The following is a 57187-nucleotide window of genomic DNA, read 5'->3' on the forward strand; positions in this document are numbered from 1 at the left end:
CGGATAACCCGCCGGCAGCTGCGAAAAGGCGTCAATCAGGCGCACCACCAGGCTGTTACCGACAAAAAGTTGTCCCTGCTCGGGAAGATATTTGCGGATACGGTGCGCAAGCCCGGCTTCACTGAACGCCTCGCACTGCGTTTTGGTGAGTTCCCACGCCTGACGTGACAGCGCCGGGATCTCCACCGCCCAGGGTTTGCGTTTTTCCGCCGGATGCAATTCCAGCCAGCTGTCAATGTTGCTCACCAGGCGGCGGCCGCGATGGTGCGCCGGGTCAAGGCGTCCTTCTAGCGGATCCACCAGCCAGTACTCTTCTGGGGTACAGGTGGCCTGCCACTGGAGCAGACGCTTCCCCGTCAGGCTCGATCCCAGCTGGACGACAATCTGCGCCTGCGCCAGCTCGGTAACCGCTTTCGCGTTACCCAGCCAGAGGTCGGCGCAGGGCAGCGGCTGGCCCGTCTGGGAAAGCACGTCACCAATCAGCGGCCAGCCAAGCGTTTGTGCCCACTCCGCCGCCAGCTTGCCTTCCGCCGCACTCATCCGCCCGGCAATCACCACGCCGCGCTTCTGGCGCCAGAAGAACCAGTCGCGCTGTTTTGCGCTTTCCATATGCGTCTGCTCGCGCAGCCAGGGTTTTTCGCTCTCCCACCAGTCTCCCAGCTGCTGTTGCCAGACGAGGCCAGTATCGTTCATTTCACCGTACAGCGGCTCGGCAAACGGGCAGTTAATGTGCAGCCCGCCGCTGCGCAGTGCGTTCATGGCGTGGTCGAGGGTTGAGACCAGCCAGCTGGCGGGAATATCCTGGGTGGGGCGCGGCAACGAGACCGTCTGTGAAGGATGCGAGGCAAAAATGCCAGGCTGACGAATCGCCTGATTAGCACCGCAGTCAATAAGTTCCGGGGGACGGTCGGCAGTGAGTAAAATCAGCTTTTCGCCGGTTAATCCCGCTTCTATCAGCGCCGGATACAGGTTCGCCACCGCCGTGCCGGAGGTGACTATCACCGCCACGGGCGCTTTGCTGACTTTCGCCAGCCCGAGCGCCAGATGGCCCAGACCCCGCTCATCAAAATGGGTGTGGTGAATAAAAGCCCGGTTTTCCGCGGCAGCAAGGGTGAGCGGCGTGGAGCGAGAGCCCGGGGCAATACACACATGCCTGACACCATGACGGGTCAGGGCTTCAAGGATCACCGCCGCCCAGCGTCGGTTAAAAGAACTTACTGACATGAGATTGTCCAGTATCAAGAATGCGACACAGTATAAATAATAGAAAAAGTCAGAATTTTGATATGAATCGGGATTGCACGAATCAGTATTAATCCCTTAGGAGAAGGGAACGCAGCCCGGCGGCCTTGTTTTCGATCTCCTGCCACTCCTGCTCCGGATCGGAGCCGCTGACGATGCCCGCCCCCGCATAAAGACGCAGCGCAGCGTCGTGAACGCGGGCGGAGCGTAATGCCACACAGAATTCGCTTTGATCGCGCGATAAATAGCCCGCCGACCCGGCGTACCACTCCCGGTCAAACGGCTCCACTTTCGCAATAAATTCTCGCGCCGCCTGTCGCGGCAGCCCGGCCACCGCCGCCGTCGGTTGCAGAATATGCAGGCACTGCTCGTCGTCAGGCTGTTTAAGTTCGGTCCAGATACAGCGACGTAAATGCTGCACCTTGCGCAGACGCAGCACCTGCGCAGGCAGGATCTCCAGCGTCCGGGTATGGTGCTGAAGACGCTGGCAGATATCTTCCACCACCAGCATATTTTCCCGCTGATTTTTGTCGTCATTCATCAGCCAGTCGCCCAGACGCTGGGCCTGCTTATCGTCAGAATGGCTGGCGACGGTGCCTGCCAGCGCTTCAGTGCGCAGCAGCGTGCCGCGTCGCCGCCACAGGCGTTCAGGCGTCGAGCCGAGGAACGCGTTGCTGGCGTCAAAGACCATACAAAAATGATAGCAGTTGAGGTTTAGCGCGCGGCTGGCAGCCATCAGCGCGATGGCGTTCACGGGCTGCTGGCAATGCACGTCTGTAGCACGTGCGAGGACCACTTTCTCAAAATCGCCGCGAGCAAGGGTATCCGTCGCCTGACGAATCAACGCCAGCCATTCCGGTTTTTCCGGATGATGGGTTTCCTGCACAATCTGCACGGACAACGGGCGGATCGGCGCGGCGTCGCGCAGGTTATCGACAAAATTAAGCGCCTCACGGGCATCTTCCCGCAGCGACGTTTCGCTCCACAGTTGCAGACGCAGCGTGGCGACCCCGCCAGACCGTCGCCAGAGAAGGCGCGGTAAAAACAACTTGCCCTGCGCTGGGTTGAAGGCGTTCAGGCCGCAGATACGGGTGTCATTGGCTACGTCGTGGGTGTGCAAAAACCGCGAGGCCGAGGCCAGAGAATCGAAATGGGCGAGGCTTCCGAGCGCGGCAAGTTCTTCATCACCGCTGCGCTGTTGCCAGTAAAACTGAGGATAGCATCGCTGCACACCGAGCCAGGCCAGCGGATCGAAGGCGTCGTTTAACGGGAAAGAGACATCGAAATGGCGTAAACCGGGTGTAGCTGGCAATGCTTGCGCAAGCTGAGTACGCAGGCTTTGCAGCGCGAGGAAAATCGAGTGCACGCGAACCTCTCCCTGTTAAAGCCTTATATTATACGGGGTACTGACGATAAATAGCAGTACCCACGTGTAGGGAGTGGTTTACCGGCTTAACGACGGGCTAACATCAGACCCAGCACCAGCCCTACGGCCGCACCGACCCCAATGCCCTGCCACGGTTTTTCATGCACATAATCGTCGGCACGATAAACCGCCTGCTTGGCGCGGTAGTAGTAATTGTCGGATGCGTTACTGACGCGGTTTTTCACGTCATGCAGCGCCTGCTCGGCGCGGGCTTTGAGCTCAATGTACTTCTGATCGGCAGGATCGCCTGAAGAGCGCAGCACTTCTTCCAGCGTTTCGCTTAGCAGCGTCAGGTCGTCGTCGACTCGGGTATCCCAGGATTGAAATGACATATTTTTCTCCATGTTAGTACACCAGTCCGGTAACTATAGACAACGTATTGCTATTGCGCCTGTTTCGCTTCGCGTGCCATGCCGATGTGTGGGATGCCGTCTTCGTCGTAAATGTCCGTGACCGGGGTAAAACCAAAATGGCCATAGAATGATTGCAAATGCGCCTGCGCGCCCAGGTATAACGCCTTGTCCGGCCACTGTTTCTGGCATGCGTCCAGCGTTTTTTCCATCAGCTGATAGCCCAGCTTTTCACCGCGCGCGCGGCCGCTGATAATGACGCGGCCAATGACGACAGGGTCAAAATCCTCTTCGCTTTTCAGAATCCTCGCATACGCCACCAGCTCGTTATCGCGCCAGCCGAGGATGTGCCGGTTCTCGCCGATCAGGTCATCGCCGTCGATATCCTGATACGGGCAGGTTTGTTCAACCACAAAGACTTCGCAGCGCAGCTTGAGCAGGGCGTAGAGTGAATGCACGGTCAGTTCGCTGTGGTGTAGATCTTGCCACTGGATCATGTGTTTCTCCTTCCTAGGGTTCATCACGTTATACTAAACCCCTTCCCATTCGGCAAAGGGCTGATTGCGTTATGGAACTGATTTTTCTGGGTACGTCCGCCGGGGTGCCAACCCGCTCACGAAACGTGACGGCGATTCTGCTGGATCTTAAGCATCCTACCCGGGGTGGGCTGTGGCTGTTTGACTGCGGCGAGGGTACGCAGCATCAGCTGCTGCATACCTCATACCACCCGGGGAAAGTGGATAAAATATTTATCACCCATCTGCACGGCGACCATCTGTTTGGCCTGCCGGGCCTGCTGTGCAGCCGTTCGATGGCCGGTAACGCTAACCCGCTGACCATTTATGGCCCCGCGGGTATTCAGGAATTCGTTGAAACCACGCTGCGCCTGAGCGGCTCGTGGACCGATTATCCGCTGGAGGTGGTGGAGATCGACGAAGGTCTGGTGTTCGATGACGGAGATTACCTGGTGCGCGCTTACCCGCTTAACCATCCGGTGGAATGCTACGGCTATCGCGTTGAGGAGCATGACAAGCCCGGGGCGCTGAACGCCGCCGCGTTGCAGGCCGATGGGGTGAAACCAGGCCCGCTGTTCCAGCGTCTGAAGCACGGCGAGACCGTCACGCTGGAAGACGGGCGCGTCATCAACGGTCAGGATTACCTCGCCCCACCGCAGCCGGGCAAAAAACTGGCTATTTTTGGGGATACCGCCCCCTGCCCTTCGGCGCTCAGGCTTGCCAGAGGTGTAGATGTGATGGTGCATGAGGCGACGCTGGAAGCGGCGATGGAAGAAAAAGCCAACAGCCGGGGGCACAGCTCTACGCGTCAGGCGGCGCAGCTGGCACGTGAGGCTGGCGTCCGGAAACTGATTGTTACTCACGTCAGCTCACGCTATGACGTCCGCGGCGCTGAAAGCCTGCTGGCAGAGTGCCGGGAAGTATTTCCGGCATGCGAGCTGGCGGAAGATTTTGCTCAGGTCAGCGTTTAGTCCTTCATTTTTCCCTCAGCGTGCCGATAACGATTAAAAGGCCAGCATTTCTCTTGAGGGTAGAATGGATAATTTCCAGAAAGATATTGATGACAGGGCAAACCTGACCCTGTCCAACCGTTTTGAACTGTTGCTGTTCCGTCTTGGCACCTCTCTGAACGAAAATAAATCCGAGCTGTTCGGCATCAACGTGTTCAAATTGCGCGAAATTGTGCCGATGCCGACCTTCACCAAACCGGCGGGAATGAAGTCTCCGCTGATGGGGATGGTGAACATTCGTGACCAGGTGATCCCGGTGATCGATCTGGCCGCCGTCGCCGGCTGCAAACCAGCCACCGGGCTGAACATCCTGCTGATCACCGAATATGCCCGCAGCGTGCAGGCGTTTGCCGTAGAATCGGTGGAAAACATCATGCGTCTGGACTGGAAGCAGGTGCACGCCGCGGAAACCGCCGTCAGCGGTCGCTACATCACCAGCATTGCCTGTCTGGACGAGAAGACCGATACCAACGATCTGGCGATGGTGCTGGACGTGGAGCAGATCCTGTACGACATCACCCCGGCGAACCACGATCTGCACGCCACCCATCTGGAAACCACCAAATTCAACATCAAGCCTGGCTCTGTCGCGATTGTTGCAGAAGATTCAAAAGTAGCGCGCTCAATGCTGGAGAAGGGATTGCAGGCGATGGAGATCCCGGCCCAGCTGCATATCACCGGCAAAGACGCGTGGGAGAAAATCACTCAGCTGGCCGCGCAGGCACAGGCCGAGGGCGTTCCCGTTACCGATAAGATTGCCCTGGTATTAACCGACCTCGAAATGCCGGAGATGGACGGATTTACGCTGACGCGAAAAATCAAATCCGACCCGGTACTGAAAGATATTCCGGTGGTGATCCACTCGTCTCTTTCCGGCAACGCGAACGAAGATCATATTCGCAAAGTGAAGGCGGACGGCTATGTGGCGAAGTTTGAGCTGAACGAGCTGTCGTCGGTAATTGAAGAGGTGCTGGACCGCTCGATGAAGAAGATTGAAGGGCCGTTGATTAGCCGCAAGCAGCTGGCTTAGTCGGGTGGCGCTACGCTTACCCGACCTACAAAACCCGTAGGCCCTGCAAGCGTAGCGCCGCTGGGCAATAAAAAAGGCAACTTTCGTTGCCTTTTTGCTTTCACCTTACATCAGCGGCATCGCGCGCTGCACGATATCAATCAGCGGCTGCGGATAGATACCGAAGATCAGCACCAGCAGCGCGGAGATCAGCACCACGATACCGCCGGCGCTATACTGCCAGTTGGACGGCGCATCGCGGTTGAGCTGCTGAGGCGCGCTCAGGTACAGGCTCACGGCAACGCGCAGGTAGTAGTAGAGACCAATCGCGGAGCCGATAACGACACCCGCCGTCAGCCACCACAGACCCGCCTGCACACCGACGGCCAGCACGTAGAACTTACCGATAAAGCCCAGCGTCATCGGGATACCCGCCAGAGAGAGCATCATCACGGTCATTACCGCAGACAGAATCGGACGGTGCCAGAACAGACCACGGTAGGAGAACAGGGAATCCGCATCCGGGCCACGGTACGGGCTGGACATCAGGCTCACCACGCCGAACGCGCCGAGGCTGCTAAACAGGTAACCGGCCAGATAGACGCCCACAGTTTCCATCGACATCTCACCGCTTTGCAGCGCAATCAGCGCCACCAGCAGGTAACCCAGATGGGAGATAGAGGAGTAGCCCAGCAGACGCTTAATGTTGGTCTGGCTCAGCGCCATCAGGTTACCGAAGATGATGGACACGAACGCGATAATGCCCAGCACCACGCGGACCGCTTCGCTGTCGCCCACCGGGGCGTACAGGAACAGACGCATGACCACACCGAAGATAGCGATTTTGCTCGCCGTCGCCAGGAAGGTCGAGACCGGTGCAGGGGCACCCTGGTATACGTCTGGCGTCCACAGGTGGAACGGAACCAGTGAGAGTTTAAAGCCAAGGCCAACAATCATCATGCCCAGACCCGCCAGCAGCAGCGGCTCATGCATCATGCCGTCGCCGAGGCTCTTACCGAGCGCCATGAAGGAGAGATTACCCGTCTGTGCGTACAGCAGCGCGATACCGAACAGCAGGAACGACGACGCGGCAGCAGACAGGATCGTGTACTTGATTGCCGCTTCCAGAGAGCGCTTCTGGCGGAAAGCGTAACCAATCAGGCCGAACAGCGGGAGTGAGATCAGCTCAATACCGAGGAACAGCGCGGCCAGGTGGTTCGCGTTCGCCAGCAGAATACCGCCCAGTGCGGCAATCAGTACCAGCAGGTAAAACTCTTCTTTGTTGTCGTTGTACCCTTCAAGCCACGGGTACGCAAAGGTACAGGTTGCCAGGCTCGCCAGCAGCACCAGACCGGTGTAGAGCATGGCGTAACCGTCAACGCGCATCAGCGGCGTGACGTCCATCGCTCCCGCCTGGCCAACAAACCAGAGAGAGACTAACGCAGCGTTCAGACCCAGAACGGACAGGGTCGCATTCAGGAAGTGATTGCGTCGCCACGCAATGGAGAGCATCACAACCACCACCGTCAATCCGACGATCAGCAGCGGTAGCAGCGCGATCAGTTGTTGTGGAGTTATTGTCATGGCGAATTACGGCCTTGTAGTAGAAGCAGAATTAACAAACCACTGCTGGATGTTACCCATCGCGGAGTGCGAGGTATCCAGAATCGGCTGCGGATAGAAGCCCAACAGCACCAGCAGTACGACCAGCAGCAGGATGATGAACAGCTCACGCAGCGACATCCCCGGCAGTTCTTGTGCAGCAATTTCACTCTTCGCTTTACCGAAGTAAGCGCGGTGCAGCATCGCCAGCGAGTACACGGAGGCAAACACCAGACCAAAGGTGGAGATGACGGTGATCGTCGGTACCACGTTGAAGCTGCCGAACAGGATCATAAACTCGCCGACGAAGTTACCGGTACCCGGCATACCCAGAGTCGCCACCGCGAAGAACATGGAGAGCGCCGGCAGCCATTTCATTTTGCCCCACAGGCCGCCCATCATACGCATGTCGCGGGTATGCAGACGTTCGTACAGCTGACCACACAGGATGAAGAGACCGGCAGCGGACAGGCCGTGCGCAATCATCTGGATCACCGCCCCCTGGTACGCCAGCTGGCTGCCGGTGTAGATGGCAATCAGCACGAAGCCCATGTGGGAAACGGAGGTGTAAGCAATCAGACGTTTGATGTCGTACTGCGTGAAGGCCATCCATGCACCGTAGAAGATACCGATCACGCCAAGCCACATGGCAATCGGCGCGAACTCTGCGGAGGCGTTCGGGAAAAGCGGCAGGGAGAAACGCAGCAGACCGTAGGCCGCCGTTTTCAGCAAGATACCCGCCAGGTCAACGGAACCCGCCGTTGGCGCCTGAGAGTGCGCGTCCGGCAGCCAGCCGTGCAGCGGTACGACCGGCATTTTCACCGCGAAGGCGATGAAGAAGCCGAGCATCAGCAGGTATTCCACGCCGTGGGACATCGGGGTCTTCAGCAGATCTTCATAGTTGAAGGTCCAGACGCCGGTCGCATTGTAATGCACGAATACCAGCGCCAGGATGGCAATCAGCATCACCAGACCACTCGCCTGGGTGTAGATGAAGAACTTGGTGGCCGCCGTGATACGCGTTTTACCGTCGGATGCCTTGTGGCCCCACAGCGCGATCAGGAAGTACATCGGCACCAGCATCATCTCCCAGAAGAAGAAGAACAGGAACATGTCGATGGCCAGGAACACGCCGATCACGCCGCCCAGGATCCACATCAGGTTCAGGTGGAAGAAGCCCTGGTATTTTTCGATTTCTCGCCAGGAGCAGAGTACCGCCAGAACGCCGAGCAGACCGGTCAGCACCACCATCAGCAGCGACAGACCGTCAATCGCGAGGTGGATCGTAATACCGAAACGTGGGATCCACGGCAGAATGAACTCAGACTGCCACTGCGGAAGGCCCGCGGACTGGGTCAGTGAGTAGCCACCCTGCAACCAGAGTTGCAGACCAAGCGCGAGCGTCAATCCCATGGTGATCAGCGCGATCCAGCGCGGCATCTTCACGCCAAAGCGTTCGGTCTGCCAGCACAGGAAGCCGCCGATGAAGGGAATTAATATTAGCCAGGGTAGTAACATGGCGATTTTTATTCCTTGTTAAAGTCCCTCAGGGACCGATTTTCAACGAATTCGACAAAATTCACGTTTGAGTGCGGGGCCTTTTGCCCTGTGGCGCTTCGCTTACCGGGCCTACGGTCCGTAGGTCGGGTAAGCGCTAGCGCCACCCGACAATCCCCGCTAACTCAAAATCAACGCAACACCATCAGCAGCGCCAGTACGACAACCGCACCGATGCTCATGGACGCCACATACCAGCGCAGATAACCGTTCTCGCTGAACAGCAGGCCTTTACCTGCAAAGCGAGAGAGGATCGCCGGGATATTCATCAGGCTGTTCAGTGGATCGCGCTTCAGCAGCCACGCAATGCCCAGGAACGGCTTCACGAAGATCATGTCGTACAGCCAGTCGAAGCCCCATGCGTTGTACCACCAGGTGCCCAGCAGACGGCCCGGCGCGCTATTGGCAACGGCAGTCACCAGCGTGCGTTTGCCCAGCCACAGCCATGCGGCAATCAGGATGCCCGCGATAGCCACTACGCCGGAGGTGATTTCAAGCGTCAGAACGCGACCGTGCTCAAGCTCGGTTGTTGCAGGCAGTACGCCCTGCAACGGTGGCACAATCATCGCGCCAACGAAGGTGGACAGGACCAGCAGCACAATCAGCGGCAGGTGGTGGGTAATCCCCTTCCCTGCGTGAGCGTGAATTTGTTCTTTACCGTGGAAGACGATGAAAATCATACGGAAGGTATACAGGGAGGTCATAAACGCACCGACCAGACCCGCAACCATCAGATTGATATGACCATTCGCCATGGCGCCCGCCAGGATTTCGTCCTTACTGAAGAAGCCTGCGGTAATCAGCGGCAGTGCCGCCAGCGCCGCGCCGCCTACCAGGAAGCAGACATAGACCAGCGGGATGGACTTACGCAGTCCGCCCATTTTGAAGATGTTCTGCTCGTGGTGGCAGGCCAGGATCACCGAACCGGATGAGAGGAACAGCAGCGCTTTAAAGAACGCGTGCGTCATCAGGTGGAAAATGGCGGCGTCCCACGCCTGAACGCCCAGCGCCAGGAACATGTAACCAATCTGGCTCATGGTGGAGTACGCGAGCACGCGCTTGATGTCGGTCTGCACCAGCGCGGCAAAGCCAGCCAGCACCAGCGTAACCGCACCGACGATACCCACCAGATGCAGAATTTCCGGGGTCATCAGGAACAGGCCATGGGTACGCGCAATCAGGTAGACACCGGCGGTAACCATGGTTGCGGCGTGGATCAGCGCGGAGACAGGGGTTGGACCCGCCATCGCGTCGGCCAGCCATGTCTGCAACGGCAGCTGCGCGGATTTACCCACAGCGCCACCCAGCAGCATCAGCGTTGCCCACCACAGCATGTTGTTGCCTGCTTCGAAGTGCGCCGGCGCCAGTTCCACCATTTCGCGGAAGTTCAGCGTGCCCAGTTCGTTGTAGAGAATGAACAGCGCGAAAGCGAGGAACACGTCACCCACACGGGTCACGACGAACGCTTTCATGGCCGCTGCGCCATTCTTCGGATCGGTGTAGTAGAAACCGATCAGCAGGTAAGAGCACAGACCCACGCCTTCCCAGCCCAGATACATCAGCAGCAGGTTATCGGCCAGCACCAGAACCACCATGCTGGCGATAAACAGGTTGGTGTAGGCGAAGAAGCGGGAGTATCCCTCTTCACCGCGCATGTACCAGGAGGCGAACATGTGGATCAGGAAGCCGACGCCGGTGACCACGGAGAGCATGGTCAGAGACAGACCATCCAGCACCAGGTTGAAACCGATGTTGAAGTTACCGACCGACATCCAGTTCCACAGCGGTACGCTGTAGGCCTGACGTCCATTGTTAAAGAAGTCGATACCCGCATACGCTGTGACCAGCGCAGCCAGGCCGATAGAGCCAATGCCCACGGTGGCAGACAGATTCTCAGACCAGCGGCCGCGAGAAAACGCCAGCAGCACGAAGCCAATCAGCGGAAAAATAATGGTTAAGGCAAGCATGTTCATCCACGCAACTCACTTACTGAATCGATGTTCAGGTTCTGGCGGCGACGATGGAGCTGTAGCAACAGCGCCAGGCCAATACTCGCTTCAGCAGCCGCGAGGCTGATGGCGAGAATGTACATCACCTGACCATCGGTCTGGCCCCAGTAGCTACCGGCGACCACAAAGGCCAGCGCGGAAGCGTTGATCATGATTTCCAGACCGATCAGCATAAACAGCAGATTGCGGCGGATAACCAGACCAGTTAAGCCCAGAACGAATAAAATCGCAGCGAGGATCAGTCCATGTGTTAAGGGGATCATGCGCGTTCCTCCGTTTTTCTTTTCGCGCGGTCGTCAGTGCGGTTGCTCAGCACCTCGCCGACACGCTCTTCGCGGCCAACGTGGAAGGCCACAACCAGACCCGCCAGCAGCAGCATTGAGGCCAGCTCAACCGCCAGAACGTACGGACCAAACAGGGTGATACCCACGGCTTTCGCGCTGATTGGCGTCCCGTCGATACCCTGGTCGTTGACGCCCAGAATGGCGTAAACAATCACCGCCAGCATGATGGCCGACAAAATTGCCGGACCAATCCACACCTGCGGTTTTAACCACTGACGTTCCTGCTCAATTTCAGAGCCGCCCAGGTTGAGCATCATCACCACGAACACAAACAGCACCATGATGGCCCCGGCGTAGACGATGATTTCCAGCGCACCAGCGAAGTGCGCGCCCAGCGCAAAGAACACCCCGGAAATAGCCAGCAGCGAAATGATTAAATACAGCAGCGCATGCACCGGATTGGTGTGCGTGATCACTCGCAGCGTAGCCAGGATGGCGATAAGGCCACAGATATAAAAAGCGAATTCCATTGCCCTCTCCTTACGGTAACAGGCTCTTGACGTCGATAGGCTTAGCTTCGTTCTCTGCTTCGCCTTTATCTTTGCCGTCGATTGCCATACCCGCCATCCGGTAGAAGTTATATTCCGGGTATTTGCCCGGACCGGAAATCAGCAGATCCTCTTTCTCGTACACCAGATCCTGACGCTTGTACTCACCCAGCTCGAAGTCTGGAGTCAGCTGAATCGCCGTGGTTGGGCACGCTTCTTCACACAGACCGCAGAAGATGCAGCGTGAGAAGTTGATGCGGAAGAACTCAGGGTACCAGCGGCCGTCCACCGTCTCTGCTTTTTGCAGAGAGATACAGCCCACCGGACACGCTACCGCACACAGGTTACAGGCAACGCAACGCTCGGAACCGTCCGGGTCGCGCGTCAGCACGATACGTCCACGGTAGCGCGGCGGCAGATATACCGGCTCTTCCGGGTACATCCGGGTTTCGCGTTTGGCAAACGCATGCAGGCCGATCATCCAGATACTGCGTACCTGAGTGCCGAAACCTACCAATAATTCTTTTAAGGTCATGATCTCAAAGCCCCTTATGGCTGCTGCCAGAGAATGACAGCCGCCGTTACCAACAAGTTGACGAGCGTCAGCGGCAGGCACACTTTCCAGCCGAAGGACATTACCTGGTCATAACGCGGACGCGGTAACGCTGCGCGAATCAAAATGAACATCATCATGAAGAACGCGGTTTTCAGCGCGAACCAGATGAACGGCGGTAAGAACGGGCCATGCCAGCCACCAAAGAACAGCGTTACCATCAACGCGGAAATGGTGACGATACCGATGTACTCGCCCACGAAGAACAGACCGAACTTCATACCGGAATATTCAATGTGGTAACCGTCGGCCAGTTCCTGTTCGGCTTCTGGCTGGTCAAACGGGTGACGGTGACACACCGCCACGCCCGCGATGGCAAAGGTAATAAACCCAAAGAACTGCGGGATAACGTTCCAGATGTCGGCCTGGTTGTTGACGATGTCGGTCATGTTAAATGAACCGGCCTGCGCCACCACGCCCATCAGGGAGAGCCCCAGGAACACTTCGTAGCTCAGCGTCTGCGCGGAAGCACGCATCGCACCCAGCAGCGAGTATTTGTTGTTACTGGACCAGCCTGCGAACAGCACCGCGTAAACCGCGAGGCCTGCCATCATCAGGAAGAACAGAATGCCGATGTTCAGGTCAGCCACCACCCAGGTCGGGCTGACCGGAACGATAGCAAACGCCAGCAGCAGCGAGGTGAAGGCGATCATCGGCGCCAGCGTAAAGATCACGCGGTCCGAGAAGCGCGGAACCCAGTCCTCTTTAAAGAACATCTTGATCATGTCGGCGACCAGCTGGAGTGAACCACCCCAGCCCACGCGGTTCGGTCCGTAACGGTTCTGGAACAGACCGAGCAAACGACGTTCACCAAAGCTCATGAACGCGCCGCAGGTGACGACCACCAGCAGAATCACAACCGCTTTCAGAATGCTCAGCAGGATGTCGATAAGATCCGGCGTTAACCAACTCATGCTTTTGCCTCCTGAAGGTTATCAAGATGCGCACCCGCCAGGACCGGCGCGATGCCAGGCATACCCATCGGCAGACCCACCTGCCCTGCTGACAGGCGTTCAGAAATAATCAGCGGCAGGCTGATTGTCTGGCCGTCGTAGCTAAAGGCAATGTTCGCACCCGCGTTAACGCCAAGCTTCGCGGCATCCGCCGGGTTGAGCTTGATGTACGGCTGCGGCATACGCTGCTGGAATACCGGAGAACGCTGGGACATTTCGTCGCTACCGAACAGATGGTAGTACGGTGCAATACGCCAGTGACCTTCCTGCGCCTGGAAGCTCGCCGGAACGGTGGTGAAGAAGTCCAGACCGGTTTCGGAGGCTTCAATCAGACGCACGCCCGGATCGCCGTGGCGCAGGTGACCGCCCACTTCAGCCTGGAACTTGTTCCATGCCTGCGGGGAGTTCCAGCCCGGTGCCCATGCAAACGGGATTTGCGAACGCGGCGCAGACGGCTGGTTGTTCCCTTCCATCGAGAAGGCAAACATGGTGTCTTTATCCTGCGGCTGACGCGGTTCGTGCACGCTGATGTTGGCGCGCATCGCGGTACGACCGCTGTAGCGGTGCGGCTCACGCGCCAGTTTCTGGCCGCGAATGCGGAAGCTTGCGTCAGGCGCGGCGTCTTTAATGCCCGCCAGCTGAGGCAGTTTCTCAACAACCGCGTCAATAACGTGGTCGAGCTGCGTCCAGTCCACTTCACGGCTCTGCACGGTGCTGTGCAGGGAGTGCAGCCAGCGCCAGCTTTCCAGCATCACGGTGTTGCTGTCGTAGTAGGCCGGGTCATAAACCTGGAAGAAACGCTGGGCGCGGCCTTCGTTGTTTATCACCGTCCCGTCGCTTTCTGCGAAGCTTGCCGCAGAGAGCACGAGGTGCGCTTTGTCCATGATCGCGGTGCGCTGATGGTCGATAACCATCACCAGCGGCGCTCTGGAGAGCGCGGCGTCAACGCGAGCGGCAGAAGCATGGCGATGCAGGTCGTTTTCCAGCACCACAACGGCGTCAGCGGCACCGGATTCCAGTTCGCTTAACGCGTCTTCCAGCGAGCCGCCGCCAATCATACCCAGACCGATACTGTTCACCGCACGGGCAATCATGGTGACACCGACGTCAGCGCCGCGGCCCTTCAGGGCTTTGGCAACGTTTGCTGCGGCCTGGATGATTTCAGCGCTACCGGCGTTGGTACCGGAAATAATCAGCGGTTTCTTCGCCCCCGCCAGCGCCTGAACAATCACGTCGACCTTGTTTTGCAGGTCACGATCCAGTTCAACGGCCGGCGAGTTGCTGTCCAGCGCGTGGGCAATGGCAAAGCCGAGGCGCGCCTGATCTTCAACCGGCGCGCAGTAGGTCCACGCGGCGATATCGTCCAGACGGGTGTTGTCGACGTTAGTCACAAACAGAGGATGCTTCGCGCGCTGACCGATGTTGAGGATGGCCGCAATCTGCCAGTCAGCCACTTTCTGCGCCGCTGCCATTTCACGTGCTTTACCTTTCACCGCCTGACGAACCGCCAGGGCCGCGCGTGCGCCGGTCTGCGTCAGGTCTTCACCCAGCACCAGAACCGCATCATAGGATTCGATTTCGCGCAGCGCAGGCGTATGAATGCCGCCTTCACGCAGCACTTTCAACACCAGCTGGAGACGTTCCTGCTCGCCCTGGGCGATACCGGTGTAGAAGTTTTCCGCCCCAACCAGCTCGCGCAGCGCGAAGTTGCTTTCGATACTGGCGCGCGGGGAGCCGATGCCGATCACTTTCTTCGACTGACGCAGAATATCTGCCGCGCCCTGCATCGCCTGCTCAGCGTTGAGGGTAATGACGTCATCGCCACGGCGCTGTACCGGCTGACGCGGACGGTCTTTCAGGTTCACATAGCCATAGCCGAAACGACCGCGGTCGCAGAGGAAGTAGTGGTTAACGGTACCGTTGTAACGGTTTTCGATACGACGCAGTTCGCCGTAACGTTCACCCGGGCTGGTGTTACAGCCGAGGGAGCATTGCTGGCAGATGCTTGGCGCAAACTGCATGTCCCATTTACGGTTGTAACGTTCAGAGTGGGTTTTATCCGTGAATACGCCGGTCGGACAGATTTCTACCAGGTTACCGGAGAATTCGCTTTCCAGCGTACCGTCTTCCGGACGACCGAAGTAGACGTTGTCATGCGCGCCATATACGCCCAGATCCTGTCCGTCTGCATAATCTTTGTAATAACGCACGCAGCGGTAGCAGGCGATGCAGCGGTTCATTTCGTGAGAGATGAACGGCCCCAGATCCTGGTTACGGTGGGTACGCTTGGTAAAGCGATAGCGACGGAAGCTGTGACCGGTCATGACGGTCATATCCTGAAGGTGGCAGTTACCGCCCTCCTCACACACCGGACAGTCGTGCGGGTGGTTGGTCATTAACCACTCCACCACGCTTTCACGGAACTGTTTGGCTTCTTCGTCATCAATCGAAATAAAGGTGCCTTCGGCGGCTGGCGTCATACAGGACATCACCAGGCGACCACGCGTGTCTTCCGCGTTTTGATATTGCTTCACCGCACACTGGCGGCAAGCACCGACGCTGCCCAGCGCCGGATGCCAGCAAAAGTACGGAATATCGAGGCCAAGAGACAGACAAGCTTCCAGCAGGTTGTCCGCCCCGTTGACTTCGTATTCTTTGCCGTCTACATGAATCGTAGCCATTAGCATGCTTCCAGTTGGCTCGGCCGAAACCGAGCGTTAATCAAAATTCTGTTTTTACCAGCGCGCTTTCAGCAGGTTCGGCTGAATACCATTGATCGAATGGGTATTGCTGAACGGCTGCTTGATGCCTGCTTCGAATTCGTCGCGGAAATATTTAATCGCGCTTTGCAGCGGCTCGACGGCGCCCGGTGCGTGGGCACAGAAGGTTTTACCCGGCCCTAAGAATCGACACAGTTGCTCAAGTGTCTCGATATCGCCAGGCTGGCCTTCGCCACGTTCGATAGCACGCAGGATCTTCACGCTCCACGGCAGACCATCACGGCACGGTGTACACCAGCCGCAGGACTCGCGGGCGAAGAACTCTTCCAGGTTACGCACCAGGGATACCATGCCGATCTCGTGGTCGACGGCCATCGCCAGCGCGGTACCCAGACGGCTGCCTGCTTTACCAATGCTTTCGAACTCCATTGGCAGGTCAAGGTGGGCTTCGGTCAGGAAGTCCGTCCCTGCCCCACCCGGCTGCCAGGCTTTGAATTTCAGGCCATCGCGCATGCCGCCGGCGTAGTCTTCAAGAATTTCGCGTGCGGTGGTGCCGAACGGCAGCTCCCAGACGCCAGGGTTCTTCACGCGACCGGAGAAGCCCATCAGCTTGGTACCGGCATCTTTGCTTGAGGAGATGCCCTGATACCACTCCACGCCGTTCGCGAGGATCGCCGGGACGTTGCACAGGGTTTCGACGTTGTTGACGCAGGTCGGTTTACCCCACACGCCGGAGCTTGCCGGGAACGGTGGCTTGGAGCGCGGGTTCGCGCGGCGGCCTTCCAGGGAGTTAATCAGCGCGGTTTCTTCACCGCAGATATAACGTCCGGCACCGGTGTGCACGAACAGCTCGAAGTCAAACCCGGTGCCCAGGATGTTTTTACCCAGCAGACCGGCTTCAGTGGCTTCGGCAATCGCGCGACGCAGGTTTTCAGCCGCTTCGATGTATTCACCGCGCAGGAAGATATAGCCACGGTACGCTTTCAGCGCGAACGCGGAGATCAGCATGCCTTCAACCAGCAGGTGCGGCAGCTGTTCCATCAGCAGGCGGTCTTTATAGGTACCCGGCTCCATTTCATCGGCGTTACACAGCAGGTAACGGATGTTCATGGATTCATCTTTCGGCATCAGGCTCCACTTCAGACCGGTGGAGAAGCCCGCGCCGCCGCGGCCTTTCAGGCCAGACTCTTTCACCGCGTTAACGATGTCGTCCGGCGCCATGCCGCCAAGGGCTTTACGCGCGCCGGCATAGCCGTTTTTGCTCTGATATTCGTCGAGCCAGACCGGCTGTTTGTCATCACGCAGACGCCAGGTCAGCGGATGCGTCTCAGCAGTACGAATTACAGTTTTCATTTGTACTGCTCCAGCAGGTCAGGAATCGCTTCCGGCGTCAGATGGCTGTGAGTGTCCTCATCAATCATCATGGTCGGCCCCTTGTCGCAGTTACCCAGGCAGCAGGTTGGCAGCAGAGTAAAGCGTCCGTCGAAGGTGGTCTGGCCCGGCTTGATATTGAGTTTCTTCTCAATCGCAGCCTGAATGCCCTGATAACCGGTGATGTGGCAGACCACGCTGTCACAGTAGCGGATCACATGGCGGCCTACCGGCTGACGGAAGATCTGGCTGTAGAACGTGGCTACGCCTTCTACGTCACTTGCCGGAATGCCCAGCACTTTTGCGATCTCGTAGATCGCCCCATCCGGCACCCAACCACGCTGTTTCTGTACGATTTTCAGCGCTTCAATGGACGCCGCACGCGGGTCTTCGTAGTGGTGCATCTCGTGCTCAATGGCGGCACGCTCTGCTTCACTCAGCTCAAAAGCCTCGGTTTGTGGTTGTTGATTCTCGTGCATAATTAGCGGTCCACATCTGACATAACAAAATCGATACTACCCAGATACACAATCAGGTCGGAGACCAGACTGCCGCGAATGGCGGCCGGGATCTGCTGCAAGTGCGCGAAGCTTGGCGTACGCACGCGGGTGCGGTAGCTCATGGTGCTGCCGTCGCTGGTGAGGTAGTAGCTGTTGATACCCTTGGTCGCTTCAATCATCTGGAAGGATTCCTGTGCCGGCATGACCGGGCCCCAGGAAACTTGCAGGAAGTGGGTGATCAGGGTTTCGATATGTTGCAGCGTGCGCTCTTTCGGTGGCGGCGTCGTCAGCGGGTGATCCGCCTTGAACGGGCCTTCCGGCATGTTGTTGAGGCACTGCTCAAGGATGCGCAGGCTCTGGCGCAGCTCTTCCACTTTCAGCATCACGCGGGTATAGCAGTCGGATACGCCGCCGCCAACCGGGACTTCAAAGTCGAAGTTCTCGTAACCAGAGTAAGGACGGGCTTTACGCACGTCGAAATCAATACCCGTCGCACGCAGACCTGCACCTGTGGTTCCCCACTCCAGCGCTTCTTTCGCGCCGTAGGCAGCAACGCCCTGAGAACGGCCTTTCAGGATGGAGTTACGCAGCGCGGCTTTCTCGTAAGACGCCAGACGTTTCGGCATCCAGTCGAGGAATTCACGCAGCAGGCGGTCCCAGCCGCGCGGCAGATCGTGCGCCACACCGCCGATGCGGAACCAGGCCGGGTGCATACGGAAACCGGTAATCGCTTCCACCAGATCGTAGATTTTCTGACGATCGGTAAAGGCGAAGAAGACCGGCGTCATCGCGCCGACGTCCTGAATGAACGTGGAAATGTACAGCAGGTGGCTGTTAATACGGAACAGTTCAGACAGCATCACGCGAATCACGTTAACGCGATCCGGGACGGTGATGCCTGCCAGCTTCTCAACGGCCAGCACGTATGGCATTTCGTTCACGCAGCCGCCGAGGTATTCGATACGGTCGGTGTACGGAATGTAGCTGTGCCAGGACTGACGCTCGCCCATCTTCTCGGCACCACGGTGGTGATAGCCGATGTCAGGCACGCAGTCGACAATCTCTTCGCCGTCAAGCTGAAGAATAATACGGAATGCACCGTGCGCAGACGGGTGGTTTGGACCGAGGTTGAGGAACATGAAGTCCTCGTTTTCGGTGCCGCGCTTCATGCCCCAGTCTTCCGGCTTGAAGGTCAGCGCTTCCATCTCCAGATCCTGCTTGGCTTTGGTCAGCTCAAACGGGTCGAATTCGGTGGCGCGTGCCGGGTAGTCTTTACGCAGCGGGTGGCCGGTCCAGGTCTGCGGCATCATGATGCGCGTCAGATGCGGGTGACCGTCGAAGGTCATGCCGAACATTTCCCAGGTTTCGCGCTCGTACCAGTTGGCGTTCGGGAAAAGTTTGGTGATCGTCGGCAGATGCATGTCGTTTTCAGACAATGCCACCTTGAGCATGATATCCGTGTTGCGGTCTATTGAGATCAGGTGGTAGAAAACGGAAAAATCCGCAGCAGGGAGACCCTGGCGGTGCGTTCTCAGACGTTCGTCCATGCCGTGTAAGTCAAACAGCATGACGTAAGGTTTTGGCAATTTCTTGAGGAAATCGACAACTTCCAGTAATTGCTCACGCTTCACCCAAACAACGGGTACCCCGGTGCGGGTGGCCTGAACAGTAAAGGCATCCGGCCCAAAACGGTTGCGCAGTTCGCCAATGACGGGGTCATCGAGATGATCCCGGGTCTGCCAGGCGGCTTCTTGCGCGGTTAAGTCGGTCATATTGTTCACCATTGCAAATGGTCCGTGGTGACTGTTAAGCCTGGCTTCGCGCTATTTGAGTAGTGATATGCGAAGGTGTTCTCCAGGCCCACAGGCGCAAATTAAATTTCGTCAGGCGTACGCAGGTTGGTGACGGCAATACGTTCACCACGTTTACGCTCGCGCTCAGACTGCATGTTCGCGCGATAGACACCCTGATCGCCAACAACCCATGAAAGCGGGCGGCGTTCTTTACCAATTGACTCCTGGAGCAGCATCAGCGCCTGCATATAGGCCTCTGGACGCGGCGGGCAGCCCGGGATGTACACATCCACCGGAATGAACTTATCAACGCCCTGCACAACGGAATAAATGTCGTACATACCGCCGGAGTTTGCACATGCGCCCATGGAGATAACCCATTTTGGCTCCAGCATCTGGTCATAAAGACGCTGAATAACCGGTGCCATCTTGGTAAAGCAGGTCCCGGCCACCACCATCAGGTCAGCCTGACGTGGAGAAGCACGCAGTACCTCGGCCCCAAAACGCGCAACGTCATGCACCGCAGTGAATGACGTCACCATTTCAACGTAGCAGCAAGAAAGGCCAAAGTTGTATGGCCAGATGGAGTTCTTACGACCCCAGTTGACCATGTCGTGCATGGCATGTTCGAGCTTGCCCATGTACACGCTTTTGTTGACTTCTTGCTCCAGGGGGTCGGTTACGATCTCCTGTTTTTGCAGGGGGTAACGGTCATTCTCACCGTTAGGATCTATGCGGGTGAGCGTATAATCCATCTTATTGCCTCGCTGTTACTGCTGACGATTAGAGATACTGTTTTCCGGGTTGATGTGTTCACGGCGTGAACGCACAGGTGTCCAGTCCAGCGCGCCAATACGCACCAGATAAACCAGACCGGCCAGTAACACTAAAATGAAAATTGCGGCCTCGACAAAGCCCACCCAACCACTTTCGCGAATGGAGGTAGACCACGCGAAGAGGTAAAGCGCTTCCACGTCAAAAATGACGAAGAACATGGCTACCAGGTAGAACTTGGCAGACAGGCGTAAGCGAGCGGTACCTACTGAATCAATACCTGATTCGAAAGGTGTGTTTTTGTGCCTTGCGCGGGCGCGACCGCCCAGGAACCAGCCGCCGACTAACATCAGGCAGCACAGGCCAATGGCTACAATAAGAAAGATTGCGAATGCCCAGTGATGAGCGATGACTTCTGTGGATGTTGACATACTCATTGCTTACTCATCAAAAGTGATACCGACGACACTGCTCTTGCTGGCAGATGGGCATCACATCGATTCATGGGGAGGAACAAAATAACCTTACACTAACTGTCAGAAATGAGACATAGACAGCAAAATGATGGGGTTTTTTACTCCTTTCTATAACCTTTTGTCAACTTTAACAAAGGTTTCTTCACATTAAATTACAACGTGCGATTCTCATTAACATTTGGTGCCCTTTAACCCTGGTGGGTACATGACTTTCCGTCAAATGCATCTTGTTGAATCGTGTCCGTTTTGGAAGTAAAAAAAATAACCCTCCTATTTTGACAGGATTTGCCAACGATTCCTCCCCCCAAATGGGAGTATTTTCTTGATCTGAGACACGCTTTTGTTAATTCAATCAAAAAAACAGCAACATATTTCCTGTTTTTTTAACATCGGCGGGGTATGAGGTAAGTTAGAACAGGTATTGTTTACATCTTAACCAAAAACATTTTCTGCATTGATAAATAAGCGGTATTTGCTTTATCCCTGCTCCGTTCACGGTTATGAATAGCAAAAAAAACCACTCGCAGGAAAAAATCATGCGAGTGGCTCTTTTTTGCACTTACATTTTGTTACGAGAATTTTGAGGGAATGATCACTCAAAATCCCCTTCCACGATCAGGGAGTCGTCCCCTCCTTCGGGAGTAACAGGCGCGTACTGCCATGGATTGTGGTAGTTTTCCATTGCCTCGAACACCACTTTTGCCAGCTCGTTGTTGCTGGCGGCGTTATGGCACAGCAGGTACTCCGTATCCGGCAACGACGGGAGTCCCTCGGATTGACCCAGCACACGCAGATCGGGGCTCATCATCTCCACCGGACGGGCCGTTACGCCAAGCCCGGCCTTCACCGCCGCTCGCACTGCGGGCAAGGTTGACGCCACGTACGCCAGGCGCCATGGAATACCGGCTTCGTTGAGCGCAGCCAGCACCATATCGCGGAACGGACTCGGATCGTCCAGCAGGACCAGGGGTATCGGCTCACCTTTCTGCAATACATACTCCGCGGCACAGTACCAGTGCGTTGGAGAAGTACGCAGCGTCAGGCTGTCAAACTGGCCAGGTCGATGCGTGGTGACCACCAGGTCAACCTCGTTTTCTTTCAGCATCTCAACCATGAAAGCATTGCGTTTAACGCTAACGTCCAGGGCAAGCTTCGGATAAACCGAGCTAATTCGGTTGAGAAGGAAGGGTAAAATGGTATCTGCTGATTCATCTGACGCCCCTAATGTTAACACTCCCTGAAGGTTGCTAAACATTAATGACATACAGGCTTCATCATTAAAGCGCAGTATCTTTCTGGCATAACCCAGAAGCTGAATACCATGTTCTGTTAAAAGCTTATTACGTCCATGACGCGCAAAAAGCTCTTTACCAACCAGTTGTTCCAGCCGCTGCATTTGCTGACTCACGGCGGACTGGGTACGGCAAACGGCGGCAGCAGCTGCTGCAAAAGTGTTGAGATCGGCGACCGCAACAAACGTTCTCAGCAGATCGAGGTCGAGATTCATTATCGGACGATTTGCATTTATCATATCTTTTCACTTTCAGGTTGCTCGTGCGGAGCTGCCCGGGTTGAAGCTGTGTGTAACAGTTAAGCAATTCCTTCTGAAGAGTTTCCCTCGCATCCCGGCCCGGCAGACTGCCTGACAGATAGTTATTGTACTGCGGTATATCACCAGTCAGAAATCACGTTTCATGACGTTATTTTTATTCTCTTGCGTCCAGGATATTTCGTTGTTTGCAGGTCGATGTTAATACCATAAAGAGTAAGACATGTTTTCTGCCATCTATATCGCAGCGTTGGCAACGTAGCAAGATGTGACTTACCCAATCAGCCAGAGATAATTTTAACAATAACAATCGATTAATACAGGAAAGCAGTATCCGATATACGTAACAGGCCTATCGCTATGCTGCATTCCCGAAACACATCTTAACCCAAATCCACTATATTTATAAGTCTTATTGCAATATTAAGGATTTACCGCCAATGATAAGCAACTACACTCTTTTTATTAAAATTAACGAAAGTTGCATTTTCGTCGTTAATAATAAATAAAGTTTAATTTAGATTCAGGCCATTCATTAATAACCCTTAACATTAATTTCACATGAGTAACTTTTAACCTGGCTTTGCTAATATAGCAATCGGTATCTCAGCATTCAGGTTTTACGAATGGTCACTCAGGGGGACTAATGCATCAGCCAGAATCGTCTTTTTATTTATTCCAGAATAATATCCATCTTTATATGAAATTTTTAGCACAAACAACCCAACACCCCTCTTTATCACGATAAATTCAGGCACAAAATCACTCCGTCGTTAGAGTAAGCGATCACCGCGGCATTGCCCGGTTGGACGAAATCTTCTTCTGTGCGCCCTTCAAAACGAAGCGCGGTGGGAGTACATTGTTCCGTGCTCACTTCCACGGCAGGAAGTTGCAATAATAGCGAAAAGGTTAAAGGTTCATGTCCCCTATCGAAAAATCCAGCAAGCTCGACAACGTCTGTTACGACATCCGTGGCCCGGTACTCAAAGAGGCAAAACGCCTTGAAGAGGAAGGCAATAAGGTTCTGAAACTCAACATCGGCAACCCCGCGCCATTTGGTTTTGAAGCGCCGGATGAGATCCTGGTGGATGTGATCCGTAACCTGCCCACTGCACAAGGCTACTGCGATTCAAAAGGGCTTTATTCCGCCCGTAAAGCCATCATGCAGCACTATCAGGCTCGCGGTATGCGCGACGTCACCGTTGAAGATATCTACATTGGCAACGGTGTCTCGGAGCTGATCGTTCAGGCGATGCAGGCGCTCCTGAACAGCGGCGATGAAATGCTGGTTCCTGCCCCGGATTATCCGCTGTGGACGGCTGCGGTGTCCCTGTCCAGCGGTAAAGCGGTGCACTACCTGTGCGACGAATCCTCTGACTGGTTCCCGGATCTGGATGATATTCGCGCCAAAATTACCCCGCGCACCCGCGGTATCGTGATCATTAACCCGAATAACCCGACGGGTGCGGTCTATTCAAAAGAGCTGCTGATGGAGATCGTCGAGATCGCCCGCCAGCACAACCTGATCATCTTTGCCGACGAGATTTACGACAAGATCCTGTACGACGCGGCGCAGCACCACTCTATCGCTGCGCTGGCGCCCGATCTGCTGACGGTCACCTTTAACGGACTGTCTAAAACTTACCGCGTTGCCGGTTTCCGTCAGGGCTGGATGGTACTGAACGGTCCGAAAAAACATGCGAAAGGCTACATTGAAGGGCTGGAGATGCTGGCATCCATGCGTCTGTGCGCCAACGTACCGGCGCAACATGCGATCCAGACAGCACTCGGCGGCTATCAAAGCATCAGCGAGTTTATCGTTCCAGGCGGCCGCCTGTATGAACAGCGCAACCGCGCATGGGAATTGATTAATGATATTCCGGGCGTCTCCTGCGTGAAGCCTAACGGCGCGCTGTATATGTTCCCGAAAATCGACGCGAAGCGCTTCAATATTCACGACGACCAGAAAATGGTGCTCGACTTCCTGTTGCAGGAAAAAGTGCTGCTGGTTCAGGGGACGGCGTTTAACTGGCCGTGGCCGGATCACGTGCGTATCGTCACCCTGCCGCGCGAAGACGATCTCGAGATGGCCATCAGCCGCTTCGGGCGCTTCCTCTCCGGGTACCATCAGTAACGCTGACTTTCCGCCGGGTAGCGCTGCGCTTACCCGGCCTGCAACATCCGCAAATTTGCATCTTCCCTCCCCTGCCCGCACAATGAAGTCTGTCGCAGTGAAGACATAAGGTAACCTATGAGTCAGAGTCATTTCTTTGCCCACCTCTCCCGCCTGAAACTCATCAACCGCTGGCCGCTGATGCGCAATGTGCGTACTGAAAATGTGTCTGAGCACAGTTTGCAGGTTGCCATGGTCGCGCACGCGCTGGCCGCGATTAAAAACCGCAAATTCAACGGGCAGGTGAATGCCGAACGTATCGCCCTGCTGGCGATGTATCACGATGCATCGGAAGTGCTGACCGGGGATCTGCCTACGCCGGTGAAATATTTCAACTCGCAGATTGCCCAGGAATATAAGGCCATTGAGAAGATTGCCCAGCAGAAGCTGATCGACATGGTGCCTGAAGAGCTGCGCGATATCTTCGGGCCGCTGATCGATGAGCATCAGTATACGGAAGAGGAGAAATCCCTGGTTAAGCAGGCCGATGCGCTGTGCGCCTACCTGAAGTGTCTGGAAGAGTTATCCGCCGGGAATAACGAATTTTTACTGGCAAAAACGCGTCTGGAAAAAACGCTGGAATCCCGTCGCAGCGAAGAGATGGACTACTTTATGCGCGTGTTTGTGCCGAGCTTCCATTTGTCGCTGGATGAGATTAGCCAGGATTCGCCACTCTGATTTTCGCCCAGCGGCGCTGCGCTTGCAGGGCCTACGGGGTTGTAGGCCGGGTAAGGCGTAGCCGCCACCCGGCAAAATGCTCAGAACGGAAACAGGACCGGTATCAATACCACGCACACCACCATCACCAGCACGGTGAACGGCACACCCAGCTTCACGAAATCACTGAACCTATAATTCCCGGGCCCCAGCACCAGCGTATTGACCGGGGAAGAGACCGGCGTCATAAATGCCGCGGACGCCGCCATCGCAACCATCATCGCAAACGGATACGGCGAAACGCCCATCGATTTTGCCATCGCCAGCGCAATGGGCGCCATCAGCACCGCCGTTGCGGTATTGGAGATGAACAAACCAATGGTGGCGCACATGACGAACAGGCAAACCATCATCAGGTACGGACCATATCCCCCGCCCGCGTCCATTAAGCCTTTCACGATCAAATCCACCCCGCCGGTTTTCTGTAGCGCCAGGGCGAAGGGCATCATCCCGACGATGAGAATGATGCTCGGCCAGTGAATCGCTTTGTAAGCGCTTTCGGCGTCAATACAGCGGAATTTGCCCATTAACAGACAGGCGATTATCGCCGCCACCGGGTTAGGGATCTCGTCCGTCAGCATCAGCGCGACCATCAATACCAGGCAAAAAATCGCATGGGGCGCCTGGCTGTGCGCCGGTGATGCATCGTTCTCTTCAATCGGCATATTCAGCACCACAAAATCGCGGCCTTTCTGCCCGAGCTGGCTAATCAGTTTCCAGTTGCCGACCACGAGGAAGATATCCCCCAGCAGGATCGGCTCATCCACCACCGCCCCTTCAAGGGCTACGCCATCGCGCTTCAGGCCCACCACGTTGAGGCCATAGCGGGTACGAAAGCCGATTTCACGCACGGTTTTGCCCAATAACTCCGATTCCGGGATCAGCGACACCTCGGCCATTCCCACATCCAGCGCCTGGTCAGAGAAATACTCGCCGCGCAGGACCATCGGCTCCAGCAGCTGCTCGCTACAAAACTCCCGCAGATCCACGTCTGCGGTGGACATATCAATCAGCAGGACGTCACGCGCGCGAAACTCTGACACCCCGTTCACGTTAACGATCACCCGGCGAAAACGACGCCAGCGCTCAACCCCGATGACGTTCGCGCCATAGCGTTCGCGTAGCTTAAGGTCATCCAGCCGCTGCCCCACCATAGGCGATCCCGGGCGGATAGCCAGACGTCGGGCACGCCCGGTCAGACGATACTCTTTAATCAGATCGCGGAAAGAGCGCCGCTTCCAGCCCTCTTTGGCTTTATCCTGCTTCTCCCCTTTCAGCGCGAAACGGGTCAACAGCATATAGATAATGCCCATCACCAGTACCACCAGCCCGATCGGCGTAACGCTGAAAAAACTAAACCCCTCAAGCCCCTCACGGATCAGTTCGCTGTTCACGACGAGGTTCGGCGGCGTTGCGACCAGCGTCATCATGCCGCTGATGAGCCCGGCGAAGCTCAACGGCATCATCAGCCGCGACGGGGAGATCTGCATCCTCATGCAGACGCTCAGCACGACCGGAATAAAGATGGCCACGACGCCCGTAGAGCTCATAAACGCGCCCAGCCCGGCGACCGTCAGCATCAGGTAAATCAGCATTTTGGTTTCGCTGCTGCCCGCCACCTTAACCAACCACGACCCCATCATCGTCGCCACGCCGGTGCGTACCAGCCCGTCGCCAATAATAAACAGGGCGGCAATCAAAATAACGTTGGGATCGCTAAACCCGGAAAAGGCTTCCGGCAGGGAAAGGGTACCGCTCAGAACGAATGCGACAATCACAAACAGGGCGACGGCATCCATGCGCACCTTGCCCGTGGCAAAAAGAATGATGGCGATTAACAGCAGGCTCAGGACCCAAATCAGTTCACCGTTCACAACATGTCCTTGTCAGTGGAGGAGAAGCAATTCTGCCATAAAAAAGCCCCGGTAATGCGGGGCTATATCATGGGATTACATTTTTAGCGAGACGGTTACAACTCCGTCTGACGCCTTCGAGACGTCGATGGCGGTCAGGGTGTTAAGCACGAAATCCGCCTCTTCCAGCCGGGGGGAACCCGCCGGGACGTTAACGGCAATGACGTGGCTTCCGGCGTTCAGCCCGGCCAGCACGCCTGCCGCCGCGTCTTCCACCACCACGCACTCCGCTGGCGCAAGGCCAAGCAGTTCTGCGCCGAGCAGAAACGCATCCGGTTCAGGCTTGCCGCGCTTCACGCGCTCAGCGGTAATGAAGACGTCCGGCGTCGGTAAACCTGCCGCCTTATGACGGGCATGCGCGACGGGAACCGAGCCGGAGGTGACGATAGCCCACGGGATCTGCGCTTCATTCAGGTGCTCAAGCAGTTCACGCGCACCGGGCAGCGCGGTGATGCCTTCGGTATCGGTAGCTTCAATCTGCTCAAGATAGCGGAACTCCGCCTGAATCTCTTCCTCAGAACGTCCCGCAAGGAAGTGCCGCAATGAGGTAATGGCCTGTTTGCCATGGATGAAATTCAGTACGTCATGATGGTCGATGCCGTGCCGGTCGGCCCAGTGGCACCACGAGCGCTCCACCACCGGTAGCGAATCCACCAGCGTACCGTCCAGATCAAACAGAAAACCTTTACACTGCACACACACCTCCGTCAGGCATTAATGATTTGTTGAATTTCGTTGCTGCTTAAATGGTACTGACGCGGACAGGCGTGCCACGCGCTCAGCATACGTTGATACTTATCCCACATCGGGGTCTGGGCGTTGAAGCCGTGCGTACCCGCATCAAAATGGGTGTAACGCCCTTCGGTATTCACCATAAAGCGTACATAGCTCAGATAGCGCGCTTCCGTCGCGGCATCAAAGCCCAGGAACGTCACGCGGCGCTCGTCAATGGACTGCTGGTCCTTCAGATTGGTCCAGGACACATGCAGCGCATGGTACATCTCCATGATGTCGATAACGATACGGCAGGTTTCCTCTTTCAGTTCGCCGAATTCGCGATCCAGTTCGCGCATCTGCAAGCCAAAACCACGTTCGACAATGGTTTGCAGGCGGCTGTAGCGCGCAGCGTTATCGGGATCAAGCATAGTCATCATCTTGTACTGGTTAGACAAAATCAGACGTTGAGCATGGGTCATTTCCATCTTTCGACTCCTGTAGCGCATTGCACTGTAAAAAAAAGACACGGTAACTGATTGTTACTGTGCCTTCTTTTGGTCGTCGTTTCGATGATCAATCACAAGTCATCGAGGAATGTTTTATCAAGCTGTTTAAACGCACGCTTGAGGGTATCCGCCAGCGCCTGATAGTCCGGCTTGCCTTCAACCGGCGCCAGCGCCTGGCCCGCCTCCTCCAGCTTTCCACGCACTTCATAAAACCAGTGTAAAATAGTAGGCGGAAGTGGCGTTACGGAACGTTTACCTAACCACCATAGCCCCTGCATCGGCAGGCTTAACGCAAAGAGCGCCGTCGCGACGGCAGGGCCAAGCTGTCCACCTAACGCTATCTGCCAGCACAGGGTAAAAACGGCAATCGGGGGCATAAAGCGAATCGCATAACGCGTGGCGCGAATAGTGCGATTTTCAATAAACATGGGCGCGAGGCGCTTTTCCATCGGCCATGTCTTTGCGTAATGCTGTCCCCGACGAAACAGACTAAAAAAGTTCACGGACGGGATTTCGGGTGTCGACATGGCTGTACCTCAACTTCACATATAAAAATTAAAATTTTCGTGCAAAACCACAACAGGCTATGACAACGTTCAAAATATTTTGTCATCGCTACCCCGTATCGGGTATCCTGTGCCAGCCTGATAGGGCCGTAGACGATAAGCGTTAACTCGTCAAATTATCGCATATTATGCCATTGTCTGAAAAATGTTCAAAATGGCTTAAAATCATAGGTATTTCTTCCATCCTGCCAGAATGTTCGTTTGGCATGATGTTAATCATAAATGTCTGGGTCAGCATGCGTTACGCTTTTAGACTCACTGACGTTTTTTTAGCCACGTATCAATAATAGGTACTTCCATGTCGAGTAAGTTAGTACTGGTTCTGAACTGCGGTAGCTCCTCACTGAAATTCGCCATCATCGATGCGCTCAACGGTGACGAGTACCTCTCTGGTTTGGCCGAATGTTTCCATCTGCCTGAAGCACGTATCAAGTGGAAGATGGACGGCAGCAAACAAGAAGCGGCTTTAGGTGCAGGCGCCGCTCACAGTGAAGCGCTGAACTTTATCGTTAACACTATTCTGGCACAAAAACCAGAACTGTCTGCTCAGCTGACCGCAATTGGTCACCGTATCGTCCACGGCGGCGAAAAATACACCAGTTCCGTGGTAATCGACGACTCCGTGATCCAGGGTATCAAAGACTCTGCGTCTTTCGCACCGCTGCATAACCCGGCTCACCTGATCGGTATCGCTGAAGCACTGAAATCCTTCCCGAGTCTGAAAGACAAAAACGTGGCCGTGTTTGATACCGCGTTCCATCAGACCATGCCGGAAGAGTCTTACCTCTATGCCCTGCCATACAGCCTGTACAAAGAGCACGGCGTCCGTCGTTACGGCGCACACGGCACCAGCCACTTCTATGTGACTCAGGAAGCCGCAAAAGTGCTGAACAAGCCGGTTGAAGAAGTCAACATCATCACCTGCCATCTGGGCAACGGTGGTTCTGTTTCCGCTATCCGCAACGGTAAGTGTGTTGACACCTCTATGGGTCTGACCCCGCTGGAAGGTCTGGTGATGGGTACCCGTTCCGGTGATATCGACCCGGCGATCATCTTCCACCTGCACGACACCCTGGGCATGAGCGTTGACGACATCAACAAAATGCTGACCAAAGAGTCTGGCCTGCTGGGCCTGACCGAGGTCACCAGCGACTGCCGTTACGTTGAAGACAACTACGCAGAAAAAGCTGACGCTAAACGTGCAATGGACGTTTATTGCCACCGTCTGGCGAAGTACATCGGTTCTTACACCGCGCTGATGGAAGGCCGTCTGGATGCTGTTATCTTCACCGGCGGTATCGGTGAGAACGCGGCAATGGTACGTGAACTGTCCCTGGGCAAACTGGGCGTTCTGGGCTTCGAAGTTGATCATGAGCGTAACCTGGCTGCCCGCTTCGGCAAGTCTGGCTTCATCAACAAAGAAGGCACCCGCCCTGCTATCGTTATCCCAACTAACGAAGAGCTGGTCATCGCGCAAGACGCGCACCGCCTGACTGCCTGATTCCACACCGCCAGCAATGCTGGCGGTGCTGTTTTGTAACCCGCCCAACGCGGCGGTAACGAAAGAGGATAAACCGTGTCCCGTACTATTATGCTGATCCCTACCGGAACCAGCGTCGGCCTGACCAGCGTCAGCCTCGGCGTGATCCGCGCTATGGAACGCAAAGGCGTTCGTCTGAGCGTCTTTAAGCCTATCGCCCAGCCACGTGCCGGTGGCGATGCGCCAGACCAGACCACCACCATCGTTCGCAAGAACTCCAATCTGCCAGCGGCTGAACCGCTGAAGATGAGCCACGTTGAATCTCTGCTCTCCAGCAACCAGAAAGACGTGCTGATGGAAGAGATCATTGCCAACTACCACGCAAACGCGCAGGACGCGGAAGTGGTGCTGGTTGAAGGCCTGGTCCCGACCCGTAAACACCAGTTTGCCCAGTCTCTGAACTTTGAAATCGCGAAAACCCTGAACGCAGAGATCGTTTTCGTGATGTCTCAGGGCACGGATACCCCAGAGCAGCTGAAAGAGCGTATCGAACTGACGCGCAGCAGCTTCGGCGGTGCGAAAAACACCAGCATCACCGGCGTGATTGTTAACAAGCTGAACGCGCCAGTAGATGAGCAGGGCCGTACGCGTCCTGACCTGTCCGAAATTTTTGACGACTCTTCCAAAGCGAAAGTCATCAAAGTTGACCCGGCTAAGTTGCAGGATTCCAGCCCACTGCCTGTTCTGGGCGCGGTGCCATGGAGCTTCGATCTGATTGCCACCCGTGCAATCGATATGGCGCGTCACCTGAACGCCACCGTGATCAACGAAGGCGATATCAACACCCGCCGCGTGAAGTCCGTAACTTTCTGCGCACGTAGCATTCCACACATGCTGGAGCACTTCCGTGCAGGTTCCCTGCTGGTAACCTCCGCAGACCGTCCGGACGTGCTGGTTGCAGCCTGTCTGGCCGCGATGAACGGCGTGGAGATCGGCGCGATCCTGCTGACCGGTGCCTACGAGATGGACCCACGCGTAAGCAAGCTGTGCGAACGTGCGTTCGCCACTGGCCTGCCAGTCTTCATGGTGAACACTAACACCTGGCAGACCTCCCTGAGCCTGCAAAGCTTCAACCTCGAAGTGCCGGTTGATGACCACGAGCGTATCGAGAAAGTTCAGGAATACGTTGCGGGCTACATCAACGCAGACTGGATCGAATCCCTGACCGCGACCTCCGAGCGCAGCCGTCGTCTGTCTCCTCCAGCCTTCCGTTACCAGCTGACCGAGCTGGCGCGTAAAGCGGGCAAACGCGTGGTTCTGCCAGAAGGCGACGAACCACGTACCGTTAAAGCGGCAGCCATCTGTGCAGAGCGCGGTATCGCGACCTGTGTGCTGCTGGGTAACCCGGATGAGATCAACCGCGTTGCGGCGTCTCAGGGCGTTGAGCTCGGCGCGGGCATCGAAATCGTTGATCCTGACGTGGTCCGCGAAAGCTACGTTGCCCGTCTGGTTGAGCTGCGTAAGAACAAAGGCATGACCGAAGCCGTTGCGCGCGAGCAGCTGGAAGACAACGTGGTGCTGGGTACGCTGATGCTGGAGCAGGACGAAGTTGACGGTCTGGTTTCCGGTGCGGTTCACACCACCGCAAATACCATCCGTCCACCGTTGCAGCTGATCAAAACTGCACCGGGCAGCTCTCTGGTCTCCTCCGTGTTCTTCATGCTGCTGCCTGAACAGGTTTACGTTTACGGCGACTGCGCGATCAACCCGGACCCAACCGCAGAGCAGCTGGCAGAAATCGCTATCCAGTCTGCGGACTCCGCGATTGCCTTCGGTATCGAACCACGCGTCGCGATGCTCTCCTACTCCACTGGCACCTCTGGTGCAGGTAGTGACGTAGAGAAAGTCCGTGAAGCGACCCGCATTGCACAGGAAAAACGTCCGGATCTGATGATCGACGGCCCGCTCCAGTACGATGCCGCGGTAATGGCTGACGTGGCGAAATCCAAAGCGCCGAACTCGCCGGTTGCAGGTCGCGCTACCGTGTTCATCTTCCCGGATCTGAACACCGGTAACACCACCTATAAAGCGGTACAGCGTTCAGCAGACCTGATCTCCATCGGGCCAATGCTGCAAGGCATGCGCAAACCTGTGAACGACCTGTCCCGTGGTGCGCTGGTTGACGATATCGTCTACACCATCGCGCTGACCGCGATCCAGTCTTCGCAGCAGCAGTAAGCTAAAAAGCCCGGTGGCGCTAGCGCTTACCGGGCCTACGGTTTTATAGGCCGGATAAGCGAAGCGCCATCCGGCAAGAGAGGCGACCACAAATGGTCGCCTTTTTTATTACAGCAGCTCCCGCGCCGCCGACACAATGTCATGTGCCGTCAGGCCATACTCCTTCTGCAAGAAGTCCTGCGTACCCACCTGACCATACCGTTCCTTCACCCCCACCCGCCGCATAGGCACCGGACAGGTTTCCACCAGCACTTCCGCCACCGCCGACCCCAGCCCGTTGTGAATGCTGTGATTTTCGCAGGTCACAATACGCCCGGTTTTCTCGGCATAGTTTTTCACCAGCATCCGATCGATGGGCTTCAGGGTAAACATGTCGATGACCGCTGCGCTTACCCCCTCCTGCTCCAGCTGGCGCGCCGCCTCCAGCGCTTCCGCCACCATAATGCCGTTAGCAATCAGGGTAATATCGGTTCCCTCGCGCAGCACGTTGCCCTTGCCGATGGTGAAGGTTGACCCCGGGGCATACACGCTCGGCGCCTGTTTACGGATGGTCCTTACCCAGTAAAAGCCTTCCAGGTCAATGAGCTGACGCAGCACATCTTCGAACATCACCGCATCGGTCACCTCCAGCACCACTGAATGCGCCAGACCGCGTACGATGCCCATATCCTCAAACGACATATGCGTCCCGCCGTTGTGACAGGCCGTCACGCCCGCATCCGAGGCAATCACCTTCACGTTATTGCGCTGGTAGTCCAGGGACATAAACAGCTGGTCAAAGCAGCGACGGCTGGCAAAAGCGGTAAAGGTATGAACGAACGGCTTACGTCCGGTGAGCGACAGCCCGGCGGCCGTCCCAATCACGTTGGCCTCCATAATGCCGCAGTTGATGACGTGCTGTGGGTAATCACGCGCTACGCCGTCCATCGCCATCGAACTCATCAGATCCGCTTCGAGCGCAATGATCTCGCTCCCGGCCTCAATCTGTTTTGCCACAAAACCCGCGTAGACCTTACGCATCTCAACGGCATCTTTCTGTCCTGTCGGTGCAACCTTAATCATGTGAAGCCTCCAGTTGGCGAATCGTCTCGTTAAGCGCCGCTTTGCTCTCCTCGGTTAATCGCAGGTGATGCGAGTTGCTGAGCTGTTCAAGGTATGGCACCCCCTGCCCTTTAATGCTGTCGAGGATCACCACCCGCGGACGCGCATCAGCCTCAGGGATCGGCGCGGTCACCTCCAGCAGCGCCGGAATGTCATCCCCTTTCACCGTCACCACGTCAAAACCAAAGGCGCGGAATTTGCCTTCCAGGTCGAAGGCGCTGATGATTTCGTCCAGCTCGCCGTCGAGCTGCTGTTTGTTCCAGTCCACGAATACCGTCAGGTTGTTCAGTCGATGGTGAGCGATAAACTGGAAGGCTTCCCAGCACTGCCCTTCATTCAGTTCTCCGTCGCCAACGATGCAAAACACCCGGTTTGGCCTTCCTGCCAGCTTGTGCGACAGCGCCATGCCGCCAGCGATGGAGATCCCCTGCCCCAGTGAACCGGTGGTGGCATCCACGCCGCGTGTTTTCAGGCGATCCGGGTGACTTGGCAGACGCGTCCCGTTCTGGTTCAGCGTGCTCAACTCTTCAATCGGGAAGTAGCCCTTAATCGCCAGCGTGCTGTACAGCGCCGGCCCCGCATGGCCTTTCGACAGCACAAAGTAATCGCGCTCTGGCCAGTCCGGATCGGCCGGGTCGATCTTCATCACCGCGCCGTACAGAACGGCCAGCGTTTCAACGACTGACATGCTGCCGCCGTAGTGCCCAAAACCCAGCTGCGTAAGGGATTTCAGCGTCTCAAGGCGGATCTGACGCGCCAGGTCGGTTATTTCATTCTCATTCATGATTTGGCTCCGGGGTTTTCCTGCGCGTTACCGCTGGCAGGTTTGTTTTTAGCGAAGACGTTGTAGGCCACCAGCAGCGCGAACAACACAACAACCAGTCCGGTGATGGCAAGCGGCGACAGGAAGCGTGCCAGGTTGCCCAGCACAATCCCGACCGCACCAAAATCAGCGTCCGAGAAGGTCGTATTCGCAAAGCCAATTGCGCCCAGAACAGGCAGCAGCAGGACCGGGAGGAAGGTGATCAGCAGGCCGTTAGCAAAGGCGCCAATCATTGCCCCGCGGCGTCCACCGGTGGCGTTACCGAACACGCCCGCCGTTGCGCCGGTGAAGAAGTGCGGAACGACGCCCGGGAGGATCAGCACCCAGCTAAACTGACCGCAGATGAACAACCCAACAATCCCGCCGAGGAAGCTAAACAGGAAACCAATCAGCACCGCGTTTGGCGCATACGGGTAGACTACCGGGCAGTCCAGCGCAGGCCGCGCATTGGGCACCAGTTTTTCCGAGAAGCCGGTAAAGGCCGGGACGATTTCCGCCAGAATCAGGCGCACGCCCTGCAAGATGATGAACACGCCTGCCGCGAAGGTGATGGCCATAATGATGGCGTATACCAGGTAGTTTTGGCCGCCGCTGAAGGTGGCCTCCACGTACTCACGTCCGGCGCTCACCGCCATGATCAGGTAGATAATCATCATGGTCAGGGAGATGGAGATTGAACTGTCACGCAGGAAGCTAAGGTTCTTCGGCAGGTTCATCTCTTCGGTGGAGCGCGAGCCTTTCCCGACCTTGCTGCCAATCCAGCCGGACAGCACGTAGCCCAGCGTACCGAAATGACCGAAGGCGATCTCATCGTTGCCGGTAATACGCTTCATATAGCGCTGCGCAATCGCCGGGAAGAAGGCCATAATCAGGCCGAGGATCAACGAACCGGTAAAGACCAGCCCGACCCCCTCGAAGCCTGCAACCGTCAGGATCACGCCGATCATGCATGCCATGTAGAAGGTGTGATGCCCGGTGAGGAAGATGTATTTCAGGCGGGTAAAGCGCGCGACAATAATATTCGCCACCATCCCGAAGGCCATAATGAGCGCGGTGGAAGCGCCATATTTCTCCAGGGCAATCGATACAATAGCTTCATTGTTGGGAATAATGCCCTGAATATTAAAGGCGTGCTCAAACATACCGCCGAGCGGATTTAAAGAGCCCACCAGCACAGTTGCGCCGCCGCCCAGTACAATAAAGCCGAGAATGGTTTTAATTGTGCCTTTTACCACATCCGAAAAGGCTTTTTTCTGCGCCACAAGACCAATCAGAGCAATTAACCCGACCAGCACTGAAGGGACTTTTAAAATATCAACAACGAAATTCAGCGTTTCAAGGATAAACATATCCACCTCGCCTTATCAGGATTATTGTCTTTCGAACCAGGCGCGCAGCTGCGCTTCGAGTTCGTTGATATCGATGATATTGTTGATTACCACCAGCTGGCTTTCCGGCACGCTGGCGCTGGCGGCAATGTCTTTCGCCATTACAAACAGGTCCGCCGCGCCCGGCGTGGCCGAGGAGAGATCGGAGTGTTCAACCTCGGCCTCAATTTCCAGTTTTTTGAGCACCTTTTTAATATTCATTTCGACCATAAAACTGCTGCCCAGGCCGGAGCCGCAAATAGCCATGATTTTCATTGTTATCCCCTTTATTGAGTAGAGTACGCCCCATCACGCTGACGCGTAATGTTGAGATGAATCGGATTAAATAATTAAATCAGAAGCGATCGATAACGGTTTTTATCTCCTCCAGCGTATTCGCCCGATGTAATTCAGCCATATCTTCGTCGCTGGAAAATAATTCCGCTAAGGCTGAGATCATTTCGATATGGCTATGCTTGTCCGGTGCCGCCAGCATCACAATCACATCGACGGGGTCAAACTCACCGGCACCAAAAGAGACGCCCTGTTTTAGTTTTAATAATGACAGGCCAAGTCCTTTCGCCCCTTCTTCCGGTCGCGCATGTGGCATTGCCAGCCCTGGAGCCAGCACATAGTAGGGACCTAACGTCTGGTGCTGCTCGATGATAGCCGTGACATATTCCGGCGCAATGACCTGCAAATCCAGCAGCGGTTTCGCGCACAGTTCCAGCGCCTGGGGCCAGCTTTCAACGCTATCCTGTAGGATGATGGTTGTATCATATATCCACTTTTTGAGCATTTTTCACTCCCGCTAAAGACCAGACATGGGCAAACTCTATTCAACCCATCAATCAATGACTGCGATCGCGATCACAAAGATAGCGCTACCAACGACTAACATGCAGAACTGTGATAGCGCTATCAAATTGCTATCATGGTGCGAAATCACAGCAAAAAAAGGGATTTAAGGCGTATACTGCCTGTCACGTAAAATGAAGGATGAAACTGAATCGCGTCCTGTCAGCAGGAAGATGTATGTCTTTAACCCGAAAACGGCGCAGTACCGGAAAAGTAACGCTCGCGGATGTCGCACAGCTTGCCGGCGTAGGCACGATGACTGTTTCCCGTGCCCTCCGCACGCCCGAACAGGTTTCCGATAAACTGCGTGAAAAAATTGAAGCCGCGGTGCAGGAGCTGGGTTATATGCCCAATCTTGCCGCCAGCGCACTGGCATCGGCGTCGTCATGGACGATCGCGATGGTAGTTCCCAACCTTTCCGAAGCTGGCTGTTCCGAGATGTTCGCCGGGCTACAGCAGGTGCTCCAGCCAGCCGGATATCAGATCATGCTGGCTGAATCTCAGCATCGTCTTGAACAGGAAGAGAAACTGCTCGAAACGCTGCTGGCCTCAAATATCGCCGCAGCGATACTGCTCAGCGTCGAGCACTCCGATACCGTACGCCACTGGCTGAAAAACGCCTCTATCCCGGTGATGGAAATGGGTGCAATGCGTGCCGATCCGATTGATATGAATATCGGGATTGATAACGTCGCCGCCATGTATGAACTTACCGAGATGGTGATTCAGCGTGGCTACCAGAATATCGGCCTGCTGTGCGCTAACCAGGAGCAGTGGATTTTTCAGCAGCATTTGCAGGGCTGGTACAAGGCGATGCTGCGCCACCACCTGTCGCCGAACAGAGTGATTAATGCCGCCATGCCGCCGAACTTCTCCACCGGTGCGGCACAACTGCCAGAGTTCCTGCTGGCGTGGCCGGAACTGGATGCGCTGGTGTGCGTATCAGATGAACTGGCCTGCGGCGCGCTGTATGAGTGCCAGCGTCGACGCATCAAAGTGCCGGACGATTTAGCGGTCGTGGGCTTTGGCGACAGCGACGTCAGCCGCGTCTGCCAGCCGCCGCTGACAACGATGGCAGTACCGCATCGCAAGATTGGGATTGAAGCCGGGAAAGCGTTACTGGAACGTCTGAATGACGGAGACTGGCGCGATCATAAACCCATCGCGTCCAGCCTGTGTCTGCGGGAAAGCTGTTAAGGCTTACTCAGCCTCTTCCTCTTTTTCCGCCTTATTTTCCGGTTTAGCGGATTCGTTTTTGGCGTTGCGGGTCATCCACAGCGCCAGTGCTTTAAGGGAATCGGGCGTGAACTCGTCGCAACGCGCGGTGATCTCTTCCGGCGTCATCCAGCACACTTCGCTCACTTCCTCTTCCTGCAAGGCGAAAGGTCCGTGGGAAACGCAGCTGAACAGCCCGCCCCAGACGCGACAATGTTCATCTTCGAAATAAAATTGCCCGTGCTCGGCAAACGGCACGCCAGCGATACCTAACTCTTCTTCCGCTTCACGACGCGCGGAATCCAGCAATACTTCATCGGCCTGCACGACGCCACCCGCTGTGGCATCCAGCATACCAGGAAGAAAATCTTTGGTGTCGGTGCGACGCTGGACCAGAATCTTGCCCATGCCGTCATGAACAACGATGTAAGTCGCGCGGTGACGCAGACGCTCCGCACGCATTTGTTCGCGGCTGGCCTGCGCGATCACTTCATTCTCTTCGCTGACAATGTCAACCCACTCAGTACTTGCCAAATGATTCTGCTCCACCATCGGGAAACCTTCTCGTCTAAGCGCTCTTTTGGCGCGTTTGCAGTTGTGGTGTAACTTACGGATTAATCGCTATCTGCGCAATAACTTGCTGATCATTAAGTGCGATAACGCTTAATGTCCCGTCTTCATACATGCCGTAGCTTGCCGGATTGCCGCCTTTAGGAATGCTGACAGACCCGGGATTAAAGTGATAAAACGCCCCGCGTTTTTCCGCCACCGGAATATGAGTATGACCATAAACCAGGACATCGCCAGCGGCGAGTGACGGCAGGTTATCCGGGCCGAACAGGTGCCCGTGGGTCAGGAACAAACGGCTGTTTTCCATCAACACCTGTTGCCAGGGAGCGGTGATGGGAAAATGCAGCAGCATCTGGTCAACTTCGCTGTCACAGTTGCCGCGAACGGCGATAATGCGCGAGGCAAAATGATTAAGTTTTTCCGCCACCTGCGCGGGAGCGTAGCCTTCCGGCAACGCATTGCGTGGGCCGTGGTTTAACACGTCGCCCAGGATCACCAACCATTGCGCCCCGCTTTGGGCGAACAGAGAAAGCACGCGTTCGGTCGCGGGCAGCGATCCATGAATATCCGACGCAAACATCAGTTTCATCAGTTACTCCTCAGGAATTCAGACTGCTCCTATCATACCTCAAGCGCCCCGTCTTATCAGCCCGCGCGCTTAGCAGAGAGTGCCAGATAGCGCTGTACCGACGCGCGTTGCCACTGGAATGTGGCGTAATCCACCAGCAGCTGTGGGACGTCATCGCCATTGAGGATCAAGCGATTGAGCATCAGCGCCAGATCGGTGTCGGCAATACACCACTCGCCAAACAGGTTGGGGTTACCCTGCGCCAGCAGCGATGACGCAGTTTCGACCAGCTTCCGGGCGCTGGATAAGCCTTCCTCGCTGAGGGCGGGCTTTTTGACGCCAGCGAACACCACATCCGTAGAGCGTTCTGTGCGAATCGGCACCAGGTCGCTACGCAGCCATGCCTGGATCTGGCGGGCGCGGGCGCGCTTTTGCAGATCGTGAGGATAGATGCGTTCCCACTCTGGCGGGGCAAAGCGGTCCTCAAGATACTCGTCAATCGCCGAGGATTCACTCAACTCAAAACCGTCGATCTCCAGCACAGGAACTCGGCGAGTGAGCGCGTAGCCCTGCCACTGGGGCTTCAGATGTTCGCCGCTGTCCAGGTCGACGGTTTTCAGACTAAAAGTAAGCCCCTTTTCTGCCAGCGCCACATAAACGCTCATGACATAAGGAGAAAAAAAGTTCGCATCGGACCACAACGTTATTACAGGCTGGCTCATAACATCCTCATCGGCTGATCGGTTTTCACTCAACATATAATCTCTTTGCCTCGCTGTCACTTGATGAAAACTCACGATTTACAACAAGCACCTATACTGATTTTTTATGGCAACACTATTCGCACTGACAGGAGTTGAGAATGATAGATCTCTATTATGCCCCCACCCCTAATGGCCATAAGATCACCCTCTTTCTCGAAGAAGCCGAAGTGGACTACCGGATCATTCGCGTGGATATCAGTAAAGGCGACCAGTTCCGCCCCGTTTTTCTGGCCATATCGCCCAACAATAAAATTCCGGCCATCATTGATAACCTGCCTTCTGACGGCGGCAAACCGTTAAGCCTGTTTGAGTCTGGAGAGATTTTGCTCTATCTGGCAGAGAAAACCGGCAAGCTCCTGAGCGGTGAATTGCGCGAGCGTCATCACACGCTGCAATGGTTATTCTGGCAGTCGAGCGGCCTGGGGCCAATGCTGGGGCAGAATCACCACTTTACCGCCTATGCGCCGCAGACGATCCCTTACGCCATTGAGCGATATCAGGTCGAAACCCAGCGCCTGTACGGGGTCCTGAACCGTCGGCTGGAAAAATCACCGTGGCTGGGAGGTGAGCATTACAGCATTGCAGATATCGCCTGCTGGCCGTGGATTAACACCCATGAACGCCACCGGATCGATCTGGCCACTTATCCGGCAGTGAACAACTGGTTTGAGCGCATCCGGACGCGCCCGGCCACCGAACGCGCCATGCAAAAAATCCATCAGATTTGAGCCTGCGCCCCGTTGGGTGCAGGTGTTTTCCTCATGTATGATGAGGTGAAAATACTGACACGGAGAAGACCTGCAATGTCCCAGCATGACGCTATTATTCGTATAAAAAACTTACGCTTACGCACGTTCATTGGTATCAAAGAGGAGGAGATCGCGAATCGCCAGGATATCGTGGTGAATGTAGTGATCCACTACCCGGCAGACAAGGCGCGTGCCAGCGAGGACATCAATGACGCGCTGAACTATCGCACGATCACCAAAAGCATCATCCAGTACGTTGAGAACAACCGTTTTGCGCTACTGGAAAAATTAACTCAGGATGTGCTCGACATCGCACGCGAACACCACTGGGTCACTTATGCTGAAGTGGAGATCGATAAACTTCACGCCCTGCGCTACGCCGACTCCGTCTCCATGACGTTAAGCTGGCAGCGCCAGGCGTAAACCTGGAGGTTGTATGAAGATCCTGCTCACCGGCGGTACGGGCCTGATTGGTCGCCATCTCATTCCACGTTTGCAGGCGTTGCATCACGACATTACCGTGGTCACGCGCAGCCCGGAGAAAGCGCGCCAGGTGCTGGGCGTCGGCGTTGAGATCTGGAAAGGCCTGGCGGAAAGGCAGGATCTGAACGGCTTTGACGCCGTCATCAACCTTGCTGGCGAACCTATCGCCGATAAACGCTGGACCGAAGAGCAAAAACAGCGTTTATGCAGCAGCCGCTGGAACATGACCGAAAGGCTGGTTGAGCTGATTCGCAACAGCGAGACGCCGCCTTCGGTGCTGATTTCCGGCTCTGCTACAGGCTACTATGGCGATCTCGGTGAAGTGGTGGTGACCGAAGAGGAGCCGCCGCACAACGAGTTTACCCATAAACTCTGCGCCCAGTGGGAGCGCATCGCCTGCGCGGCGCAAAGCGATCGTACCCGCGTCTGCCTGCTGCGCACCGGCGTGGTACTTGCGCCGAAGGGCGGTATTCTCGGTAAAATGCTGCCGCCGTTTAAAATGGGGCTTGGCGGGCCCATCGGCAATGGTCGTCAGTATCTGGCGTGGATCCATATCGACGATATGGTCAACGGCATTCTCTGGCTGCTGGATAACGATCTGCGCGGGCCATTTAACATGGTATCCCCTTACCCCGTACGTAATGAACAATTTGCTCACGCCCTGGGGCATGCCCTGCATCGCCCGGCGGTGCTGCGCGTACCTGCAACGGCGATTCGTCTGTTGATGGGTGAGTCTTCGGTGCTGGTGCTGGGCGGGCAACGCGCGCTGCCAAAACGGCTGGAAGCGGCCGGGTTCACGTTCCGCTGGTATGACCTGGAAGAGGCGCTGGGGGATGTGGTGCAGTGAATATGTTAGAGTTATACGCCATGTCTGGATGAGATGGCGTAACTATGGCAACCATTACCACAACCCGGCTTCACCTCACCCCTTTCGAACCTTCTGACTGGGCGTTCTTCCGCTCTCTGCGTGAAGACCCCGCCATCATGCGCTATATGGCCGCTATCACGCCGGAAAAAGAGACGCGCCGCGTATTTGCCGCGCGCCTGATGGCGGAGCATGTCTTTGTGATCCGTCTGCATAACGACGTTACGCCGCTCGGGGATATCGGCCTGCAAATCAGTGCGGCGAACCGTGAAGAGGCGGATATTGGCTACACGGTTGTGCCTGCCGCGCAGAGAAAAGGCATTGCCAGCGAAGCGCTGCGCGCGGTGTGTGAGTATGCATTTAACCAGACGGGCGTGAAGGCGATAAACGCGTACGTGCTGGCGGATAACGTTGGGTCGGTGCGGGTCCTTGAGAAAGCGGGTTTTGTGCGCACGCAGGTGCTGGAGAAGGCGTACGAGATTAAAGGCGTACGGTATGACGACTGGGTGTATCGGCTGGAGTGTTGAATGCCGGGCTGCACTGCGTTTGCCCGGCCTACGGGGTTTGTAGGCCCGGTAAGCGAAGCGCCACCGGGCAATTGGGCGGCTCTGCGGCCTGATGCCCTCACCCCGGCCCTCTCCCACAGGGAGAGGGAGAAAGGCCAAACCTACTTCAACGAGCCTTTCAGGAACTGCTGCAAGCGCGGGCTTTGCGGGTTCGCCAGCACCTCATCGGGGTGCCCCTGCTCTTCAATTTTCCCCTGATGCAGGAAGATAACGTGGTTAGAAACGTTACGTGCGAAGCCCATCTCGTGCGTCACCACCACCATCGTTTTGCCCTCTTCCGCCAGCTTTTGCATGATGCGCAGTACTTCGCCAACGAGTTCAGGATCCAGCGCAGAAGTCGGTTCGTCAAACAGCAACACTTCCGGCTCCATCGCCAGCGCACGGGCGATGGAAACACGCTGCTGCTGCCCCCCTGACAGGTGCACCGGATATTTGATCTGCTGCCGCTCGTCGATACCCACTTTCGCCAGGTATTTGACCGCACGCTCGCGGGCTTCCTGCTTGCTTAAGCCGAGCACCTGAACCGGCGCTTCCATCACGTTCTCCAGCACCGTCATGTGGCTCCAGAGGTTGAAGTGCTGGAACACCATCGTCAGGCGTGTACGCAGCAGGCGCAGCTGGTTTTTATCCGCCACTTTAAGCTGGCCGTCTTTATCACGGACCATGTTGATGTTCTGTCCGCTCACCACAATCGATCCTTCGCTCGGCTTTTCGAGGAAGTTGATGCAGCGCAGGAAGGTACTTTTACCCGAACCTGATGAGCCGATAATACTGATCACGTCGCCCGCGTTAGCCTCCAGCGACACCCCTTTCAGCACTTCATGTTCGCCGTAGCGCTTGTGCAAATCAATTACGTTTAATTTGTTCTCAGCCATCATAAATTCTCAGTGCGTCGACGGTTTTATATGCTGCAACCAGCGTTTTTCAGCCTTACGGAACAGACTGATCAGGACGTAAGAAATGATCAAATAGAGCACTGCCGCAATGCCAAACGCCGTAAACGGCTGGTAGGTGGCAGAGTTAATATCGCGGGCAATCTTTAACAGATCCGGTACCGTGGCGGTAAACGCCAGTGCCGTCGAATGCAGCATTAAAATCACTTCGTTGCTGTAGGCCGGCAGCGCAATACGCAGCGCCGAAGGCAGAATAATACAGCGGTAGAGCTTCACGGAGGAGAAGCCGTACGCGCGCGCCGCCTCGATCTCACCGTGCGGCACAGAACGGATGGCCCCGGCGAAGATCTCGGTGGTATAGGCGCAGGTATTGAGGGTCAGCGCCAGCACCGTACAGTTCAGACCGCTGCGGAAGAACGCGTTCAGCATCTCGGTGCCTTTCACGATCTCCAACGTGTACATCCCGGAATAGAACACCAGCAGTTGCACGTACAGCGGAGTACCGCGAAACACGTAGGTGAATAGCCAGATAGGGAACTGGATAAATTTATTGTTCGACACGCGGCCAATGGCAAGAAACACCGCCAGAATGCCGCCCATTACCACCGAGGAGATCAGCAGCCAAAGCGTGATGGCCACGCCAGTAAAGCGGTAGCCATCCGTCCACAGCAGGGATTTCCAGTACTCCTGAATAATCTCAATCACAGGTCAGCCCTCTTCACACCCACGGAGTAGCGACGTTCGAGCAGAAGCAGCACACCATTGGAGACGGTCGTAAAGACCAGATAAATTACGCCGCAGACCACCGCAAAATAGAACGGTTCCCAGGTGCTTTTACCCGCCAGCTGCGTGGCCTTCACCACATCTTCCAGACCCAGCAGGGAGACCAGCGCCGTAGCCTTGAGAATAACCTGCCAGTTGTTACCGATGCCCGGCAGCGCGTAGCGCATCATGGCCGGGAACATGATCCGGCGAAACGTTTGTGAGGAGGTAAAACCGTAGGCGGTTGCCGCTTCAATATGCCCTTTCGGCACGGCCATGTAAGCGCCGCGGAAAGTCTCAGTGAAATAGGCACCGTAGATAAAACCAAGGGTAATAATACCGGCCACCATCGGGTCGATATCGATCTGCTCCATGCCGATGGCATCCGTCACGCCGTTAAGTGCGATTTGCAGGCCGTAAAAGATCAGCAGCATCAGCACCAGGTCAGGCACGCCGCGAATCAGCGTGGTATAGCCTTCAAATATCAGCGCCAGCGGTCTGTTGGCGGATAATTTTGCCCCCGCGCCCGCCAGGCCTATCAGCACCGCCAGCACCACGGAGCTGATAGCCAGCTCAAGGGTGACAAGCGCGCCCTGTAAAATAACGCCAGAAAATCCGTACAGCATACCGCGTGCCCTGTCGTCTCGTGAGTGGTGGAACCGTGTCTTTTCCCCTCCCGCAACGGGAGGGGCCGCACGTTATCAGACGGGGCGATTAGCCGCCGTAAACATTAAAATCGAAGTACTTTTTCGCCAGCTTGTCATAGGTGCCGTCCGCACGCATCTCGGCGAACGCTTTGTTCAGGGCTTCACGCAGTTCGTTGTCTTCTTTACGCAGGCCCATACCGGTACCGACGCCAAAGAGTTTTTCGTCCTTAATGGACGGACCGCCGAACTTGTAATCTTTACCCACAGGCTGTTTCAGGAAGCCTTCGCTTGCCGCCACTTCATCCTGGAATGCCGCGTCAATGCGGCCTGCCGTGAGGTCTGCGTAGATGTTTTCCTGGCCCTGGTAAGAGACAATTTCAATCCCCTTTGGCGCCCAGTGCTCGTTGCCGTAGGTTTCCTGCGTCGTACCCTGCAACACGCCCACGCGTTTGCCTTTCAGAGATTCAAGGGTTGGCTGAATGTCAGAGGATTTGGCCACCACCAGACGGGAATCTGCCGCGTAGAGTTTGTCCGTGAAGGCAATCTCCTGCTGACGTTTCTCTGTGATGGACAGGGAGGACATGATCACGTCAATTTTCTTCGCTTTCAGGGACGGGATCAGCGCATCCAGCGGGTTTTCAACGTAGGTACATTGCGCTTTAATGCGTTTGCACAGCTCGTTAGCCAGATCAATGTCAAAACCGACCAGTTCCCCCTTCGCATTCTTCGATTCGAAAGGCGCATAGGTTGGGTCAGTTCCAATACGAATTTTCTGCGGAATTGCTGCGAATGCCGCGGTGGCGCTGGAAAAAGCCAGTACCAGAGAAAGTGACAACACCAGTTTTTTCATATCTGTCCTCAACAAACTGTCTTAATACGAGATTTTTACGACGACGGGGTGTTGTTAATGTGCCATTAATCCCCTCATTCAGGCAAAGATTAATGCCTTTGAACGGGAATTTTTGCATTTTAAATGCTTAACTATGCACACAGCGATCCAGTATGGTGCATGTATTGCACCATACTGGAACATAACCCCGTTAAGATGCACCACTTCAGTGCATCTTATTCAGGCATTAATCACCGTAGACGTTGAAATCGAAGTATTTCTTCGCCAGTTTGTCGTAGGTACCGTCTTTACGCAGCTCATTAAACGCTTTGTCGAAGGCGGCTTTCAGCTCGGTATCATCCTTACGCAGGCCAATACCGGTACCGTCGCCAAAGTATTTTTTGTCTTTTACCGACGGGCCAGCAAAGGCGTACTCTTTACCCGCAGGCTGTTTCAGGAAGCCTTCGCTCGCGGCGACTTCATCCTGAAACGCGGCATCCAGACGGCCTGCCGCCAGGTCAGAGTAGATCAGATCCTGATTCTGGTAAGCCACAACATCGACGCCCTTCTCGCGCCAGTTAGCATTGGCGTAACCTTCCTGGGTCGAGCCCTGAAGCACGCCAACATGTTTGCCTTTCAGCGAGTCGATGGTCGGCTGGATTGGCGAGCCTTTCGCGGCAATCAGACGTGAGTCGGCAGCGTAGAGCTTCTCAGAGAAGGCGATCTCCTGCTGACGTTTTTCCGTGATGGAAAGAGAAGAGATAATGGCATCAATTTTCTTGGCTTTCAGCGACGGGATCAGCGCATCAAAGTCACTGCCCACCCATGTGCATTTCACTTCCATGCGTTTGCACATCTCATTTCCCAGATCGATATCAAACCCCACGAAGTCGCCTTTCGCATCCTTGGAGGAGAATGGCGCGTAAGTTGCGTCTGTACCGATACGAACTGTCTGTGGAAGCGCTGCATAGCTACTTGCTGCTGCACTCAAGCCCACGAGCAAAGACAGAGCCAGAACCGTCTTCTTCATACATTTACCCTCAAGAACCGTGATTTTATTATGGTTTATGTTGTGTGTTGTGTTGCAGGCTGTTCTTGCAGGTCTTATGCCACATTGTCGTCGGGTTAAAACTACGACGTTAAATATGTTAATAAAACGTTGCGATACTGCCTTAATGGTGAAAGATAGCAGGTCTGCCGAACGAACCGGAAAGAGAAAAAGGGAAAAAGCGAATTAAATGTCGAGGATATGATCGCGGTTGCAGTTTTGCCCTGAAACAGGGCAAATTGTCTTTTCATGCACCTTGTTTGTGCACAGCTTCACGCCCCCTGCCAGCGGGTAAAGAGATCTTCCGGCAGGTCGATATCGAACTGATCCAGTACGCGGTTAACGGTCTGGTTGATGACATCGTCAAGCGTTTGCGGACGATGATAGAACGCGGGGACCGGCGGCATAATCACTGCCCCCAGTTCGGCTGCTTGCGTCATTAAACGCAGATGTCCCAGGTGCAGCGGCGTTTCCCGCACGCAGAGCACCAGAGGACGACGCTCTTTCAGCACCACATCCGCTGCACGCGTCACCAGCGTGTCGGTATAGCTGTTTACAATGCCGGAAAGGGTTTTAATCGAACAGGGCAAAATAACCATGCCGGCCGTTTTAAACGAGCCCGAAGAGATGCTGGCGGCGATATCGCGGGCATCGTGGACAACGTCAGCCAGGGCCTGAGCGTCGCGCAGAGAGAGATCGGTTTCAAGAGAGAGGGTCTGACGCGCCGCCTGGCTCATCACCAGATGGGTTTCTACGCCTGCAACGTCACGCAGCACCTGTAACAGCCGGACGCCATAAATCGCGCCGCTGGCACCGCTGATCCCTACAATGAGTCGTTTCATGATTTTCGCCCTTGCTGATTTCAGGGCAGACTGTGCAGGATTTTACGGGGAGTTGCAAGTGAGGGCGAGCACCCTCACCTGCATACGCATCAACCTTCGTTGTGCATCTCTAAGCTTTCAAGATCGTTTTGCAGCTGGACGGCTTTCGCATCGTCGTTACGCAGCGAATCCAGATAGTCGAGATACTGCTGGTCAACGTCTTTCGTTACGTAGATCCCATTGAATACCGAGCATTCGAACTGCTGAATATCCGGGTTCTCGGCGCGCACCGCGTCGATCAAATCGTTCAGATCCTGGAAAATCAGGCCGTCGGCACCGATGATCTGCCGAATTTCGTCTACTTCACGACCGTGAGCAATCAGCTCATTAGCGGTTGGCATATCAATGCCATACACGTTCGGGAAGCGAATTTCCGGCGCTGCGGAGGCGAGATACACTTTCTTCGCCCCGGCCTCACGCGCCATCTCGATGATCTGCTCAGACGTCGTGCCGCGCACAATGGAGTCGTCCACCAGCAGCACGTTCTTGTCGCGGAACTCGGCACGGTTAGCGTTCAGCTTACGACGTACGGACTTACGACGCAGCTGCTGGCCCGGCATGATAAAGGTGCGGCCCACGTAGCGGTTTTTTACGAAGCCCTGACGGTACGGCTTGTCCAGAATACGGGCAATTTCCAGCGCGATATCACAGGAGGTTTCAGGGATTGGGATCACGACATCAATGTCGAGATCGTCCCACTCGCGGGCAATCTTCTCGCCCAGCTTCGTCCCCATGTTGACGCGCGCGCTGTAAACGGAAATCTTGTCGATGAACGAGTCCGGACGCGCGAAGTAAACGTATTCGAACAGGCACGGGTTGCTCACCGGGTTGTCGGCGCACTGACGGGTAAACAGCTGGCCCTTCTCAGTGATGTAGACCGCTTCGCCTGGCGCGACATCACGCAGGAATTCGAAGCCCAGAGTGTCCAGCGCCACGCTTTCGGAGGCAACCATGTACTCGGAACGGCCATCGCCGAGGTCACGTTTGCCGAGCACCAGCGGGCGAATGCCATTTGGATCGCGGAAGGCCACCATGCCGTGACCGATGATCATCGCCACGCAAGCGTACGCGCCACGGATCAGGCGGTTAGTCGCGGCAACGGCGGCAAAAATGTTGTCTGCTTCCAGCGGATAATGGCGGAAGTTATCCAGTTCGCTGGCAAAGATATTGAGCAGGATTTCAGAATCAGAGGTGGTGTTAATGTGGCGACGTTTCTCTTCGAACAGCTTTTTACGCAGCTCGTGGGCATTGGTCAGATTGCCATTGTGGGCAAGCGTGATGCCATACGGGGAGTTAACGTAAAAAGGCTGAGCCTCAGAGGCGCTGGAACTGCCAGCAGTAGGATAACGAACGTGACCGATCCCCATATTACCTTGCAGACGCTGCATATGGCGGGCTTCAAACACATCGTTTACCAGGCCATTCGCCTTGCGTAAACGGAAGCAGTTGTTTGCATCAATGGTGATGATACCCGCAGCATCCTGCCCACGGTGCTGAAGCACCGTTAACGCGTCATAAATCGACTGGTTTACCGGCATGAAACCGGCGATACCGACAATACCGCACATTCGTCTTTTCCTCGTTAAGCCACATCTCAGGGTTTATGCCCTGGGCAAGAAACTCGACGAGCTTTGCAGATAGTCAAAGAACCATCTGATGATGAAGCTGAACTCCGGAATGAGCTGCGATTTTTGCCAGTCTTCACTTTTGGAGAACCCGGTAAAGGTATCCAGGAAGAACAGGATCGCGGCCACAATGAGCACGCCTCGCAACGCGCCGAAACAGATGCCGAGTACCCTGTCCGTTCCTGACAGACCGGTTTTCTCGACCAGCTGACCTATCACGTAATTGACGATAGCGCCGACAATCAGCGTCGCGATAAACAGCACCGCGATGGCGATTCCGTTTCGGACCAGTTCATCTTCAAAGCCCGTGAACCAGACAGACAGGTAAGTGTAGTAATGACTGGCAACAAAGAAAGCACAACCCCAGGTTACCAGCGATAACGCTTCACGAACAAAGCCACGGATCAGGCTAACCAGACAGGAAAAACCAATCACCGCAATGATGGCGTAATCAATCCAGACCATATGTGTCCCACGATTAAACGCCCTGTCATCCAGTTCGGGGCGAATTCTAACAGAAAAAGAAAACGTTTGCGTAGGGATTTCCTTCCCACGCGTAAATAAAAAAGGCGCTGAAAAAATGCTCAACGCCCCCGCACCTTTGACGTTTCTGTGAACGTCTGCCTCCCCCTCATCCCGGCCCTCTCCCTCAAGGGAGAGGGAGCAAACCGTCCCCTCGCTCTTTTGGGGAGAGGGTTAGGGTGAGGGGATAATTTCTATCAGTTGGCGCTGTAGTTCATCACCACACCGCTCAGGCCGGAGATTTGCTTCAGCTCGCCAAGCGAACCTTTGAGCTTATCTTTAGACGCATCCGGCCCCACGAGGATACGGGTAATTTTACCCTGTACCGGCGTGGTGGGTGAAGTATAAACACGGTATCCCGCGCCGCGCAGTTTACTCACGATCTCATTGACCTTATCTGCATTTTTCAACGCACCGAGCTGAACGACATAGGCTTTACCCGTAGGGGCGGCCTCCTGCTGGGTCTGTTTGGCCGGTGGCGGCGTTTCCGTTGCCGCAGCCAGCTGCTCGTCGGCTTTGTCACGCTGCGGTTTAGGCTGCGTTTTCTCTACCGGCTTCGGTTTTTCAACCGGTTTGGGTTGCTCTACCGGTACAGGATCGATTTCAACGTTGTTATTCGCGGCCAGACGCGACGGATCAAGAGACGGCGCGGCTGCATCACCTGCGCGCACCTCTTCCGCTGCACCTTCTGGCGGCTGGGCAGGCAGCGCCTGCGTTGCCGCTGGCAGCATATCGGGCTCGTCGCGATCGCCCGGTTTGGGTACCAGCGGAATGGCCGCAAATTCATCCTGGTAATGCTTTTTTTGCCCGTCGAGCAGTCCCGGGAGAATAATCACCCCGAGCGCGACCAGCACAATGGTTCCTGTTAAACGGTTCTGAAACTTACTCGCCACCGGTTCTCCCCGCGTCCATCACTTCCATGACATGTGCCACCGTGTGGAATGACCCACACACCAGCACGGTATCTTCTGGTTTAGCCTCCGCCATCGCGGCACGCCAGGCCGAAACCACACTGCTGTAGATTTCGCCTTTGCCGAGATGTTCCATCAACTGCTCAGCAGTCGCGCCGCGCGGCCCTTCCAGAGGAGCACAATACCAGCTATCGACCACACTCTCCATGCAGGCCAGCGTGCCGCCGATATCTTTATCATGAAGCATACCGATAACCGCCAGCACGCGCCCGGTTTTTGGTAACGATTTGAGACGTCCTGCGAGGTACGCCGCCGCATGCGGGTTATGTGCAACATCCAGAATCAGACGCGGTGACTCACTCACAATCTGAAAACGTCCCGGTAACAGTGCGTTCTGAATGCCGTCGCGGATTGCCTGCTCGCTTACCGCTAATCCGCTGGCGCGCAGGGCTGCCAGCGCAGTCGCCGCGTTAGGCTGTGGCACCTGCGGCAGGGGCAGACTCTCCAGCACGCCCTGCGCATCGCTGAAGCACCAGCCGTTGTCCTGCACCTCATACTGCCAGTCCACGCCGCGACGCAGCAGACGAGCGCCCTTCTCTTTCGCTACCTCAGCAATGGTGTGCGGCATGTCCGGTTCGCCTACCACGGCAGGCTTATTGGCCCGGAAAATACCGGCCTTCTCACGGCCAATGCTCTCGCGGTCCGGGCCCAGCCAGTCGGTGTGATCCAGCGCGATGCTGGTGACGACGGCGACATCCGCATCCACCATATTGGTGGCATCCAGACGCCCGCCCAACCCCACTTCCAGGATCACCACGTCCAGCTGCGCCTGCTTAAACAGCCACAGCGCCGACAGGGTGCCGTATTCGAAATAGGTTAATGAGGTTTCGCCGCGCGCAGCTTCGATAGCGGCAAACGACGCCGTATGGGCGGATTCCGCCAGCTCGGTGTTTTGCACGCGCACGCGCTCGGTATAGCGCACCAGATGCGGCGAGCTGTAAACGCCAACCTTGTACCCCGCCGCCATCAGGACAGATTCCAGCGTGCGGCAGGTGGTGCCTTTACCGTTAGTGCCGGCCACGGTAAATACGAAAGGCGCGGGTTTCAACACGTCAAGACGCGCGGCAACCTGGCTTACGCGCTCAAGGCCCATGTCGATAGTTTTACTGTGCAGGTTTTCCAGATAAGAAAGCCACGCGGCCAGGGGCGACGTGGCTTGAGGAATGCTTTTATTTTCCATGATGCCCGGTTGTCATTAACGGTTTAGAAAGCAAAAGGGCAGCGCCATTCGGCCCTGCCCTTTTCAGTTATCAGGCCTCGGGTTCCTGATCCGGTACCACCACGCCTTCGCGCGGCTCGTCCGGGTTCGGCGCCGGCAGATTCATCAGCTTCGCCAGGACGCTTGCCAGTTTCAGGCGCATTTCCGGACGGCGGACGATCATGTCGATGGCGCCCTTCTCAATGAGGAACTCACTGCGCTGGAAGCCCGGCGGCAGTTTCTCACGTACGGTCTGCTCGATAACGCGAGGACCCGCAAAGCCGATCAGCGCTTTTGGCTCAGCGATGTTCAGGTCGCCCAGCATCGCGAAGCTTGCAGAAACGCCGCCCATGGTTGGATCGGTCAGTACCGAGATGTACGGCAGACCGCGCTCCTGCATTTTCGCCAGCGCCGCAGAGGTTTTCGCCATCTGCATCAGGGACATCAGCGCTTCCTGCATACGTGCGCCACCGGAGGCGGAGAAGCAGATCAGCGGGCAGTTGTCTTCCAGCGCCTGCTCAACGGCACGCACGAATCGCGCGCCAACCACAGAGCCCATTGAGCCGCCCATAAAGGAGAACTCAAACGCGGCGGCAACCACCGGCATCTCGTGCAGGGTGCCTTTCATGACGATCAGCGCGTCTTTCTCGCCGGTCTCTTTCTGTGCAGAGGCCAGACGATCTTTGTATTTTTTGGAGTCGCGGAACTTAAGCACATCTTTTGGCTCCAGTTCGCTGCCCAGTTCTACCAGAGAACCTTCGTCCAGCAGGCTATGCAGGCGGTTGCGCGCCGACATACGCATATGGTGGTCACACTTCGGACACACCTCAAGATTGCGTTCCAGCTCTGCGCGATACAGAACCTGGCCGCAGCTATCACACTTCGTCCATACCCCTTCAGGAATGCTCGCTTTACGCGTTGGGGTAATGTTGCTTTTAATTCGTTCAATCCAGCTCATTGATAACCTTTCTGCCTGAACCTGGTCGTATGCCAGTTTTGCTGTAAGAGGCGAATAATGCCATTTTTGCCTCCAACAGACCATGAATGTTGCACATTAAAACATAACAGCCCGAAACTTTGGATAAAAAAGTGGTCGAACCGCCAGCATGCATTTACTTCGCTTGCTTTGCCGCCGCGCGTTTGTGACGGATAATTTCGATGACGCCAGGCAGTACGGAAAGCACAATAATCGCTACAATCAGTAACTTAAGGTTTTCCTGAACCACCGGCAGATCGCCAAACAGGTAGCCTGCATAGGTGAACAGCAGCACCCACAGCAGCGCGCCCACCACGTTGTACATGGCAAAATGACGATAGGACATGTGACCCATTCCCGCCACAAACGGTGCAAATGTACGCACAATAGGCACAAAACGGGCAAGGATAATGGTCTTACCGCCATGGCGCTCATAGAACGCATGGGTCTTATCTAAATAACTGCGGCGGAAAATCTTCGAATCCGGATTACTGAACAACCGCTCGCCAAACACCCGCCCGATGGTGTAATTGACCGCATCACCAACAATCGCGGCGATGATCATCAGGACCACCATCAGATGGACATTCAGGTCATTCGTTGGCAGTGCGGATAACGCGCCCGCCACGAACAGCAGTGAATCTCCCGGCAGGAACGGCGTAACCACAAGGCCGGTTTCACAGAACAGAATGAGGAACAGAATGGCGTACACCCAGACGCCGTACTGCGCGACCAGCTCCGCCAGGTGAACATCAATATGCAGGATGAAATCAATCAGAAAACGTATTACGTCCATATTGTCTAAGCCCTAATTGCACCTTTGTTTAGTCCGCTAAAAACAGCGGGCCCATTGGCGGTTTTGGCAGGTCGAACCGGTCCGGATAATCCACCGAAACCAGATACAGCCCTTCCGCTTTCGCCGTTGCTGCCGCAAGCGTTCTGTCCTTCGCTGCCAGCAGTTCTGCAATCCAGCTCTCCGGCTGGTGTCCGGCGCCCACTTCCATCAGGCTGCCTACAATATTCCGCACCATATGATGTACAAAGGCATTGGCTTTGATATCCACCACCACATACGCGCCATAACGACTGACGTTAATGTGCATGACGTTACGCCACGGCGTACGGGACTGACACTGCACCGCACGAAACGACGTAAAGTCATTCTCTCCAATCAGACACTGCGCCGCACGCTGCATACGTTCTGCATCCAGCGGTTCATAAAAATGCGTCACGCCCTGGCTTAACACCGCCGGGCGCAGGCGCTGGTTATAGATGACATAACGGTAGCGCCGCGCCGTCGCGCTGAAACGCGCGTGAAAATCATCCGGCACAGCTTTCACCCAACGCACGGCAATGTCACCAGGCAAATTCGCATTTACACCCAGCGTCCAGGCCGCGTCTTTGCGCACGGCGGTGGTGTCAAAATGCACCACCTGCCCCGTGCCGTGAACGCCGGCATCGGTGCGGCCCGCACAGAAGACGCTTATCGGTTCATTCGCCACCTGAGAGAGCGCTTTCTCCAGCTTCTCCTGGACGCTGCGCACCTCATTCTGCCGCTGCCAGCCATAGTATTTACTGCCATCGTATTCAATGCCGAGGGCAATTCTGTGGACCGGCTTTTGTTCCACATCTGACATCAGTACAGATACTCCTGCACCAGTTTTTCCGCGATTTTGACCGCCATCAGCGCGCCGCCAAAACGCACGTTGTCGGCAACGGACCAGAACTGCACCTGCTCCGGCATACCGTAATCGTTACGCACGCAGCCCACAGAGAGATGCGCGCTGCCGGTGGCGTCGCCCACCTGCGTCGGGAATTCGCTCTCTTCGGACAGGACAATGTCCTCACCGCGGCCAAACGCGTCGCGGGCTTCTTCAGCCGCCAGCGGACGCAGGGCTTCAAACCCGACCATCTGCGCGTGGCCGTAAAAGACCGGAGACTGCACGACATTCGCGGAGATCATCAGCCCGTCATCCTGCAAAATTTTGCGTGCTTCATCGACGATACGACGCTCTTCCCGCACCGAACCTTCACGATCCGGCAGCAGCGGCAGCATGTTGAACGCCAGCTGGCGGCCAAAGAAATCATCTTCGTCGATCGGGATACCGTTCAGCAGCTTCGCGCTCTGCCCTGCCAGTGCGTCTACGGCTTTTTTACCGTTAGCGGAGGCTGAAAGCAGGCTGGTCACGGAAATACGCGACAGGCCACCGTCGTCGATCAGCGGCTTCAGCGCGGTCAGCAACTGGCTGGTGAGACTGTTCGGTACTGCAATGATGTTGCGGTTGCGGTAGTCAGCCAGCACAAACGGGTTGACGTCCGGCACCACCAGCGGCACATCCGGCTCCAGGGAGAACAGGCCGCTCAGGTCGATCACCAGACAGCCTGAATTTGTCGCTTCTTCAATGTAAGACGCCGTGGCTTCCGCCCCTGCGGCAAAAAACGCCAGCTGAGCCTGCGTCCAGTCAAACGCGGCGGCATCCTGCACCATCACGGATTTGCCGCCGAAACGCAGATGTTCTCCTGCGCTGTCGGTACGCGCCAGTGCATAAATCTCACCCACCGGGAACTGACGCTCAGCAAGGGTTTCAAGCAGGGCTTCGCCCACGGCGCCAGTGGCACCCAAAATGGCAATGTTCCAGCCTTCAGACATGGTGGTTTACTCCAGAAATAAAAAGCGTCCCTGCCGGAGCATCCGACAGGGAGCATTAAGAAGACATTAACGTGCCGGGTGGTGAACGGCGTTAAATCCCAGTTTATGCAGCAGCCCCGCCGCTGACGCGTCATCGCACATGACATACAGGGAAGACCACTCGCGGCGCTCAAGGTAATTTTTGCGCAGCTTGTCAAACTCACCCGGAATACCCGCCACTTTACGCAGCAGCGCATCATCGCGGCGCACATCATACACCAAATGCACCAGCCTTTTCAGCGTTGCCTGATCGAGCGGGCCGTGCAGAGTGATGCGACCAAATTCTGGCGCGGGGAGTAAGGTATCCAGCGCTACCTGCTGCGGATGACCGATAAAGGCGCTGTAGGCTTCAAACACCTGCGTCGTGCCGCGCGCTTTGCCTTCAAGCGTGTAGCCAGCGATATGCGCGGTGCCCACGTCCACCTTGTTGAGTAGCTCAACGTTGAGATCCGGCTCGGGTTCCCAGACGTCCAGCACCACGCTGAGGTTTTGTCGTTCGTTCAGACATGCCAGCAGCGCCGCGTTATCCACCACCGGTCCCCGGCAGGCATTTATCAGAATAGTGCCAGCCTTCAGACGGCGGATCAGCTTTTCGTCGGCCAGGTGCAGAGTCTTGTACGGCCCCTCTTTAAAGAGCGGCGTATGGAAGGTGATGACGTCGCACTCGTCGACCAGCTCATCCAGCGTGCGGAAGTCGCCTTCATCGCCGTTATCCTTACGCGGCGGATCGCACAGCAGGGTGCGGATGCCCCAGGCTTCCAGACGCTTTTGCAGACGTCCGCCCACGTTGCCCACACCCACAATCCCGACGGTGCGGTCTTTCAGCGCAAAACCATCGCGCTCGGCCAGCATCAATAGCGAGTAGAAAACATATTCCACGACGGCAATGGCGTTACAGCCTGGCGCCGCGGAAAAACCAATCCCCGCCTGCTTAAGCCACTGGTCATCCACATGATCGGTCCCGGCCGTTGCCGTCCCGACAAATTTAACCCCTTTGCCAGTGAGCAGTGCCTCATTTACTTTGGTCACCGAGCGCACCATCAGGGCGTCTGCATCGTCCAGTTCGCTAACCGGAATCGGGCGACCAGGGACAGCCTTAACCTCACCCAGGCGGCTGAATAGCTCACGGGCGTAAGGCATATTTTCATCAATGAGGATTTTCACGTCTGAGTACCTGTTTGAGAGGAAGTAAACCTGCCAAGTGTGCCATAATCTCGCCGCCGGGCATATATCTCCGCCCGGTTACGCAGAGTTTGACTTTAAGGATTTTTGACGATGCAGCCCATTTCAGGTACGCCTCCGCGCCCTCCGGGTGAAGGCCCCGTAACGCCCAACACGCCAGGCGAACAACCGCTCTCCACGCAGCAACGCACCGTACTGGAGCGTCTGATCACGCGTCTTATTGCGTTAACCTCACAGCAAAACGCAGAGGTATGGGCCGGCGTTAAGCACGATTTGGGCGTAAGAAACGATGCGCCGCTACAGTCGCGCCATTTCCCTGCCGCCGAACAAAACCTGAACCAGCGTCTTACCAGCGCACAGCAGCAACATACTACCCGCCAGATTATCTCGCAGCTGACCGAGCTGTTGGGCCTGGGGAATAATC

The 57187-nt window shown here is 55.9% G+C and carries 57 protein-coding genes (2 of these 57 cut by a window edge); 12 read left to right on the forward strand and 45 right to left on the reverse strand.

The window, feature by feature from the left end; all coding sequences use genetic code 11:
• The 4 genes from menD to INF61_RS15180 all read right to left on the reverse strand — a co-directional run.
• Positions 1-1224 carry the 5' portion of a 2-succinyl-5-enolpyruvyl-6-hydroxy-3-cyclohexene-1-carboxylic-acid synthase gene (gene menD, locus INF61_RS15165; protein ID WP_040117897.1) on the reverse strand. The gene continues 447 nt to the left of window position 1, outside the view, so 1224 of the gene's 1671 nt are visible here — the first part of the coding sequence; the start codon lies at positions 1222-1224; its stop codon lies off the left edge, out of view.
• Between the two features lie 88 nt (positions 1225-1312).
• On the reverse strand, positions 1313-2608 hold the full coding sequence (gene menF / locus INF61_RS15170; RefSeq protein WP_017693007.1) for an isochorismate synthase MenF: 1296 nt from the start codon (positions 2606-2608) through the stop codon (positions 1313-1315).
• Between the two features lie 86 nt (positions 2609-2694).
• Positions 2695-3000, reverse strand: a complete 306-nt coding sequence (gene elaB / locus INF61_RS15175; RefSeq protein WP_040117899.1) for a stress response protein ElaB — start codon at positions 2998-3000, stop codon at positions 2695-2697.
• A 50-nt stretch (positions 3001-3050) separates the two neighbouring features.
• Entirely contained in the window at positions 3051-3515 is a 465-nt protein-coding gene (locus INF61_RS15180; protein WP_023295084.1) for a GNAT family N-acetyltransferase, read from the reverse strand.
• Between the two features lie 71 nt (positions 3516-3586).
• Here INF61_RS15180 and rbn point away from each other — a divergent pair, with 71 nt between their 5' ends.
• Together rbn and INF61_RS15190 are read left to right on the forward strand one after the other, a co-directional pair.
• Complete coding sequence (rbn, locus tag INF61_RS15185; RefSeq protein ID WP_063933230.1) at positions 3587-4504, forward strand: ribonuclease BN; 918 nt, start codon at positions 3587-3589, stop codon at positions 4502-4504.
• 64 nt (positions 4505-4568) lie between these two features.
• Positions 4569-5573: a chemotaxis protein gene (locus INF61_RS15190; RefSeq protein WP_015572274.1), complete on the forward strand. Its 1005-nt coding sequence runs from the start codon at positions 4569-4571 to the stop codon at positions 5571-5573.
• 105 nt (positions 5574-5678) lie between these two features.
• On the opposite strand, the gene nuoN is transcribed toward INF61_RS15190, so the two are convergent.
• The 14 genes from nuoN to lrhA form a co-directional block, all read right to left on the reverse strand.
• Positions 5679-7136: an NADH-quinone oxidoreductase subunit NuoN gene (gene nuoN, locus INF61_RS15195; protein WP_015572273.1), complete on the reverse strand. Its 1458-nt coding sequence runs from the start codon at positions 7134-7136 to the stop codon at positions 5679-5681.
• Between the two features lie 6 nt (positions 7137-7142).
• Positions 7143-8672: an NADH-quinone oxidoreductase subunit M gene (gene nuoM / locus INF61_RS15200; protein WP_003861498.1), complete on the reverse strand. Its 1530-nt coding sequence runs from the start codon at positions 8670-8672 to the stop codon at positions 7143-7145.
• A gap of 170 nt (positions 8673-8842) precedes the next feature.
• Positions 8843-10684, reverse strand: a complete 1842-nt coding sequence (nuoL, locus tag INF61_RS15205) for an NADH-quinone oxidoreductase subunit L (RefSeq protein ID WP_003861497.1) — start codon at positions 10682-10684, stop codon at positions 8843-8845.
• The gene (gene nuoK / locus INF61_RS15210) at positions 10681-10983 is read right to left on the reverse strand and encodes an NADH-quinone oxidoreductase subunit NuoK (protein WP_003861496.1); all 303 of its coding nucleotides are present in this window, start codon (positions 10981-10983) and stop codon (positions 10681-10683) included. The genes nuoL and nuoK overlap by 4 nt, the downstream gene beginning before the upstream one ends.
• Positions 10980-11534 carry an NADH-quinone oxidoreductase subunit J gene (nuoJ, locus tag INF61_RS15215; protein ID WP_003861493.1) on the reverse strand — a complete coding sequence of 185 codons (555 nt, stop codon included), beginning with the start codon at positions 11532-11534 and terminating at the stop codon, positions 10980-10982. The genes nuoK and nuoJ overlap by 4 nt, the downstream gene beginning before the upstream one ends.
• Positions 11535-11544: 10 nt before the next feature.
• Complete coding sequence (gene nuoI / locus INF61_RS15220; protein ID WP_003861491.1) at positions 11545-12087, reverse strand: NADH-quinone oxidoreductase subunit NuoI; 543 nt, start codon at positions 12085-12087, stop codon at positions 11545-11547.
• 14 nt (positions 12088-12101) lie between these two features.
• Positions 12102-13079, reverse strand: coding sequence for an NADH-quinone oxidoreductase subunit NuoH (nuoH, locus tag INF61_RS15225; RefSeq protein ID WP_003861490.1), 978 nt, complete (start codon positions 13077-13079; stop codon positions 12102-12104).
• Entirely contained in the window at positions 13076-15799 is a 2724-nt protein-coding gene (gene nuoG, locus INF61_RS15230; protein WP_003861488.1) for an NADH-quinone oxidoreductase subunit NuoG, read from the reverse strand. Before nuoG ends, nuoH begins: the two co-directional genes overlap by 4 nt.
• A 54-nt stretch (positions 15800-15853) precedes the next feature.
• Positions 15854-17191 (reverse strand): NADH-quinone oxidoreductase subunit NuoF, encoded by a 1338-nt coding sequence (nuoF, locus tag INF61_RS15235; protein ID WP_003861487.1) that lies wholly within the window; start codon positions 17189-17191, stop codon positions 15854-15856.
• Positions 17188-17688, reverse strand: coding sequence for an NADH-quinone oxidoreductase subunit NuoE (gene nuoE, locus INF61_RS15240; protein ID WP_006176513.1), 501 nt, complete (start codon positions 17686-17688; stop codon positions 17188-17190). Before nuoE ends, nuoF begins: the two co-directional genes overlap by 4 nt.
• Before the next feature lie 2 nt (positions 17689-17690).
• Complete coding sequence (gene nuoC / locus INF61_RS15245; RefSeq protein ID WP_003861484.1) at positions 17691-19493, reverse strand: NADH-quinone oxidoreductase subunit C/D; 1803 nt, start codon at positions 19491-19493, stop codon at positions 17691-17693.
• An 89-nt stretch (positions 19494-19582) separates the two neighbouring features.
• Positions 19583-20257: an NADH-quinone oxidoreductase subunit NuoB gene (nuoB, locus tag INF61_RS15250; protein WP_003861482.1), complete on the reverse strand. Its 675-nt coding sequence runs from the start codon at positions 20255-20257 to the stop codon at positions 19583-19585.
• Positions 20258-20272: 15 nt separating this feature from the next.
• Positions 20273-20713, reverse strand: coding sequence for an NADH-quinone oxidoreductase subunit NuoA (gene nuoA / locus INF61_RS15255; RefSeq protein ID WP_003861475.1), 441 nt, complete (start codon positions 20711-20713; stop codon positions 20273-20275).
• A 631-nt stretch (positions 20714-21344) separates the two neighbouring features.
• Complete coding sequence (gene lrhA / locus INF61_RS15260) at positions 21345-22283, reverse strand: transcriptional regulator LrhA (RefSeq protein ID WP_017693002.1); 939 nt, start codon at positions 22281-22283, stop codon at positions 21345-21347.
• Positions 22284-23220: 937 nt separating this feature from the next.
• Between lrhA and alaA the strand changes: the two genes are divergently transcribed.
• Both alaA and yfbR read left to right on the forward strand, forming a co-directional pair.
• A complete protein-coding gene (gene alaA / locus INF61_RS15265) occupies positions 23221-24435 on the forward strand; it encodes an alanine transaminase AlaA (RefSeq protein WP_003861471.1) in 1215 nt (404 codons plus the stop codon).
• A 117-nt stretch (positions 24436-24552) separates the two neighbouring features.
• A complete protein-coding gene (gene yfbR, locus INF61_RS15270) occupies positions 24553-25152 on the forward strand; it encodes a 5'-deoxynucleotidase (RefSeq protein WP_003861468.1) in 600 nt (199 codons plus the stop codon).
• An 80-nt stretch (positions 25153-25232) separates the two neighbouring features.
• Here the strand turns inward: yfbR and INF61_RS15275 are convergent, their stop codons facing one another.
• The 4 genes from INF61_RS15275 to yfbV form a co-directional block, all read right to left on the reverse strand.
• A complete protein-coding gene (locus tag INF61_RS15275; protein ID WP_017693001.1) occupies positions 25233-27065 on the reverse strand; it encodes an SLC13 family permease in 1833 nt (610 codons plus the stop codon).
• Positions 27066-27140: 75 nt separating this feature from the next.
• Positions 27141-27800 carry a sugar phosphatase gene (locus INF61_RS15280; RefSeq protein ID WP_047734982.1) on the reverse strand — a complete coding sequence of 220 codons (660 nt, stop codon included), beginning with the start codon at positions 27798-27800 and terminating at the stop codon, positions 27141-27143.
• An 11-nt stretch (positions 27801-27811) separates the two neighbouring features.
• Complete coding sequence (locus tag INF61_RS15285; protein ID WP_008502874.1) at positions 27812-28306, reverse strand: YfbU family protein; 495 nt, start codon at positions 28304-28306, stop codon at positions 27812-27814.
• 92 nt (positions 28307-28398) lie between these two features.
• The gene (gene yfbV / locus INF61_RS15290; protein WP_032669438.1) at positions 28399-28854 is read right to left on the reverse strand and encodes a terminus macrodomain insulation protein YfbV; all 456 of its coding nucleotides are present in this window, start codon (positions 28852-28854) and stop codon (positions 28399-28401) included.
• 337 nt (positions 28855-29191) lie between these two features.
• On the opposite strand from yfbV, the gene ackA reads away from it, so the two are divergent.
• On the forward strand, positions 29192-30394 hold the full coding sequence (gene ackA, locus INF61_RS15295; RefSeq protein WP_015572267.1) for an acetate kinase: 1203 nt from the start codon (positions 29192-29194) through the stop codon (positions 30392-30394).
• 75 nt (positions 30395-30469) lie between these two features.
• Entirely contained in the window at positions 30470-32611 is a 2142-nt protein-coding gene (gene pta / locus INF61_RS15300; RefSeq protein ID WP_017383435.1) for a phosphate acetyltransferase, read from the forward strand.
• A 108-nt stretch (positions 32612-32719) separates the two neighbouring features.
• On the opposite strand, the gene INF61_RS15305 is transcribed toward pta, so the two are convergent.
• From INF61_RS15305 to INF61_RS15325, 5 genes are all read right to left on the reverse strand, one after another.
• Entirely contained in the window at positions 32720-33673 is a 954-nt protein-coding gene (locus tag INF61_RS15305; protein ID WP_015572265.1) for a transketolase family protein, read from the reverse strand.
• Positions 33666-34496, reverse strand: coding sequence for a transketolase (locus tag INF61_RS15310; RefSeq protein ID WP_015572264.1), 831 nt, complete (start codon positions 34494-34496; stop codon positions 33666-33668). The genes INF61_RS15305 and INF61_RS15310 overlap by 8 nt, the downstream gene beginning before the upstream one ends.
• A complete protein-coding gene (locus tag INF61_RS15315) occupies positions 34493-35884 on the reverse strand; it encodes a PTS ascorbate transporter subunit IIC (RefSeq protein WP_017383437.1) in 1392 nt (463 codons plus the stop codon). The genes INF61_RS15310 and INF61_RS15315 overlap by 4 nt, the downstream gene beginning before the upstream one ends.
• A gap of 21 nt (positions 35885-35905) precedes the next feature.
• Positions 35906-36178: a PTS sugar transporter subunit IIB gene (locus tag INF61_RS15320; protein ID WP_003861447.1), complete on the reverse strand. Its 273-nt coding sequence runs from the start codon at positions 36176-36178 to the stop codon at positions 35906-35908.
• 79 nt (positions 36179-36257) lie between these two features.
• Positions 36258-36701, reverse strand: a complete 444-nt coding sequence (locus tag INF61_RS15325; protein ID WP_017383438.1) for a PTS sugar transporter subunit IIA — start codon at positions 36699-36701, stop codon at positions 36258-36260.
• A gap of 236 nt (positions 36702-36937) precedes the next feature.
• Here INF61_RS15325 and INF61_RS15330 point away from each other — a divergent pair, with 236 nt between their 5' ends.
• A complete protein-coding gene (locus INF61_RS15330; protein ID WP_017383439.1) occupies positions 36938-37957 on the forward strand; it encodes a LacI family DNA-binding transcriptional regulator in 1020 nt (339 codons plus the stop codon).
• Between the two features lie 3 nt (positions 37958-37960).
• On the opposite strand, the gene yfcD is transcribed toward INF61_RS15330, so the two are convergent.
• The 3 genes from yfcD to yfcF are packed head-to-tail and all read right to left on the reverse strand — an operon-like array spanning position 37961 to position 39835.
• Positions 37961-38527 carry an NUDIX hydrolase YfcD gene (gene yfcD, locus INF61_RS15335; protein WP_006811396.1) on the reverse strand — a complete coding sequence of 189 codons (567 nt, stop codon included), beginning with the start codon at positions 38525-38527 and terminating at the stop codon, positions 37961-37963.
• A gap of 55 nt (positions 38528-38582) precedes the next feature.
• Entirely contained in the window at positions 38583-39134 is a 552-nt protein-coding gene (gene yfcE, locus INF61_RS15340; protein WP_017692997.1) for a phosphodiesterase, read from the reverse strand.
• Between the two features lie 56 nt (positions 39135-39190).
• Positions 39191-39835, reverse strand: a complete 645-nt coding sequence (yfcF, locus tag INF61_RS15345; RefSeq protein ID WP_126495642.1) for a glutathione transferase — start codon at positions 39833-39835, stop codon at positions 39191-39193.
• A 140-nt stretch (positions 39836-39975) separates the two neighbouring features.
• Between yfcF and yfcG the strand changes: the two genes are divergently transcribed.
• The 4 genes from yfcG (at position 39976) to INF61_RS15365 (ending at position 42501) form a co-directional block, all read left to right on the forward strand.
• Complete coding sequence (gene yfcG / locus INF61_RS15350) at positions 39976-40605, forward strand: GSH-dependent disulfide bond oxidoreductase (protein ID WP_003861434.1); 630 nt, start codon at positions 39976-39978, stop codon at positions 40603-40605.
• A gap of 75 nt (positions 40606-40680) precedes the next feature.
• Positions 40681-41049 carry a dihydroneopterin triphosphate 2'-epimerase gene (gene folX, locus INF61_RS15355; protein WP_003861432.1) on the forward strand — a complete coding sequence of 123 codons (369 nt, stop codon included), beginning with the start codon at positions 40681-40683 and terminating at the stop codon, positions 41047-41049.
• Between the two features lie 13 nt (positions 41050-41062).
• Positions 41063-41956: a TIGR01777 family oxidoreductase gene (locus INF61_RS15360; protein ID WP_015572259.1), complete on the forward strand. Its 894-nt coding sequence runs from the start codon at positions 41063-41065 to the stop codon at positions 41954-41956.
• A 44-nt stretch (positions 41957-42000) separates the two neighbouring features.
• Entirely contained in the window at positions 42001-42501 is a 501-nt protein-coding gene (locus INF61_RS15365) for a GNAT family N-acetyltransferase (protein WP_032669436.1), read from the forward strand.
• Positions 42502-42641: 140 nt separating this feature from the next.
• Here the strand turns inward: INF61_RS15365 and hisP are convergent, their stop codons facing one another.
• The 15 genes from hisP to pdxB form a co-directional block, all read right to left on the reverse strand.
• Complete coding sequence (hisP, locus tag INF61_RS15370; protein ID WP_003861426.1) at positions 42642-43415, reverse strand: histidine ABC transporter ATP-binding protein HisP; 774 nt, start codon at positions 43413-43415, stop codon at positions 42642-42644.
• A gap of 9 nt (positions 43416-43424) precedes the next feature.
• On the reverse strand, positions 43425-44138 hold the full coding sequence (locus INF61_RS15375; RefSeq protein WP_003861424.1) for an ABC transporter permease: 714 nt from the start codon (positions 44136-44138) through the stop codon (positions 43425-43427).
• Positions 44135-44821, reverse strand: coding sequence for a histidine ABC transporter permease HisQ (locus INF61_RS15380; protein ID WP_015572256.1), 687 nt, complete (start codon positions 44819-44821; stop codon positions 44135-44137). The genes INF61_RS15375 and INF61_RS15380 overlap by 4 nt, the downstream gene beginning before the upstream one ends.
• A gap of 88 nt (positions 44822-44909) precedes the next feature.
• A complete protein-coding gene (hisJ, locus tag INF61_RS15385) occupies positions 44910-45692 on the reverse strand; it encodes a histidine ABC transporter substrate-binding protein HisJ (RefSeq protein ID WP_003861421.1) in 783 nt (260 codons plus the stop codon).
• 226 nt (positions 45693-45918) lie between these two features.
• On the reverse strand, positions 45919-46701 hold the full coding sequence (gene argT, locus INF61_RS15390; protein ID WP_015572255.1) for a lysine/arginine/ornithine ABC transporter substrate-binding protein ArgT: 783 nt from the start codon (positions 46699-46701) through the stop codon (positions 45919-45921).
• Between the two features lie 290 nt (positions 46702-46991).
• Positions 46992-47561 carry a UbiX family flavin prenyltransferase gene (locus tag INF61_RS15395; protein ID WP_193547892.1) on the reverse strand — a complete coding sequence of 190 codons (570 nt, stop codon included), beginning with the start codon at positions 47559-47561 and terminating at the stop codon, positions 46992-46994.
• Between the two features lie 89 nt (positions 47562-47650).
• Positions 47651-49168, reverse strand: a complete 1518-nt coding sequence (purF, locus tag INF61_RS15400) for an amidophosphoribosyltransferase (RefSeq protein ID WP_006811407.1) — start codon at positions 49166-49168, stop codon at positions 47651-47653.
• Positions 49169-49201: 33 nt separating this feature from the next.
• A complete protein-coding gene (gene cvpA / locus INF61_RS15405; RefSeq protein WP_000262116.1) occupies positions 49202-49690 on the reverse strand; it encodes a colicin V production protein in 489 nt (162 codons plus the stop codon).
• 254 nt (positions 49691-49944) lie between these two features.
• Positions 49945-50640: a cell division protein DedD gene (gene dedD, locus INF61_RS15410; protein ID WP_017383444.1), complete on the reverse strand. Its 696-nt coding sequence runs from the start codon at positions 50638-50640 to the stop codon at positions 49945-49947.
• Entirely contained in the window at positions 50630-51898 is a 1269-nt protein-coding gene (gene folC, locus INF61_RS15415; RefSeq protein WP_047726698.1) for a bifunctional tetrahydrofolate synthase/dihydrofolate synthase, read from the reverse strand. Before folC ends, dedD begins: the two co-directional genes overlap by 11 nt.
• Before the next feature lie 70 nt (positions 51899-51968).
• Positions 51969-52874 (reverse strand): acetyl-CoA carboxylase, carboxyltransferase subunit beta, encoded by a 906-nt coding sequence (accD, locus tag INF61_RS15420; RefSeq protein ID WP_014884667.1) that lies wholly within the window; start codon positions 52872-52874, stop codon positions 51969-51971.
• A 154-nt stretch (positions 52875-53028) separates the two neighbouring features.
• A complete protein-coding gene (locus tag INF61_RS15425) occupies positions 53029-53688 on the reverse strand; it encodes a DedA family protein (protein ID WP_003861406.1) in 660 nt (219 codons plus the stop codon).
• 28 nt (positions 53689-53716) lie between these two features.
• Positions 53717-54529: a tRNA pseudouridine(38-40) synthase TruA gene (gene truA, locus INF61_RS15430; protein WP_001286071.1), complete on the reverse strand. Its 813-nt coding sequence runs from the start codon at positions 54527-54529 to the stop codon at positions 53717-53719.
• Entirely contained in the window at positions 54529-55542 is a 1014-nt protein-coding gene (locus tag INF61_RS15435; protein ID WP_015572252.1) for an aspartate-semialdehyde dehydrogenase, read from the reverse strand. The genes truA and INF61_RS15435 overlap by 1 nt, the downstream gene beginning before the upstream one ends.
• A 66-nt stretch (positions 55543-55608) precedes the next feature.
• Positions 55609-56745 (reverse strand): 4-phosphoerythronate dehydrogenase PdxB, encoded by a 1137-nt coding sequence (gene pdxB, locus INF61_RS15440; RefSeq protein WP_193547893.1) that lies wholly within the window; start codon positions 56743-56745, stop codon positions 55609-55611.
• Between the two features lie 111 nt (positions 56746-56856).
• On the opposite strand from pdxB, the gene flk reads away from it, so the two are divergent.
• Positions 56857-57187, forward strand: the beginning of a protein-coding gene (gene flk, locus INF61_RS15445; protein WP_193547894.1) for a flagella biosynthesis regulator Flk. The gene runs 674 nt beyond the window's last position; the window shows 331 of its 1005 coding nt (coding positions 1-331); the start codon lies at positions 56857-56859; the stop codon falls past the right edge of the window.

Source organism: Enterobacter cloacae complex sp. P18RS (genome assembly GCF_014982105.1).
GTDB lineage: Bacteria > Pseudomonadota > Gammaproteobacteria > Enterobacterales > Enterobacteriaceae > Enterobacter > Enterobacter hormaechei_C.

What these genes read in the sequence shown, in the direction of transcription:
- elaB (WP_040117899.1), bottom strand. Translation starts at nt 3,000, where the DNA reads ATGTCATTTCAATCCTGGGATACCCGAGTCGACGACGACCTGACGCTG.
- INF61_RS15180 (WP_023295084.1), bottom strand. Translation starts at nt 3,515, where the DNA reads ATGATCCAGTGGCAAGATCTACACCACAGCGAACTGACCGTGCATTCA.
- rbn (WP_063933230.1), top strand. Translation starts at nt 3,587, where the DNA reads ATGGAACTGATTTTTCTGGGTACGTCCGCCGGGGTGCCAACCCGCTCA.
- INF61_RS15190 (WP_015572274.1), top strand. Translation starts at nt 4,569, where the DNA reads ATGGATAATTTCCAGAAAGATATTGATGACAGGGCAAACCTGACCCTG.
- nuoN (WP_015572273.1), bottom strand. Translation starts at nt 7,136, where the DNA reads ATGACAATAACTCCACAACAACTGATCGCGCTGCTACCGCTGCTGATC.
- nuoM (WP_003861498.1), bottom strand. Translation starts at nt 8,672, where the DNA reads ATGTTACTACCCTGGCTAATATTAATTCCCTTCATCGGCGGCTTCCTG.
- nuoL (WP_003861497.1), bottom strand. Translation starts at nt 10,684, where the DNA reads ATGAACATGCTTGCCTTAACCATTATTTTTCCGCTGATTGGCTTCGTG.
- nuoK (WP_003861496.1), bottom strand. Translation starts at nt 10,983, where the DNA reads ATGATCCCCTTAACACATGGACTGATCCTCGCTGCGATTTTATTCGTT.
- nuoJ (WP_003861493.1), bottom strand. Translation starts at nt 11,534, where the DNA reads ATGGAATTCGCTTTTTATATCTGTGGCCTTATCGCCATCCTGGCTACG.
- nuoI (WP_003861491.1), bottom strand. Translation starts at nt 12,087, where the DNA reads ATGACCTTAAAAGAATTATTGGTAGGTTTCGGCACTCAGGTACGCAGT.
- nuoH (WP_003861490.1), bottom strand. Translation starts at nt 13,079, where the DNA reads ATGAGTTGGTTAACGCCGGATCTTATCGACATCCTGCTGAGCATTCTG.
- nuoG (WP_003861488.1), bottom strand. Translation starts at nt 15,799, where the DNA reads ATGGCTACGATTCATGTAGACGGCAAAGAATACGAAGTCAACGGGGCG.
- nuoF (WP_003861487.1), bottom strand. Translation starts at nt 17,191, where the DNA reads ATGAAAACTGTAATTCGTACTGCTGAGACGCATCCGCTGACCTGGCGT.
- nuoE (WP_006176513.1), bottom strand. Translation starts at nt 17,688, where the DNA reads ATGCACGAGAATCAACAACCACAAACCGAGGCTTTTGAGCTGAGTGAA.
- nuoC (WP_003861484.1), bottom strand. Translation starts at nt 19,493, where the DNA reads ATGGTGAACAATATGACCGACTTAACCGCGCAAGAAGCCGCCTGGCAG.
- nuoB (WP_003861482.1), bottom strand. Translation starts at nt 20,257, where the DNA reads ATGGATTATACGCTCACCCGCATAGATCCTAACGGTGAGAATGACCGT.
- nuoA (WP_003861475.1), bottom strand. Translation starts at nt 20,713, where the DNA reads ATGAGTATGTCAACATCCACAGAAGTCATCGCTCATCACTGGGCATTC.
- lrhA (WP_017693002.1), bottom strand. Translation starts at nt 22,283, where the DNA reads ATGATAAATGCAAATCGTCCGATAATGAATCTCGACCTCGATCTGCTG.
- alaA (WP_003861471.1), top strand. Translation starts at nt 23,221, where the DNA reads ATGTCCCCTATCGAAAAATCCAGCAAGCTCGACAACGTCTGTTACGAC.
- yfbR (WP_003861468.1), top strand. Translation starts at nt 24,553, where the DNA reads ATGAGTCAGAGTCATTTCTTTGCCCACCTCTCCCGCCTGAAACTCATC.
- INF61_RS15285 (WP_008502874.1), bottom strand. Translation starts at nt 28,306, where the DNA reads ATGGAAATGACCCATGCTCAACGTCTGATTTTGTCTAACCAGTACAAG.
- yfbV (WP_032669438.1), bottom strand. Translation starts at nt 28,854, where the DNA reads ATGTCGACACCCGAAATCCCGTCCGTGAACTTTTTTAGTCTGTTTCGT.
- ackA (WP_015572267.1), top strand. Translation starts at nt 29,192, where the DNA reads ATGTCGAGTAAGTTAGTACTGGTTCTGAACTGCGGTAGCTCCTCACTG.
- INF61_RS15305 (WP_015572265.1), bottom strand. Translation starts at nt 33,673, where the DNA reads ATGATTAAGGTTGCACCGACAGGACAGAAAGATGCCGTTGAGATGCGT.
- INF61_RS15310 (WP_015572264.1), bottom strand. Translation starts at nt 34,496, where the DNA reads ATGAATGAGAATGAAATAACCGACCTGGCGCGTCAGATCCGCCTTGAG.
- INF61_RS15315 (WP_017383437.1), bottom strand. Translation starts at nt 35,884, where the DNA reads ATGTTTATCCTTGAAACGCTGAATTTCGTTGTTGATATTTTAAAAGTC.
- INF61_RS15320 (WP_003861447.1), bottom strand. Translation starts at nt 36,178, where the DNA reads ATGAAAATCATGGCTATTTGCGGCTCCGGCCTGGGCAGCAGTTTTATG.
- INF61_RS15325 (WP_017383438.1), bottom strand. Translation starts at nt 36,701, where the DNA reads ATGCTCAAAAAGTGGATATATGATACAACCATCATCCTACAGGATAGC.
- INF61_RS15330 (WP_017383439.1), top strand. Translation starts at nt 36,938, where the DNA reads ATGTCTTTAACCCGAAAACGGCGCAGTACCGGAAAAGTAACGCTCGCG.
- yfcD (WP_006811396.1), bottom strand. Translation starts at nt 38,527, where the DNA reads ATGGTGGAGCAGAATCATTTGGCAAGTACTGAGTGGGTTGACATTGTC.
- yfcE (WP_017692997.1), bottom strand. Translation starts at nt 39,134, where the DNA reads ATGAAACTGATGTTTGCGTCGGATATTCATGGATCGCTGCCCGCGACC.
- yfcF (WP_126495642.1), bottom strand. Translation starts at nt 39,835, where the DNA reads ATGAGCCAGCCTGTAATAACGTTGTGGTCCGATGCGAACTTTTTTTCT.
- yfcG (WP_003861434.1), top strand. Translation starts at nt 39,976, where the DNA reads ATGATAGATCTCTATTATGCCCCCACCCCTAATGGCCATAAGATCACC.
- folX (WP_003861432.1), top strand. Translation starts at nt 40,681, where the DNA reads ATGTCCCAGCATGACGCTATTATTCGTATAAAAAACTTACGCTTACGC.
- INF61_RS15360 (WP_015572259.1), top strand. Translation starts at nt 41,063, where the DNA reads ATGAAGATCCTGCTCACCGGCGGTACGGGCCTGATTGGTCGCCATCTC.
- INF61_RS15365 (WP_032669436.1), top strand. Translation starts at nt 42,001, where the DNA reads ATGGCAACCATTACCACAACCCGGCTTCACCTCACCCCTTTCGAACCT.
- hisP (WP_003861426.1), bottom strand. Translation starts at nt 43,415, where the DNA reads ATGGCTGAGAACAAATTAAACGTAATTGATTTGCACAAGCGCTACGGC.
- INF61_RS15380 (WP_015572256.1), bottom strand. Translation starts at nt 44,821, where the DNA reads ATGCTGTACGGATTTTCTGGCGTTATTTTACAGGGCGCGCTTGTCACC.
- hisJ (WP_003861421.1), bottom strand. Translation starts at nt 45,692, where the DNA reads ATGAAAAAACTGGTGTTGTCACTTTCTCTGGTACTGGCTTTTTCCAGC.
- argT (WP_015572255.1), bottom strand. Translation starts at nt 46,701, where the DNA reads ATGAAGAAGACGGTTCTGGCTCTGTCTTTGCTCGTGGGCTTGAGTGCA.
- INF61_RS15395 (WP_193547892.1), bottom strand. Translation starts at nt 47,561, where the DNA reads ATGAAACGACTCATTGTAGGGATCAGCGGTGCCAGCGGCGCGATTTAT.
- purF (WP_006811407.1), bottom strand. Translation starts at nt 49,168, where the DNA reads ATGTGCGGTATTGTCGGTATCGCCGGTTTCATGCCGGTAAACCAGTCG.
- cvpA (WP_000262116.1), bottom strand. Translation starts at nt 49,690, where the DNA reads ATGGTCTGGATTGATTACGCCATCATTGCGGTGATTGGTTTTTCCTGT.
- folC (WP_047726698.1), bottom strand. Translation starts at nt 51,898, where the DNA reads ATGGAAAATAAAAGCATTCCTCAAGCCACGTCGCCCCTGGCCGCGTGG.
- accD (WP_014884667.1), bottom strand. Translation starts at nt 52,874, where the DNA reads ATGAGCTGGATTGAACGAATTAAAAGCAACATTACCCCAACGCGTAAA.
- INF61_RS15425 (WP_003861406.1), bottom strand. Translation starts at nt 53,688, where the DNA reads ATGGACGTAATACGTTTTCTGATTGATTTCATCCTGCATATTGATGTT.
- truA (WP_001286071.1), bottom strand. Translation starts at nt 54,529, where the DNA reads ATGTCAGATGTGGAACAAAAGCCGGTCCACAGAATTGCCCTCGGCATT.
- INF61_RS15435 (WP_015572252.1), bottom strand. Translation starts at nt 55,542, where the DNA reads ATGTCTGAAGGCTGGAACATTGCCATTTTGGGTGCCACTGGCGCCGTG.